At 44.8% G+C, this 57671-nt stretch carries 47 protein-coding genes and 2 pseudogenes (1 of these 49 running past the window's edge); 41 read left to right on the plus strand and 8 right to left on the minus strand.

The genetic code is table 11. The annotated features are described in order from the left end of the window. Nucleotides 1–690: 690 nt before the first annotated feature. On the minus strand, nucleotides 691–1410 hold the full coding sequence (locus tag G519_RS0113120) for a hypothetical protein (protein ID WP_029195085.1): 720 nt from the start codon (nucleotides 1408–1410) through the stop codon (nucleotides 691–693). 167 nt (nucleotides 1411–1577) lie between these two features. Here G519_RS0113120 and G519_RS0113125 point away from each other — a divergent pair, with 167 nt between their 5' ends. Next, nucleotides 1578–2021 (plus strand): GNAT family N-acetyltransferase, encoded by a 444-nt coding sequence (locus G519_RS0113125; protein ID WP_029195086.1) that lies wholly within the window; start codon nucleotides 1578–1580, stop codon nucleotides 2019–2021. 45 nt (nucleotides 2022–2066) lie between these two features. Here the strand turns inward: G519_RS0113125 and G519_RS42855 are convergent, their stop codons facing one another. After that, entirely contained in the window at nucleotides 2067–2435 is a 369-nt protein-coding gene (locus G519_RS42855) for a hypothetical protein (protein ID WP_036632845.1), read from the minus strand. A gap of 191 nt (nucleotides 2436–2626) precedes the next feature. Between G519_RS42855 and zwf the strand changes: the two genes are divergently transcribed. The 5 genes from zwf (at nucleotide 2627) to G519_RS0113155 (ending at nucleotide 9130) form a co-directional block, all read left to right on the plus strand. Continuing rightward, entirely contained in the window at nucleotides 2627–4162 is a 1536-nt protein-coding gene (gene zwf / locus G519_RS0113135) for a glucose-6-phosphate dehydrogenase (RefSeq protein WP_029195087.1), read from the plus strand. A 196-nt stretch (nucleotides 4163–4358) separates the two neighbouring features. Then, nucleotides 4359–5429 (plus strand): metallophosphoesterase family protein, encoded by a 1071-nt coding sequence (locus tag G519_RS0113140; protein ID WP_029195088.1) that lies wholly within the window; start codon nucleotides 4359–4361, stop codon nucleotides 5427–5429. A 46-nt stretch (nucleotides 5430–5475) separates the two neighbouring features. Next, nucleotides 5476–7059 carry a peptide chain release factor 3 gene (locus G519_RS0113145; RefSeq protein WP_029195089.1) on the plus strand — a complete coding sequence of 528 codons (1584 nt, stop codon included), beginning with the start codon at nucleotides 5476–5478 and terminating at the stop codon, nucleotides 7057–7059. A 153-nt stretch (nucleotides 7060–7212) separates the two neighbouring features. Next, entirely contained in the window at nucleotides 7213–8376 is a 1164-nt protein-coding gene (locus G519_RS0113150; RefSeq protein ID WP_029195090.1) for a glycosyltransferase family 4 protein, read from the plus strand. Then, on the plus strand, nucleotides 8342–9130 hold the full coding sequence (locus G519_RS0113155; protein WP_051253363.1) for a YheC/YheD family protein: 789 nt from the start codon (nucleotides 8342–8344) through the stop codon (nucleotides 9128–9130). The genes G519_RS0113150 and G519_RS0113155 overlap by 35 nt, the downstream gene beginning before the upstream one ends. Here G519_RS0113155 and G519_RS42860 read toward each other — a convergent pair. Further along, entirely contained in the window at nucleotides 9125–10489 is a 1365-nt protein-coding gene (locus tag G519_RS42860) for a putative bifunctional diguanylate cyclase/phosphodiesterase (RefSeq protein ID WP_051253364.1), read from the minus strand. The two genes, G519_RS0113155 and G519_RS42860, sit on opposite strands and share 6 nt — an antisense overlap. Nucleotides 10490–10752: 263 nt before the next feature. On the opposite strand from G519_RS42860, the gene G519_RS0113165 reads away from it, so the two are divergent. From G519_RS0113165 to G519_RS0113180, 4 genes are all read left to right on the plus strand, one after another. Next, on the plus strand, nucleotides 10753–11784 hold the full coding sequence (locus tag G519_RS0113165) for a LacI family DNA-binding transcriptional regulator (protein ID WP_029195092.1): 1032 nt from the start codon (nucleotides 10753–10755) through the stop codon (nucleotides 11782–11784). 85 nt (nucleotides 11785–11869) lie between these two features. Continuing rightward, nucleotides 11870–13030: a Gfo/Idh/MocA family protein gene (locus tag G519_RS0113170; RefSeq protein ID WP_029195093.1), complete on the plus strand. Its 1161-nt coding sequence runs from the start codon at nucleotides 11870–11872 to the stop codon at nucleotides 13028–13030. Nucleotides 13031–13061: 31 nt separating this feature from the next. Beyond that, nucleotides 13062–13691: a ThuA domain-containing protein gene (locus G519_RS0113175; RefSeq protein WP_036632856.1), complete on the plus strand. Its 630-nt coding sequence runs from the start codon at nucleotides 13062–13064 to the stop codon at nucleotides 13689–13691. A 20-nt stretch (nucleotides 13692–13711) separates the two neighbouring features. Beyond that, nucleotides 13712–14806, plus strand: coding sequence for a Gfo/Idh/MocA family protein (locus G519_RS0113180; RefSeq protein ID WP_029195095.1), 1095 nt, complete (start codon nucleotides 13712–13714; stop codon nucleotides 14804–14806). A 381-nt stretch (nucleotides 14807–15187) separates the two neighbouring features. Here G519_RS0113180 and G519_RS0113185 read toward each other — a convergent pair whose 3' ends face one another. Next, nucleotides 15188–16114 carry a helix-turn-helix domain-containing protein gene (locus G519_RS0113185; RefSeq protein WP_051253365.1) on the minus strand — a complete coding sequence of 309 codons (927 nt, stop codon included), beginning with the start codon at nucleotides 16112–16114 and terminating at the stop codon, nucleotides 15188–15190. Nucleotides 16115–16240: 126 nt separating this feature from the next. Between G519_RS0113185 and G519_RS0113190 the strand changes: the two genes are divergently transcribed. Both G519_RS0113190 and G519_RS0113195 read left to right on the plus strand, forming a co-directional pair. Continuing rightward, nucleotides 16241–17593, plus strand: a complete 1353-nt coding sequence (locus tag G519_RS0113190; RefSeq protein WP_029195097.1) for a glycoside hydrolase family 30 protein — start codon at nucleotides 16241–16243, stop codon at nucleotides 17591–17593. Next, nucleotides 17590–19593, plus strand: a complete 2004-nt coding sequence (locus G519_RS0113195; RefSeq protein ID WP_029195098.1) for a beta-galactosidase — start codon at nucleotides 17590–17592, stop codon at nucleotides 19591–19593. The genes G519_RS0113190 and G519_RS0113195 overlap by 4 nt, the downstream gene beginning before the upstream one ends. 297 nt (nucleotides 19594–19890) lie before the next feature. Here the strand turns inward: G519_RS0113195 and G519_RS0113200 are convergent, their stop codons facing one another. Continuing rightward, nucleotides 19891–20940 carry a LacI family DNA-binding transcriptional regulator gene (locus G519_RS0113200; protein WP_029195099.1) on the minus strand — a complete coding sequence of 350 codons (1050 nt, stop codon included), beginning with the start codon at nucleotides 20938–20940 and terminating at the stop codon, nucleotides 19891–19893. A gap of 325 nt (nucleotides 20941–21265) precedes the next feature. On the opposite strand from G519_RS0113200, the gene G519_RS0113205 reads away from it, so the two are divergent. The 15 genes from G519_RS0113205 (at nucleotide 21266) to G519_RS0113275 (ending at nucleotide 43400) form a co-directional block, all read left to right on the plus strand. Continuing rightward, nucleotides 21266–22699, plus strand: coding sequence for an L-fucose/L-arabinose isomerase family protein (locus tag G519_RS0113205; RefSeq protein ID WP_029195100.1), 1434 nt, complete (start codon nucleotides 21266–21268; stop codon nucleotides 22697–22699). 55 nt (nucleotides 22700–22754) lie between these two features. After that, a complete protein-coding gene (locus G519_RS0113210; RefSeq protein WP_029195101.1) occupies nucleotides 22755–23600 on the plus strand; it encodes a transketolase in 846 nt (281 codons plus the stop codon). A gap of 2 nt (nucleotides 23601–23602) precedes the next feature. Beyond that, nucleotides 23603–24538, plus strand: a complete 936-nt coding sequence (locus tag G519_RS0113215; RefSeq protein WP_029195102.1) for a transketolase family protein — start codon at nucleotides 23603–23605, stop codon at nucleotides 24536–24538. A gap of 11 nt (nucleotides 24539–24549) precedes the next feature. Beyond that, complete coding sequence (gene glpK / locus G519_RS0113220) at nucleotides 24550–26058, plus strand: glycerol kinase GlpK (RefSeq protein WP_029195103.1); 1509 nt, start codon at nucleotides 24550–24552, stop codon at nucleotides 26056–26058. 3 nt (nucleotides 26059–26061) lie between these two features. Continuing rightward, nucleotides 26062–27801, plus strand: a complete 1740-nt coding sequence (locus G519_RS0113225; protein WP_029195104.1) for a DUF5605 domain-containing protein — start codon at nucleotides 26062–26064, stop codon at nucleotides 27799–27801. A gap of 244 nt (nucleotides 27802–28045) precedes the next feature. Then, on the plus strand, nucleotides 28046–29791 hold the full coding sequence (locus tag G519_RS0113230; protein ID WP_036632849.1) for a sensor histidine kinase: 1746 nt from the start codon (nucleotides 28046–28048) through the stop codon (nucleotides 29789–29791). Between the two features lies 1 nt (nucleotide 29792). Beyond that, entirely contained in the window at nucleotides 29793–31403 is a 1611-nt protein-coding gene (locus tag G519_RS0113235; RefSeq protein WP_036632850.1) for a response regulator transcription factor, read from the plus strand. Between the two features lie 144 nt (nucleotides 31404–31547). Next, nucleotides 31548–32525: an ABC transporter permease gene (locus G519_RS0113240; RefSeq protein ID WP_051253366.1), complete on the plus strand. Its 978-nt coding sequence runs from the start codon at nucleotides 31548–31550 to the stop codon at nucleotides 32523–32525. Between the two features lie 16 nt (nucleotides 32526–32541). After that, complete coding sequence (locus G519_RS0113245; protein WP_409372011.1) at nucleotides 32542–33426, plus strand: carbohydrate ABC transporter permease; 885 nt, start codon at nucleotides 32542–32544, stop codon at nucleotides 33424–33426. A gap of 83 nt (nucleotides 33427–33509) precedes the next feature. Beyond that, the gene (locus G519_RS0113250) at nucleotides 33510–35030 is read left to right on the plus strand and encodes an ABC transporter substrate-binding protein (RefSeq protein WP_029195109.1); all 1521 of its coding nucleotides are present in this window, start codon (nucleotides 33510–33512) and stop codon (nucleotides 35028–35030) included. An 86-nt stretch (nucleotides 35031–35116) separates the two neighbouring features. Continuing rightward, entirely contained in the window at nucleotides 35117–37825 is a 2709-nt protein-coding gene (locus tag G519_RS42870; RefSeq protein ID WP_051253367.1) for a family 78 glycoside hydrolase catalytic domain, read from the plus strand. Nucleotides 37826–37858: 33 nt separating this feature from the next. Further along, a complete protein-coding gene (locus tag G519_RS0113260) occupies nucleotides 37859–38758 on the plus strand; it encodes an alpha/beta hydrolase (RefSeq protein WP_029195110.1) in 900 nt (299 codons plus the stop codon). Between the two features lie 31 nt (nucleotides 38759–38789). Then, nucleotides 38790–41060, plus strand: coding sequence for a glycoside hydrolase family 3 C-terminal domain-containing protein (locus G519_RS0113265; RefSeq protein WP_029195111.1), 2271 nt, complete (start codon nucleotides 38790–38792; stop codon nucleotides 41058–41060). 33 nt (nucleotides 41061–41093) lie between these two features. Beyond that, entirely contained in the window at nucleotides 41094–42755 is a 1662-nt protein-coding gene (locus G519_RS0113270; protein WP_029195112.1) for a glycoside hydrolase family 3 protein, read from the plus strand. Between the two features lie 183 nt (nucleotides 42756–42938). Then, the gene (locus G519_RS0113275; RefSeq protein WP_029195113.1) at nucleotides 42939–43400 is read left to right on the plus strand and encodes a hypothetical protein; all 462 of its coding nucleotides are present in this window, start codon (nucleotides 42939–42941) and stop codon (nucleotides 43398–43400) included. 242 nt (nucleotides 43401–43642) lie between these two features. On the opposite strand, the gene sspI is transcribed toward G519_RS0113275, so the two are convergent. Next, nucleotides 43643–43846: a small acid-soluble spore protein SspI gene (gene sspI / locus G519_RS0113280; RefSeq protein WP_029195114.1), complete on the minus strand. Its 204-nt coding sequence runs from the start codon at nucleotides 43844–43846 to the stop codon at nucleotides 43643–43645. 111 nt (nucleotides 43847–43957) lie between these two features. On the opposite strand from sspI, the gene G519_RS0113285 reads away from it, so the two are divergent. From G519_RS0113285 to G519_RS0113300, 4 genes are all read left to right on the plus strand, one after another. Then, on the plus strand, nucleotides 43958–44662 hold the full coding sequence (locus G519_RS0113285; protein WP_217283047.1) for a potassium channel family protein: 705 nt from the start codon (nucleotides 43958–43960) through the stop codon (nucleotides 44660–44662). Between the two features lie 10 nt (nucleotides 44663–44672). Continuing rightward, a complete protein-coding gene (locus G519_RS0113290; RefSeq protein WP_029195116.1) occupies nucleotides 44673–45479 on the plus strand; it encodes a TrmH family RNA methyltransferase in 807 nt (268 codons plus the stop codon). 261 nt (nucleotides 45480–45740) lie between these two features. After that, nucleotides 45741–45902: a helix-turn-helix domain-containing protein gene (locus tag G519_RS48950; RefSeq protein ID WP_084160144.1), complete on the plus strand. Its 162-nt coding sequence runs from the start codon at nucleotides 45741–45743 to the stop codon at nucleotides 45900–45902. A gap of 281 nt (nucleotides 45903–46183) precedes the next feature. Continuing rightward, nucleotides 46184–46531: an MDR/zinc-dependent alcohol dehydrogenase-like family protein gene (locus tag G519_RS0113300; protein WP_029195117.1), complete on the plus strand. Its 348-nt coding sequence runs from the start codon at nucleotides 46184–46186 to the stop codon at nucleotides 46529–46531. A gap of 106 nt (nucleotides 46532–46637) precedes the next feature. Here G519_RS0113300 and G519_RS0113305 read toward each other — a convergent pair whose 3' ends face one another. Further along, nucleotides 46638–47000, minus strand: a complete 363-nt coding sequence (locus tag G519_RS0113305; RefSeq protein ID WP_051253368.1) for a winged helix-turn-helix transcriptional regulator — start codon at nucleotides 46998–47000, stop codon at nucleotides 46638–46640. 263 nt (nucleotides 47001–47263) lie between these two features. On the opposite strand from G519_RS0113305, the gene G519_RS0113310 reads away from it, so the two are divergent. The 8 genes from G519_RS0113310 to G519_RS0113350 are packed head-to-tail and all read left to right on the plus strand — an operon-like array spanning nucleotide 47264 to nucleotide 54459. After that, a complete protein-coding gene (locus G519_RS0113310) occupies nucleotides 47264–47920 on the plus strand; it encodes an ABC transporter permease (RefSeq protein ID WP_029195119.1) in 657 nt (218 codons plus the stop codon). A gap of 9 nt (nucleotides 47921–47929) precedes the next feature. After that, entirely contained in the window at nucleotides 47930–48838 is a 909-nt protein-coding gene (locus G519_RS0113315; protein ID WP_244280104.1) for a glycine betaine ABC transporter substrate-binding protein, read from the plus strand. Nucleotides 48839–48855: 17 nt separating this feature from the next. Next, the gene (locus tag G519_RS0113320) at nucleotides 48856–49626 is read left to right on the plus strand and encodes an ABC transporter ATP-binding protein (protein WP_029195121.1); all 771 of its coding nucleotides are present in this window, start codon (nucleotides 48856–48858) and stop codon (nucleotides 49624–49626) included. Continuing rightward, a complete protein-coding gene (locus tag G519_RS0113325; protein ID WP_029195122.1) occupies nucleotides 49623–50234 on the plus strand; it encodes an ABC transporter permease in 612 nt (203 codons plus the stop codon). The genes G519_RS0113320 and G519_RS0113325 overlap by 4 nt, the downstream gene beginning before the upstream one ends. A gap of 28 nt (nucleotides 50235–50262) precedes the next feature. Further along, nucleotides 50263–51228, plus strand: a complete 966-nt coding sequence (locus tag G519_RS0113330; RefSeq protein WP_029195123.1) for a zinc-binding alcohol dehydrogenase family protein — start codon at nucleotides 50263–50265, stop codon at nucleotides 51226–51228. A gap of 22 nt (nucleotides 51229–51250) precedes the next feature. Next, on the plus strand, nucleotides 51251–52096 hold the full coding sequence (locus tag G519_RS0113335) for a Sir2 family NAD-dependent protein deacetylase (protein ID WP_029195124.1): 846 nt from the start codon (nucleotides 51251–51253) through the stop codon (nucleotides 52094–52096). A gap of 24 nt (nucleotides 52097–52120) precedes the next feature. After that, on the plus strand, nucleotides 52121–53164 hold the full coding sequence (locus G519_RS48955; protein ID WP_174806652.1) for a macro domain-containing protein: 1044 nt from the start codon (nucleotides 52121–52123) through the stop codon (nucleotides 53162–53164). Between the two features lie 20 nt (nucleotides 53165–53184). After that, nucleotides 53185–54459: an alkyl/aryl-sulfatase gene (locus G519_RS0113350; RefSeq protein ID WP_029195125.1), complete on the plus strand. Its 1275-nt coding sequence runs from the start codon at nucleotides 53185–53187 to the stop codon at nucleotides 54457–54459. 91 nt (nucleotides 54460–54550) lie between these two features. On the opposite strand, the pseudogene G519_RS42885 reads toward G519_RS0113350, so the two are convergent. Then, nucleotides 54551–55908, minus strand: a pseudogene (locus tag G519_RS42885) (IS4 family transposase). 1001 nt (nucleotides 55909–56909) lie between these two features. Between G519_RS42885 and G519_RS53515 the strand changes: the two are divergent. Together G519_RS53515 and G519_RS42890 are read left to right on the plus strand one after the other, a co-directional pair. Further along, nucleotides 56910–57170 (plus strand): annotated as a pseudogene (locus G519_RS53515) (SGNH/GDSL hydrolase N-terminal domain-containing protein); the annotation flags it as partial. A 30-nt stretch (nucleotides 57171–57200) separates the two neighbouring features. Further along, nucleotides 57201–57671, plus strand: partial view of an SGNH/GDSL hydrolase family protein gene (locus G519_RS42890; protein WP_051253370.1) — the 5' portion only. It continues 156 nt past the right edge of the window; the window shows 471 of its 627 coding nt (coding positions 1–471); its start codon is at nucleotides 57201–57203; the stop codon falls past the right edge of the window.

A 57671-nucleotide genomic window follows, 5' to 3' on the forward strand; every position in this document is an offset into this window, starting at 1 on the left:
ACAACGCTAAAGTTATTGCGAATCTATTTCTATGATAGCTGGTCTAACTTTGTAAATGCTGTCTTTCGCCCGCCAAGTAGAACTTCAAAGGGTCGACAGAAGACGAGCAAGACAAAAGAACGGCTAAGTTCACAGCGCATCATAGTGAGAGAATAGCGGAGACACAAGAATAAAATGTAAATTAATGGTAAAAACGCGTCATTTTCTGTAGTCTTTACTTTTTTGGCTTGTACCCAGAAAAACAAAATGGTAATAAATACAATATATTTAAGTAATTGTATTTATACGTGAAGACTTACTGATCATGTCAGCTATTTTGCATCGGTAATGTACGAAATACAACAGTTGCAGGTTAAAGCGGCGTTAGGGAGAGATATTGTTGCACGAAATACAACTTGGACTATCATGAACTCGGGGATTTCCAAATGGCGGGTACCCAATTAGTCGTGGATGCCCAACTGCTAGTTGCAACTAAAATTGCTCAATGATGCAGTTAGACTAGATGGTTGCCTAATTGGAGCATGTCCAATAAGGGTCGCTCCAAAGCGGAAAGCGGAAACCGGAAACAATGCCTATGTAAGTGGAATTGTTCAAAAGATGAAGTAGCAGGTTGGAAGGTCGATTTCCGGGCTTAAGCAAAAAAACGACCTGGGCATCGCCAGGTCAAATTCAAGAATTTTGGATTTTCAATCACATTTGAATATCAAGCAGCAGTCCGCTCATCGGGACGGGCAGATAAGCTTGGAGCTGGGAGCGATATTGGCCGTATGGCTTAAGTTGTGAACGAGACATTTGGAACAATGACTCCGAAGGCAATTGCTGCAATTGTCCTATCGAATTCGAGAGCGTCGCGGCGAAGTTTGTCATGCTGCCAAGACTTTTTAACGTGGAGCTAAAATGGTTTTTAATCTGATCCTGAAGTACGTCTTCTTGTAGTTCTAAGCTTCCGTTATCCAGCTTTGTTATCCCAATTTCTTTCAGAGAATAGGGTTTAGCGGCTTGCTCTAGCCCTAGGAGAAGTGAGCGATTAATATACTCGGGAGAATCCCGCAAACTGTCCTGAAATTCATTATATGTATTTACGAAATTACTTATGGGTTCAATGATGGATTCGCTATCGGCTTCTGACGAAAGAGGCGTTGCCTTGTAGGGAATAGAAGGAAGTCGAGATTCCACCAAGGAAGGTGCGGATTGTTTAACGTTCTGTGCAGATTGAACAAATTCGGCTACGCCTTTCGCGGCGGACTGAGCGTGTTGTTTGTAAGCTAGTTCTGCGAAGGGCATGTCAAGGGGGCGCCGAATGGTACTGGACTTTCCGCCGGCAATACCGCTTACTGCGCTTACCCGGTAATAGTCTTTATGGGTTTGATAGCTGTTCAAAGCCATAAGTGGGGGATACGCATAAATCATTAGGATCACCTCATTTTCGCTTACTTATAGTATAGCATTCGTAGGAACTGGGGTAAATTGGTACTTGCATAGTTAGAAGAAGTAAACAAGCTGCCTATACAAGCGGAGTCATTTGCTGTTTTGCTAACATAAGATAGCATTATTGCTTCTTGTGGAGGCGGTGCCAAGTGATACGCAAACGATTGGCTTCCATTGACGATCGAACTATCCATCGATTAGTCGTTGAACAGCTAGTACCCTTTTCTAGAATGTATGACACAGGTAGTTCTGTAACATTTTCCGAAATACGGAAGAGACTGAATCAGAATAAAACGTTTGTTACGGCCCGAGGTAATAAACAGCCGTTCGGATTCATCACGATGATTCGCAAATCGAGTGTGTTATTCATTGATATGTTAGCCGTCGATTCTCGTGAGCAAGGGAGAGGTTGGGGGAATGAGCTTATGAAGGTTGCCGAAGAGTACGGGAAAAGTGAGCGCTGTGTGACAGCTGAACTTTTTGTTGATGAAAGCAACCCCAAAGCGATTCAATTTTACTTGCGCAAAGGTTACGAAATTCATTCGTTTATTCCCGAGCTAAGCTGCTATAAAATGAGCAAGAAATTGAGATGATAAAACGAAGGGCTGCAGATGATTGCTTCATCCACAGCCCCATCATCATTCACTGAACATAGCTGCAATGTTTTCAATTTGAATATCGATCGGTCCTTGGAAGCCAGGGGCCATGCCACCGAAGAGAGGAAGGCCAAAGGAAGAAAACTCCTCTGGTGCTGATCTCAAAAATGGATTTTGATCTTCTGGCTTTGATTGCTTCGTTTTAATTATTTTTGATTTGGAAATGGTTTTTTTGCTTTTTTTCGTTGTCGTGTTGAGCTTCGTGGCGGCATCATCGTTCAGGATCAGCTTGTTTTTTTCAATACGACTTAAAACACCATAGATTTCGGACCCGTCGTTTAAAAAAATAAGAACAGGCTTGCCGTACAGGCTTCGACAAGTCTTATCAGTAATCGGATAAATAGGCTGCATTATTTCTTAGCACCTCCGTGTTATTGTCTACTTCCAGCCTATTCATGGCCGGGCGGATCGGTATAGACGAATGTCTAGATTCGCATAAGAAAAAGTTATGAGAGAAAGTTCTCAGAAAAGTTGAATAGCTTGACTATTTTAGGTATGCTAAGCATATTAACTAATCCTAATAGAGAAAGAATGATGCATAGATGAGTGGAGCTGTGTTTTATATTTTTGGGGCAACGGGAGATTTGGCGAAAAGAAAGCTGTTTCCAGCCTTTTATAGTCTATATCGTGAAGGAAAGTTAGGAGAAAATTTTGCTGTAGTTGGTTTGGCCAGAAGATCTCGAACGAATGAACAATTTCGCGATGATGTCAAGCATTCGATTGAGGATTTCGCCCGTTATAAAGTAACGGATGAGGCGGAATGGGAGCGATTCGCACAGCGTTTTGAATACATGTCACTGGATATCAACAATGTCGCTGGTTTCCATGAACTTAATGTACTGACTGCCAAGCTGGATGAGAAATATCAGACCGGTGGAAACCGTTTGTTCTACTTGGCTCTGGCTCCAGAGCTTTTCGGTAACGTATCGTACAACTTAAGTGAAGGTGGATTGCTCAAAACCAAAGGCTGGCACCGTCTCGTTATTGAGAAGCCGTTCGGTTACGATCTGCCATCGGCTGAGCGCTTGAATGGACAACTTCGTCAAGTATTTGAAGAGCAAGATATTTACCGTATTGATCACTATTTAGGTAAAGAAATGGTGCAAAATATTGAATTCGTTCGTTTCGCGAATGCCTTCTTTGAACCGCTTTGGAATAACAAATACATAGCTAACATTCAAATTACGCTAAGTGAAACTGTCGGCGTTGAAGAACGCGGCGGTTATTATGATCACTCTGGCGCCCTGCGCGACATGGGTCAGAACCATATGCTGCAGATGCTGATGATGATGGCCATGGAACCGCCAAGCCGTCTGCATCCGGAAGATATCCGTGATGAGAAGGTGAAGGTATTGCGTTCCCTCCGCCTATTCGAATCCGGTGACGATGTTCGTGCGAATGTGGTGCGCGGTCAATATTCGAATGGCTCGTCCAAAGGTAAAGCGCTGCCTGCTTATCGTGAAGAAGATTCGGTGAGTCCGCAGTCAACAACAGAGACTTATTTCGCAGCCAGAGTTCACGTGGATAATTTCCGCTGGGCAGGTGTACCTTTCTATATTCGTACAGGAAAAAGGCTGCCAGTCAAAACGACGGAAGTCGTTGTTGAATTCAAGAATATTCCGAACAATGTATATTTGGCCAAAAAGCATGAGTTGGAGCCGAATTTACTCGTTTTCCGTGTGAATCCGATGGAAGGCATCTATTTGAAAATGAATGCGAAGCAGCCAGGCTCGGAAGGCGTTATCGTTCCCGTAGCGATGGATTTCTGCCAGAGCTGCCAGATCGGTATCAATACACCGGAAGCTTACGAGCGCTTGCTGTATGATGCAACACGTGGAGATTCCACGTACTTTACCCGGTGGGATGAAGTGGCGCTTGCTTGGTCCTATGTGGATCGTATCGCAGCAGCATGGAGTGAGAGTTCAGAAGACCTGAAACACTATCCAGCCGGATCTTGGGGGCCAGAAGAGGCAGCGAAGCTCCTAAGCGATGACGGTTTCAAATGGTGGCCGATTAATGGTCAAAATGAAGGTGAAGTTGATTGGGAAGCCGTTCAAAAAACAACGGTTTTAACATAGTTGATATCAGCAGTAGGTAGGGAAAACCTAGCTTCGCATCAACCTTGACAAAGGCGCTCGTTATGGACGGCGTAAGCCGTTTATCCTTGAGGTAACAAGCTTAAAATCCAACTGGCGACTCTGCCTGTTGGATTTTTTTTGTGGTATAATAAATATTACGGAGTAAACTTGACAATTCATTACTTGAGGTGCGTAAATGTCACGAAGAGCTTTTATCAGATGGCTGCTGGCAATAGGGGCTGCGCTTGTTGGATTAAGTGCCATTTTTAGTCAAATGGTTAAGAGGAAATTTATTTCAGATGCTCAGCCCGCCCTATCATCTGTGAAGCCTGAACCTTCACCATCCGTGGCACAATCTACGGCAGAACCCTTGCCGACGGGTCCCCTCATGTCCTATTTTATATTAAGCGACCTTCATATCAGTATAGGTGATGCCCTTACGGGTAAGAAATTAAGGCAAGCGCTTGATGATATTACACATTTCGACGGTCCTGTTGATGCCATCATGCTAACAGGCGATCTGACGGACACAGGAACGGAACAAGATTATAAGGAGCTGCGTACCATTGTAAGTGAATATAAACTTCCACCTGTTCACGCGAACATGGGCAATCACGATTATTACTCGATCTGGATTAATAAAGCGAATATCTGGGATCAAGCAGCCGTTCCAAACGGCAAAAGTGACGCGATGAGCCGAGAGTCGTTCAAGAAGTTTTTTGGCTACAAGACGCTTTATAATGATTTTACGACCAAGGGACACTCCATCTTGCTTCTTTCACAAGAAGCTTACGTACAAGAGAAGCCGGAGGTCGGTGAGGGAGCTTGGTATTCCGATGAGCAATTGGAATGGTTCAAAGAACGGGTGAAAAGCCTATACAAACCTGGAAGACCACTGTTCGTGATGACGCATCAGCCGCTGCCGCCGATTGGCACAGATGGGGGATCACATCAATTAATGCGCGCTATCAAGTTCCGCGATACGTTAAAGCCTTATAAGAATGTGTTCGTGTTCTGCGGACATCGTCATCAAGATTTTCAGAACGGGACACCGCATTATGTGCAGGAGTCTTTCCATTATTTCCACAATGCTTCGGTTGGAAGAACGCTTAACCGTGCCTACCAGCAAGAAGCCAAGAATAAAGCACAGGGCATCTATGTGCAAGTATTTGCGGATAAGGTCGTCGTGCGCGGCCGAGAGTTTAGCAATCGAACTTTCCTAGATGAAGCGAATTGGAGCATTGATTTGCAGAAAGCTCAAGCCTGATTCATAGCACCTCTATATGTAAAAGAAGAAGGGAATAATCTAACAGATGACAACGCAACTCACTAAACAACTCGCAACAGAAGTCGCTAAGCGACGTACGTTCGCGATTATTTCTCACCCGGATGCGGGTAAAACAACATTGACCGAGAAACTGCTGTTATTCGGAGGCGCGATTCGCTTAGCCGGAACAGTCAAAGGGCGTAAGGCAAGCAAACATGCGACATCCGACTGGATGGAAATTGAGAAGCAGCGCGGAATTTCGGTCACGTCCAGCGTTATGCAGTTTGACTATGAAGGGCATCGCGTGAACATTCTAGATACACCTGGTCACCAAGACTTCAGTGAGGATACGTACCGTACACTTACCGCTGCGGATAGCGCGGTGATGCTGATCGACGTTGCCAAAGGGGTCGAGATGCAGACGAAGAAGTTATTCCAAGTGTGTAGAATGCGCGGAATACCGATCTTCACGTTCATTAACAAAATGGACCGCGAGGGCCGCGACCCGTTTGAACTCTTAGAGGAATTAGAGGAAGTGCTCGGCATTCGTTCGTATCCAATGAACTGGCCAATTGGTTCGGGCAAACAGTTCTGCGGAGTTTACGATCGCGGGAAATCACAATTAGAACTGTATCAAGGTGAAGATCACAAAGACATTCAAGTGCGCAAAGTGGATGGGGTAGATGATCCATTAGTGAAGCAAATTGCAGGCGAATTCTTGCATAAACAATTAAGCCAGGATATCGAGCTGCTCGATATTGCCGGAGATCCGTTTGATATGGAGAAAGTGCTGCAAGGCGAGCTCACACCTGTTTTCTTCGGCAGTGCCGTGAACAACTTCGGTGTGCAGACGTTTCTTGAGAACTTCCTGCAGCTTGCACCAGCGCCAGAGCCGCGTAATAGCACAGCAGGCATCATACAGCCTACGAAAGAGAAATTCTCTGGTTATGTATTCAAGATTCAAGCGAATATGAATCCAGCTCACCGCGACCGTGTGGCTTTCTTGCGTATCGTATCTGGAAAGTTTGAGCGCGGTATGTCCGTGAAACATGTTCGACTGGGCAAAGACATTAAGTTAGCACAGCCGCAGCAATTTTTGGCGCAAGACCGTGACATTGTCGAAGAGGCGTTCCCAGGCGATATTATTGGCTTGTTTGATCCCGGTATTTTCCGGATCGGTGATTCCCTAAGTGAAGGGGAAGAGGTCGTTTTCGACGAGCTGCCTACTTTCTCACCGGAGCTGTTCAGCAAAGTTTCGATCAAGAATGCTCTGAAGCAAAAGCAATTCCTCAAAGGGATTGATCAATTGACCGAAGAAGGTATGATTCAAGTATTCACCACGATTGGTTTCGAGGATATGATTCTTGGCGTAGTCGGTCAACTGCAATTCGAAGTTCTTGAACATCGGATGAAATCTGAATATGGCGTTGACATTTTATTACAGCGCCAAAACTATCAATTCGCGCGTTGGATTATAGACGAGAAGCTGGATCCAAGTAAATTCCGCATTAACTCACAGCTGGTAAAAGATAAAAAAGGGAATTTCGTAGGCTTGTTCGAGAGCGAGTATGCGCTGCGATCTTCGATCGAGAAAAACCCGACTGCTAAATTTTTAACTAGCGCTCCATAAGTGTTGTAACTGAAGAAGAGGCTGCCTCCGGATCTTAATCTGGGGAACAGCCTCTTCTTTCAATTTTGTGTCCAACGGACAGTTTGCTTCATACAATAGGTACGGGTTAATAAGTAGTCGTATAAACCAGTCCTAAGGAAGTGAAGTAGAGACGTGCACCTCTTAATCATTGCTCCTGAACAAATTCCAGTACCGCCGATACTAGGTGGTTCCGTCGAAATATGCATTCATTCCATTGCACGCGAGCTTGCCAAAATGCACCAAGTTACCGTTATTTCGAGGCAGCATCCTAGGTACAGCCGTATTTCACGTCAGGGTCGACTTACGATTATTAGGGTACCTACGGGAAGCTCTCGTACGTATTTAAAGGAAGTGCTTAAGGCAACCAAGGGAAAGACATTTGATTGGATTCAAGTCGATAACAGGCCCCAGTATGCTGCCGTTATCAAACGCCATTTTCGGAAAACACCAGTATCACTATTCTTACATTCCTTAACGTTCGTGAGGCCGCCGTATGCTTCTATTCGCAGATGCTCCAAGCATTTGAATAAAGTGGACTGGATTGTAGCCAACAGCAGTTCACTCGAACAGGAGCTAATAAGTCAGTATCCGAAACAGCGAAACAAGGTTCACAAGATTTACCTCGGAACCGATGTGGCTAGATTTCGCCCTAAATCGGAGAAGGCGAGGAGACGTTTAAGAAGGAAATACCGAGTTAGCGGTAACGGTTTTCAGATCCTTTATGTCGGCCGACTTATCCAGCGCAAAGGCATCCCACATTTGATTCGTGCTGTTCATCAAGCTAGAAAATCGATCCCTGGGATGAAGCTTCTGATTGCTGGGGGCGAGCAAGGTAAAGGCTTCAAAGCAAAGCTTAAAAGGATGGCTAATAAGCTTGGAGTGCCAACAAAGTTTCTAGGCAATATTCCGTATCGTAAGATACATGAAGTATATGGACTTGCGAATTGCTTAGTTTGTCCTTCACAAAAGCATGAGGCTTTTGGATTGGTGAATGTGGAAGCCATGGCTTCTGGACTTCCGGTTATCGCTTCGAATATTGGGGGAATGAAAGAGGTCATTCAGCATGAACATAACGGGGTTCTGATCAAAGATTTCCGAGATCCTCGCGCTTTTGCCCATAGTATTGTGGCGGTGGCCGAACGGAAAGAATGGGCAGAGGGTATAGCCAAACAGGCGCGGAGTGATGTCATCAAGCAATTCAGCTGGCAGGCCACAGCACAATCTTTGGCCGACTTCTATAGACTGAAGCTGGAGGCAAATCATGAAAAAGACGTCAAAGAAACCGTTTCGTCTTAGTAGAGCTAGATACGTCACTAGCAAAATTGGCAAAACGAAGGCAATTGAAGCTAAGCCAGATCTGCGTAAATATGTTCCAAAAACTAAACGAATGAATCAAGAGACACTTAGGGAAATGCTCAACCGATATAAAATGGTGTATATTAAACCGAATGTAGGTATGTTTGGTAACGGTGTTATACGAGTGGAACAGGCAGAAGAGGGGGCTGAAAAGCCTTATTCGTATCAGTCAGGCGTTCGATTAAGACAGTTTAAAACGTTTCATGAAATGTATGCAGCCATCAGTAAAGTGACGAAAAAACGCAATTATTTAGTACAAAAAGGGATTCATCTGCTCAAATACAAAGGTAATCGGTTCGATCTTCGTGTCATGGTTCAGCAAACACCTCTTCGAAAGTGGGAGACAACGGGTGTCATCGGCAGAGTAGCTCATCCGAAAAAAGTGGTTACTAATTTCCACAATGGGGGAACATTGAAGCCGGTGGATACATTGCTGCACAAATATTTGCCTGCAAGTAAGCGGAAGGTTTATGTTAAGAAGCTGCATACTCTGGGTTTGCAGATTGCTAAGGCGATTAACTCGCGCTATAAAGGGGTTAAGGAGATCGGTGTCGATGTGGCCTTGGACGATAAGCTGCATCCATGGATTCTTGAGGTAAATACTAGTCCTGATCCTTATATTTTTCGGAGATTGAGTGATAAACGTATTTTTGCCAAAATGAGACGTTATGCCAAAGCTTACGACCGGTTATGAAATCATAACCGGTATGTTGTTGTTCGCTTGAAAGGTTTGTTCAATCTCGATAGCGGATACAGGGGGACTTAATAAATAGCCTTGGATCGTAGTACAGGTTGTTTCTTTCAATATTTCAAGTTGGCTCCATTCTTCAACGCCTTCTGCAACCACTTGTACCTCAAGCGCATGGCCGAGATGGATGATGGCATTTGTAATGGCCCAATCATCTTTATTGCTATGTATATTTTTTACGAAAGAACGGTCTATTTTCAGGCAATGGATAGGAAAATGTTTCAAGTAATTAAGTGATGAGTAGCCAATTCCGAAGTCATCGATCGAGATCGAAATCCCTTTATTACATAGCTTATCCAGTACCGCGACGGTTGTATCCATATTCTGCATAATGGAGCTTTCGGTAATTTCAAACTCCAGGAAAGCAGGGTCGATACCCGTTTGTTCAATAATCTGAATGGCCTTATCGGAAAAGGACTCATCTTGAAATTGACAAGGGGAGATATTTACAGCAATTTGATAGTTTAAAATATCGGCTTCCAGCCATCTCGCTTTTTGGAGACAGGCCTCACGAAGGACCCATTCACCAAGCTGTAAAATCAAACCGCTCTCTTCAGCAAGCGGAATAAACTCGTTAGGAGCAATTAAGCCGATCTCCGGGTGATTCCAGCGCACCAATGCTTCCAGACAAATAATATTTCCGGTGGAGAGTTCAAGACGCGGCTGATAGTATAGGATGAGTTGATTCTCAAGGATAGCCTTCCGCAGCTCAGTTTCCATCTGAATTTGATTGGAGAAAGGCTGCGCGTGCGATGAATGATAGGTGACAAGCTTGTTCTTGCCTGTACGCTTAGCGGCTAAGAGAGCTTGATCAGCTTGATGCAAAGCTTGTTCGATCGTAGTTAACGTTATGTCCACAGCACTCATACCTATACTCACGGTAATAAAACATTCTTGGCCCATTACGATGAAGGATGTTGCAAAAACGTGCTGGATGCTTTGAATGGCTTGGGAGAGCTGATCTTGGGTACTAGCATGTATAAGGAGAACAAATTCATCGTCTCCTGATTGAATAACAAGGCCACACCCATGTATGGCTCGCAGACGGTTGCCCACTTCTTCCAAAAGGAGATCGCCAGACTTGTATCCGAGCGAGAAATTCACTTGGCGAAACCGATCAATATCAAGGATCAGAAGGGTACGTAATAAAGCTGTGTCCTTGGCATGATGTTGGCTTCCAATAGCCTGCTTTAACAATGCTTGAAGCTGCTGTCGTTGGTGAATGCGAGTGATTATTTTCTTACTCCTAAGAGTACCTAATATTGTCGATGCGGCGAAGTGAAAAAGGCGCCTGACTGCTTTCATTGCTATCACTCATTCCCACATCATAGTTGTCCACTGTACCCCTAATCATAAGTCGAAAGGCGAACGGTAGACAAGATTATAAATTAGTTATTTTTACAAATAATAGCAAGTTTTTCAGTTAACTTTATGTAAAATTGATGAAAATGTCGAATATTGTTGAATGAAAGTTTCAATAATTTTATGTTGACATGGATGGCTTTTGAATGAGAAAATGTACGCGTGTACATTGTTAGTTTAATGAATGAATTATTGGAGGCTTAGGCATGGTGACGAGAAAAGAGGTTGCTGAACTAGCAGGAGTTTCAGAGGCGACCGTATCCCGTGTATTCAATGGGCTAGGCCCCATGAAGCCTGCAACGAAAGAGCGTGTACTAGAGTGTGCTAAACAGCTCAACTATCATCCAAATGCGATTGCGCAAAGCTTCGCTCGCAGGCGCAGTGGTAATCTTGGTGTTGTGCTGCCCTACATGCCCAAAGTACATCTTTTCTCTGCCTTTTATTTCGCGGAAATATTAAGCGGCATAGGAGAACAAGTAAGGGAGCAGGGCTATGATATGCTGCTGTCGCTTTTAACACCGGATGACAGTTTGGATTACACCCGACTTTATCGTTCGCAGAAGGTGGATGCTTGTGTCATCCTGGGTTCAAGGGACACTCCGCAGCAGCGGGAATCGCTTATGCAACTGCAGGCGCAGGGAATGCCTTTTTGCTTGGTCAATCAGAGCTTCGAGGGGTTATCTTTTCCTGAGGTGGATGCCGATCATGTAGAGGGGAGTTATAAGGTTGTTCGGCATTTACAGGAAGAGGGCTATAGGAAGATTGCTTTCCTGAATGGTTCGCCTCAGTATTCGAACTCTGGCGATAGGCTTCAGGGCTATATGAAAGCAATGAATGAAGCAGGATTAGAAGTTCCTCCTGAACTGCTGCTTGAAGGCAATTATAGCCGTAAAAGCGGTTATGAAGCGGCATCAGGACTATGGGAGCATCGTGATCAAGTGGAAGCGGTATTTGCGGCCAATGATCGCATGGCGATCGGTTTGATGCAAGGGCTCCGTGAGCGAGGGTGGATCGCCGGGCGCGATTTTGCTATTGTTGGCTGCGATGATTCGGATGCTGCTAAGCTCAGTGATCCACCGCTAAGCAGCATCAATGTGCCTTTCTATGAGATGGGCAGAGAGGCAGCACGCAGTGTGCTGGCGGACTTGCTGCATGGGGAAAGCGCGAAGGATACAAGGATCAAGCTGCCAACCCGATTGGTTGTGCGGCAATCATCGAAGAGCAGTCATCATAAATGAGTAATAGGTATAGGGATGAAAGAACTCAAATGAATGCTAACGAAGTTAGTTTTGCTAAGGCAAAGCTCTAGGGAGGCGCACTTTTATGAAATCTTTCAATATCGGTATGGTTGGCTATAAGTTTATGGGCAAAGCACATAGTCATGCTTATAAGGATTTGCATATGTTTTTCCCGCAGACAGCGGTACCGAAGATGAAGCTCATCTGCGGTCGAGATGAAAGCGGTGTCAGCAGCGCAGCCGAACAATTCGGCTGGGACGGGTTTGTCACCGATTGGCGCGAGCTGGTCACGCATCCCGATATCGACATCGTCGATATCAATGCGCCCAGCGATGCGCACAAGGAAATCGCGCTTGCTGCGGCCAAGGCCGGCAAGCATCTGTTCTGTGAGAAGCCGCTGGCGCTGACCCTTGCGGATGCAAGGGAAATGCTGGAGGCGGCTAAAACAGCCAGGGTGAAGCACATGGTGGGCTTCAACTATAGGTTTGCACCTGCGGTGCAGCTCGCGAAGAAGCTGGTCGAAAGCGGCCGCCTCGGAGACATCTATCACTTCCGCGCTTGGTTCCTGCAGGACTGGATCGTAGATCCAACGTTCCCGCTGGTCTGGCGCCTGCAGAAGGAGATTGCCGGCTCCGGGTCACACGGCGACTTGGGCGCGCATCTGATCGATCTGGCGCACTTCTTAGTAGGTGACATGACGGAGGTTATCGGCATGAGTGAGACGTTCATCAAGCAACGTCCGCTGCCGACTTCGATGACGGGGCTTACCGCCAAAGGCAGCAAGGATGCACCGCGCGGACCGGTCACGGTCGATGATGCGACGCTGTTCATGGCACGCTTCGCGAATGGGGCGCTTGGCAGCTTCGAGGCTACTCGTTTTGCACCAGGGCACCGGTGCACGAATTCTTTTGAAATTAATGGCAGTAAGGGCAGTGTGAAGTTTGATTTTGAGCGGTTGAATGAATTACAGGTTTATTTTACAAGTGATGATGAAGATGTTCAGGGCTTCAGACGTGTTCTGGCGACGGATCCGTCGCATGCTTATATGGATGCGTGGTGGCCTGCGGGACATACGATTGGTTATGAGCACACATTTGTACACGAGGTCGTTGAGCTGATGAATGCACTTTCGGAAGACCGTCAGCCGGTCCCGAATTTCGTAGACGGTGTGAAGTGTCAAGAGGTGCTGGAAGCGGTGGACCAGTCCATTGAGCAGCGTCGTTGGGTGCGTATTAGTGAAGTCTAAGGATAGATGAGTAGGGAGAGGGGCTTTGAGCGTGAGTAAACAAGCATTGATTGTGTGGGGTGGCTGGGACGGTCATCAACCTGAAGAGGTGGCTGGCATTTTCGCAGGGGTATTGCGTGAGGAAGGCTTTGGCGTGGAAGTATCCGACACACTGGACAGCTTCAAAGATGCAGAGCGCTTGGCGGGCGTTGATCTTATTGTGCCAGTTTGGACCATGGGTAAAATCGAGAGCGAGCAGTTGAAACCGTTAATCGCTGCGGTCAAAGAAGGCGGAACTGGCATCGCAGGTTGTCATGGAGGTATGGCAGATTCCTTCCGTAATGAAGTGGAATATCAATATATGGTTGGCGGTCAATGGGTAGCGCATCCTGGGAATGACGGTGTTACATATACGGTTCGAATCAAGGATCGGGGGCATCTTTTGACGGAGGGCATGGATGATTTCGTTGTTGTCTCGGAAAAGTATTACATGCATGTGGACCCAGCCATTCACGTCCATGCGGTTACAGACTTTGGCGATGTGGAGATGCCGGTTGTATGGACGAAAACCTATGGAGCAGGCAAGGTGTATTATAACTCGCTAGGTCATCAAGCTAACATCGTTCGTATGCCAGAAACACTAGAATTAATGCGCCGCGGCTTGCTGTGGGCAACACGATAACGATTAGGGGGAAGTCAGAGATGAGCAAGAAGAAAGTGGGTATTATCGGTTGCGGGAATATTAGTGCAGCCTATATGAAAAATATTCCTAACTTTGAGCATTTGGAGCTGCTCGCGTGTGCCGATATCGATGTGGATAGAGCAAAGGCCCGGGCGGAGGAATTCAATATTCCTCATGCATATACGGTTCAAGAGCTATTGAGTGATCCGAATATTGAGATTGTGATTAATTTGACGATTCCGGCAGCACATGCCGAAGTTTGTATTCAAGTGTTGGAAGCGGGCAAGCACGTGTATGTGGAGAAGCCGCTTGCCGTAACCCGTGAGGAAGGTTTGCAGATTCTCGAAGTTGCGCATCGTAAAGGATTACTGGTTGGCAGTGCACCGGATACGTTCCTCGGAGGAGGTATCCAAACGTGTGTGAAGCTGATTAATGACGGCTGGATTGGCACACCGATTGCAGCAACGGCATTCATGATGGGTAAAGGCCATGAGCATTGGCACCCGGATCCTGAATTTTATTATGCCAAAGGCGGCGGCCCTATGTTCGATATGGGTCCATACTACTTAACTGCGCTTGTGGCCTTGCTGGGTCCTATCCGGCGTGTAACCGGTTCGGCTGCCGTTAGTTTCCCGGAGCGCACGATTTCTAGTGAGAAGAAACGCGGGCAAAAAATTACAGTAGATACCCCAACTCATATTGCTGGTGTGCTGGATTTCCATAGCGGCGCGATTGCTACGCTTGTAACAAGCTTTGATATTATGGGAGGCACTCAACTGCCGAACATTGAAATCTACGGCAGTCAAGGTTCTTTGCGTGTTCCAGATCCGAATACCTTCGGAGGTCAGGTGCTTATTCGCAAAGGCGGCTCCGATTGGGAGCCGATTCCTCTGTCGCACGGCTACAAAGAAAACCACCGCGGTTTAGGTGTAGCAGCCATGGCTGAGGCCCTGATAAGCGGCCAAAGCGATGCGCATCGTGCGAATGGAGAACTGGCGTACCATGTGCTCGAGGCGATGCATGGCTTCCATGATGCGTCTGACTCAGGGAAGCATTATGTGATGCAAAGCAGCTGTGAGAGACCTGCTCCGCTGTCACCTGATTCTGTATTATAAAAAAATGAAATGATAGGGCTAACTGTTGATAGAGACTGTCTGTTCATTCATTGTGCCGCCTCAAAATTGGTAGGCATAACTCCAAAATTCGATTTTAGAGTCATTCAGCAGCTTTTGTGAGGGTTGATAGGCTATAGTAGTTATCAATGTTGAATTTCATACAACAATTCACACGCCTAAAGGCTATTTTGTAAGTTGCAGTTGCAGTTTGTACAACATTTCGAGCCCATTTGTTGCAAAATGGCCTGTATAGGGTCCAATTGTTGCACTTTCTGCAACATCATTTGACAGAGAGTGTTGATCCATTCCGTTTAATACACGTTTATGACCTCTAGTTAATACAGGAACAATCTGGACGATTACTGTCATTGAAAAAGCTGCCTAATAAAGGGCAGCTTTTTTCGATTGACGATACTGCAAGGGGCTCATCCCCGTCCACCGTTTAAATTGTCTGCTGAAATGTGATAAGTGAGAATAACCCAATAAGGAGGCGATTTTTTTGAGAGGTAGATCGGGCTGGGCAATGAGGACCTTTGCTTCATGCAATTTAAGATCGGACAAATACTGTCGTGGAGACATCCCAAACACTTTGCGGAATACCTCAAGTCCATAACCAGAGCTGATCCCAAGCGACGAAATAATGTCCTCGATCCGAAATTTATTTTCTAACGTTTCTTCGTCCATCGGAGAATATGGATTGAATGATGCTTTGATGGCTTCAGCAATTGCTTTGGCATACTGAACGGAAGTGGGAGGGATGCTTTCATTCTGATCCTGATTCTGATCCTTGGCCGGACAGACAAATTGAGACAAGATTCCAAATAACTCAAATAAAGTAGCTTGCAAGCGAAATCGATCCGTTGTCGTATATTCACGAGGTTGCCTGGCCATTTCAACCCAATCATCGAGAACTTTTCGCAGTTTACCATTTTCCTCGGTTTCAGATGGGAAGAGAATCTTAGAGTTTTTGATCATTTCTTGGCGAAATAGGGGGTCGTCTACGTTGAAATGTGCCGTGAAATACGTCATGCCTTCCCTGGATATACAACGGTTAGCATGTTTGAATCCTGGCGGAATCAGAATAATATCTCCTGCTTGCAGCAAGTAACGATTCTTTTCCATGACCGTTTCCTGACAGCCCTTTAGGATTAGATTAACTTCAAAGCCAATATGAGATTCTATGGGCATTTCCCAATTGTTTTCCACTTGCTGTAAGTGAGCTCCAAAAAATTTGACATTCCAATCAAACATGGGAAGCCAATTGGCGTTATTTTTCCAAATCAAATATTGTTGTTTTGCCTTATCCATATCATTTCACCTTGGTTTTGGGTAAATTTCACGTTGTTTGGACAATCGCGTAGGGATCTATTCTCAATCTATAATAAAGAGAGAAAAGGATCAAGTCGTACGAAAAACAGATGGAGGTCATAGATCATGGAAAACGCTAACATACAGTGGATTTCAAGCACAAAAGAATCCTTGTGGCAAGATAAAGTAGTGTCTGATCGCGGGAACGGTGATGTAAACCTTGCGATAACCGATGAACCATTTCAAAAGGTAGAAGGCTTCGGTGGATGTTTCAATGAGTTAGGTTTCGCAGCGCTTACGCACTTATCGGAAAAAGAACGCGGGCAAGTTCTTCACTCCCTTTTTCACCCGGATGGTGATCAAAAGTTTAGTATTTGCCGTCTTCCGATCGGCGCAAGTGATTACGCACTGGAGTGGTATAGTCTAAATGAGACGGACGGAGATTTGGAAATGAAGCATTTCTCCATCGAGAGGGATCTGAAATATTTAATTCCCTATATTAAAGAAGCCTTAACCTATAATCCAGATTTGAAGTTTTTCGCCTCCCCTTGGAGCCCTCCAACTTGGATGAAGTTCCCTAGAGCCTATAACTATGGCAAATTACGCTGGGAAAAAGAAATACTAGCGGCCTATGCGCTTTATTTCGTCAAATATGTAGAAGCTTATCGCAATGAAGGTATTACGATTCATCAGATTCACGTTCAAAACGAAGTTGTTGCGGATCAAAAATTCCCATCCTGTTTATGGACAGGAGAACAGCTGCGCGATTTCATTCGGGATTATCTGGGTCCTGCTTTCGAAAAACATGGGATCGATGCTGAAATTTGGCTGGGAACGATTAATGCGCCAGAGCCGTGGCAGGAATGGTTGAAAAAATCGTCGTCGGATTTCAATGCCTATGCATTTACCGTGCTGAGTGATCCTGAAGCTTACAAGTATATTAAAGGTGTCGGCTACCAATGGGCTGGAAAATACGGCATCCAACGAACCGTTCAAAGCTATCCGGAACTTCGTTACATGCAGACGGAAAATGAATGCGGAGACGGCACGAATACGTGGGATTATGCCAAATACATCTTTAATTTGTATCAGCACTATTTTACAAATGGCGTGAACGCCTACATCTACTGGAACATGGTGCTTGAGCCGAAAGGACGCAGCACGTGGGGCTGGGAGCAAAACTCGATGATCACGGTAGATCCAGCGACCAAGACAGCAACTTTCAACCCAGAATATTATGTGATGAAGCACTTCTCCCACTTTGTTTCACCGGAATCTACAAGAATAGGTTTAAAAGGTCCATGGACCGGAAATGCGCTTGCTTTTGTGAAGCCAAATGGTGATAAAGTGGTCGTGATCGCCAATCCTTTTGCAGAAACAAAGGAGGTTCGTTTATCAGACGGTAAAATGGTTTATACTTTTGAACTTGAACCGGATTCCTTCAATACGATTGTATTTAATGGAGGAAATAGGCGATGAAAGAGCTGCTCTATGGTGTCGCCTATTATAGGGAATACATGCCCTATGAACGATTGGACCAAGATATCCAGATGATGAAGGATGCCGGTATTAATCTGGTGCGAATTGCCGAATCGACATGGAGCACGCATGAACCGCAGAACGGAGTATTCGAGTTCTCACATGTCGATCGGGTGTTGGATGCGATGCATGAAGCCGGCATTAAGGTCATCGTCGGAACTCCCACTTATGCTATCCCCACTTGGATGGTCAAGGAACATCCTGACGTTCTGGCCGTTACTCCGAAGGGGCCTGGGCGTTATGGAGCTCGTCAAATTATGGACATTACGAATCCGACATATCTGTTTTATGCCGAAAGAATCATACGTAAGTTGATCGGGCATGTCCAAAATCACCCTGCGATTATCGGTTACCAGGTAGATAACGAGACCAAGCATTATCAGACTGCAGGTTCCAACGTCCAGTTCATGTTCGTGAAATACATGAAAGACAAGTTCGGAACCCTAGAACGTCTCAATCAGGAATTTGGGCTGGATTACTGGAGCAACCGAATTAATAGTTGGGAGGATTTCCCTTCCGTCGTCGGTACGATCAATGGCAGTCTAGGGGCGGAATTCGGTCGATTCCAAAGGAAGCTCGTTTCCGATTTTCTGACTTGGCAAGCATCAATTGTTAATGAATATAAACAACCAGGTCAGTTTGTCACACATAACTTTGATTTCGAGTGGAGAGGTTTCTCTTTTGGTGTCCAACCGGATGTAGACCATTTTGCGGCGTCGGCATCTTTGGATATTGCCGGAGTGGACATTTATCATCCTTCTCAAGATGGACTGACAGGAACCGAAATTTCGTTTGGCGGAGACGTTACTCGTGCTCTAAAAGGAACTAACTATTTCGTTTTGGAAACTCAGGCGCAAGCTTTTCCTAACTGGACTCCTTACCCGGGACAATTAAGGCTTCAAGCGTTCAGTCACCTGGCCTCCGGCGCTAACATGGTCTCATATTGGCATTGGCATTCGATCCACAATTCAGCTGAAACCTACTGGAAGGGCTTGTTAAGCCACGACTTCGAGTCGAATCCCGTTTATGAAGAAGCCAAGACCATAGGCAGAGATTTTAACCGATTATCGCGGCATCTTGTGAATCTGCAGAAATTGAATCGGGTCGCGATGCTGGTCAGCAATGAGGCTTTGACGGCGATGGAATGGTTCCCTCTGCCCGGTCGTCAAGTCAACTATAACGATATTGTTCGGCTTATGTACGATGAGTTATATAAAATGAATATCGGTTGTGATATCGTTCATCCGGACAGTGATATGTTTGAGAATTATGAGCTGATTCTTGTTCCGGCACTATATGCAGCGTCAGATGGACTGCTGGAGCGGTTGAATACTTTCGTTAGAAATGGCGGGCATGTCGTGTATACGTTTAAAAGCGGCTTTGCGAATGAACATGTTAAAGTCCGCACCACACTTCAACCCGGGGCTATCGATGAAGCTTGCGGTATCCGCTACAACATGTTTGTGGAGCCGAAATCTGTTTCATTCAAGGGTGACCCTTTTGAAGTTGGGCCCGAGGACAACACAGTGAAAACATGGATGGAATTGCTTACGCCTACGACGGCAGAAGTATTGGCCTCTTATGACCATCCTCATTGGGGAGCGTATGCGGCTATTACAAAGAACCGCTACGGGAAAGGCACTGCGACTTATATTGGTTGTCTGCCGAGTTCTGCCGTGATGAGCAAAGTGCTGGAAATGACGGTCAAGGATGCCGGATTATGGGGGAAGGATCAAGATATACAGTATCCCCTTATTGTGAAATCGGGTATTAACGGCCAAGGGAAGACCATTCGTTACTATTTTAATTACTCGGATCGTACCGAGACGTTGAAGTATCCGCATGCGGAGGGGAAAGAATTATTGAGCGGGCAGGCTGTGGAGCAAGGGGAGGTCTGGGAGCTGACTCGCTGGGGAATTGCGATTATCGAAGAAGCGTAACTGCTGAAGATACAAGGAAGACTGCCGAGTGTGGTAGTCTTCTTTTGTTGCGCATGGCAGTGTATCGATTGGAGACAATTGTAAAAATACACTGTTCGCATGATTGGCGAAAGTGCCGTTTTATCACAGCTTTTGTTTTTTTGCGCATATGTGGATTCCACGAAAATAAGAGCCCCTAGAAGCTTCTATTTCGAGAAAAAGTAGCTAATGGTGGACAATAAGAGTCTCCAGTTTGGTGCCGAACACTCGGCATATGGGTCATTCCACAGAAATAAGACGCTATAGCATCATTTTGGCCTAGTCTTTCGATGTATGATTCGCTCGCGAGGACAGTCTCTCGATGAAATGCGTATCAACCTTGATCTTCGTGCCTGCACTTTGCTCTAACTCAATCGATTCAATAAGCAGATCCACAGCGAGATAAGCCATTCGCTGCTTTTCTACATGGACGGTCGTTAATTCTGGCGAAATTATAACGGCTTCGGAGATATTGTCAAAACCGATAATGGATACGTCATCTGGTATTTGGTATCCGAGCTCCTGAACCGTCTTCATAGCGCTGATGGCGATATAATCGCATTCACAAAATAGAGCGGTCGGCAAACGATGCCCTTCCTTCAGAAACGCGAGCAACTGAGCTTTGAGCGAATCTTGGGAGGATAGGATGGTAGGAGCTACAGAAAATCTGTGGGTAATCAGAATCTCTCTGCCATGTTCTTGAATGGCTGAGGTAAAGCCACGCTTTCTTTCCTCGAAATTATGAATTCTCACATTCGATTCAATATAGCCAATATCGGTGTGCCCTATCTCACAGAGATGAGTGCCGGCCTGATAAGCGCCCATAAAATTGTTAATCTCTACAAAATGAATCGGCAGGGTATCAAAGCAGGTATCTAAAACAACGAGTGGCGATTGAAGTTTATTGGCAATATCCGCGATTTGCTCCCTATTTAAGTTCGTACCTAGAAGGACGACCCCATTGCTTTTCTTTTCCTCTGCAACCATCCGAATATCCCTCTCCAAAAACTCCATATCGATGGAGGAAAACAGTAAGGAATAGCCTTTCGTACGGCATCGTTCTTCAATGAATTGGATAAGTTCCCGAAAGAATGGTTGTTGATAAAACTGCTCTAGTACGATGCCAGAGTTTGATATGACTAAAAAGGTAAGTGATTTAACTGTATGGTCAATGGATGGGGATTTTGCTCTAGGGAGGTATCCACTTTCCTGTGCGATTTGCAGGATGCGTTCACGTGTTTCTGGACTGATTCCAGGTTTTCCACTGAAAGCAAAGGATACGGCAGATTTGGAAACGCCTGCTAATTTCGCAATATCTTCCATCTTCATTATCGGATTCCTCTTTTCATGTTAACTAATTCGTTAAGTAAGTTTAGTTTACACTTATTAATAAACATATACAAGATAGAACTAATTTGTTTAGTTTTGTTTAGTTGATTATAAACTAAATTTTATTTTAAAATAGCTAAAATAAGACGTTGACACCCGAAATTTAGGGTGATAGGATGATTTTATAAATAAAGTTAAGTAAAAAGTTTATAGCGTGATTTGCTAAAATTAATAATTTTGTTTAGTTCGATCATTAAGTTCTTCCTTACGATGTTTAGTTGTTTATTCATCCATTTATCATTGATTTTTAGAGGAGAGACATGACATGAAGAAATTTAAACTGGGTTACGCCCCTACCCGTCGTTTTGTATTTAGTGCTGAAGATGCTTTCAAGTATAAGGTTCAAATCCGGGAGAAAATCGAGAGCTTCAGTTTGGACATCGACATCGTGGACTTGGAGGGATTGAATTCCGAGGGGCTGCTGTATGACGATCATATCAATGCGGATGCGATTATTGAACGCTTCAAAGAAGAAAAGGTGGACGCCGTCTTTTTTCCACACTGCAACTTTGGTACCGAGGATACAGTAGCGAGGGTTGGTAAAGCGCTTGGAAAGCCTGTGTTGTTATGGGGACCTCGCGATGAATCGCCTCTTGAGGACGGTATGCGTTTGAGGGATACCCAATGTGGGCTGTTCGCCACAGGTAAAGTGCTGCGCCGTTTTAATGTGCCTTTTACGTATGTGACTAACAGTCGAGTGAATGATCCGGTATTTGAACGTGGATTTATCAATTTCATTGCCGCTGCGAATATTGTTCGTCAAATGCGTAACCTGCGTATTTTGCAAATTGGGCCTCGGCCAGCGTCTTTCTTGACGATGATGTGCAACGAAGGGGAGCTGCTGGAGCGGTTCGGCATCGAGATTCATCCCATCACGCTGATCGATATTCAACGGACATCTAAACAGATCGAAAAGGGAAGCAGTGCTGAGCTGAATGAAGCCATTACCTACATCAAGGAAAAGCTTGATTATAGCGAGGTTACCGAGGATGACGTGAAACGTATTGCAGCCCTGAAAGTAGCGATGAAACAATACGCAACCAAAACCGGCAGTACAGCTATCGCCATCCAGTGCTGGTCTTCTCTTCAAGACGCTATGGGAATTATGCCTTGTCTGGCCAATGCAATTCTAACGGATGAGCAGATTCCGGTAACCTGCGAAACCGACATTCACGGAGCGATTACCTCCATCATGGTGCAGGCTGCTTCGATGAATCAAGCTCCGACGTTCTTCGCCGATTTGACGGTCCGTCATCCTGAGAATCCGAACGGAGAGCTGCTCTTTCACTGCGGTAATTTCCCAGTTTCTCTATCGGTTGAGGATAAGCCGAAGCTGCGTAAGCACTTCTTGTTCGATGATCATGCGCCAGGTACACACGAAGGGGAAATCAAAGGCGGCGGAATAACGCTGGCCCGCTTTGACGGTGACCATGGGGAATATCGATTGTTTTTAGGGCGTGCAAAAGGTATCCAAGGTCCTTATACACGCGGTTCTTATGTTTGGGTGGAAGTAAATGACTGGCCACTGTGGGAAGAGAAATTGGTAAAAGGACCTTACGTTCACCACGCCGTCGGAATTCATGCTAACGTGATTCCTGCACTTTATGAAGCGTGCCAATATATACCAGGCCTTTCCCCGGATCCGGTCGATCCGACTATACAAGAAATTCAGGCGTGGCTGCGCGGCTCTGATCTGTAAACGCGTATGCTTACGAAGCCAGTTTTGCTAACGCAAAACTCTTAGGAGGGATTATATGAACCAGATAGAACTGAAAGCAAAAGCCATCCAGATCCGAATGGATCTGCTGAGGATGATACACGGAGCCAAGACAGGACATACCGGCGGCTCCCTGAGCAATACGGATATTTTGACGGCCTTATACTATAAAATTATGAAAATCGATCAACAGAATCCGAAATGGGCCGAGCGGGACCGCTTCATCGCTAGCAAGGGCCACTCCGTGGAATCACTATGGTGCATACTCGCCGACCTAGGCTTTTTCCCGAAAGAAGAACTTGGGACTTTCAGTCAGTTCGGTACACGTTTGATCGGCCATCCTAACAATAAGGTGCCTGGGATTGAAATGAACACTGGTGCTCTTGGGCATGGGCTTGCCATTTCGGTAGGCATGGCGCTTGCGGCTAAACGAGATGGTAAAAGCTATCGGGTATTCTGTCTCATGGGCGATGGCGAGCAGGCGGAAGGCTCTGTATGGGAAGCAGCTATGGCTGGTCCTCATTTCAAACTTGACAATCTCGTAGGTATTATTGACCGAAACCGCCTGCAAATTAGCGGCAGCACGGAAGAAGTCATGGGGCTTGAGCCACTTGAAGAGAAATGGGCGGCATTCGGTTGGAACGTTGTTTCCATTGACGGAAACGATATGGAATCACTGGTTGAGGCTTTCGGTGCGGTACCAACTGTACCTGGAAAGCCTACCTTGGTCATGGCCAATACGGTGAAAGGCAAAGGGGTTTCCTTTGCCGAAAATAATCCTGCGTGGCACCATCACGTGCCGAACGATACACAGCTTTCGCAAGCTTTGGCAGAACTCTCTGCGGCGCTTGAGCTATTGAGTCAAGAAGGGCAGGTGCGCTAAACATGAATACGATCCCTAACCGTCAGGTTATTTGTGAGACACTAATGAATTTGGCGGAAACCGATCAAGATATTATGGTTCTCACGAGCGATTCCCGAGGTTCCGCGGCTATGGCGCCTTTTGCCAAGGCGTTCCCAAATCAATTCGTTGAAGTTGGCATCGCCGAGCAAAATATTGTCGGCATCTCCGCTGGTCTTGCCCATAGCGGAAAGAAGCCTTTTGTCACTTCGCCAGCTTGTTTCCTAAGTATGCGCTCCATTGAGCAGATCAAAGTAGATGTGGCCTATTCTGGAACCAACGTGAAGCTTGTAGGCATAAGCGGAGGAGTCAGCTATGGCGCCCTCGGTATGTCACATCATTCTGTTCAGGATATAGCTGTAGCGCGAGCAATTCCGGGACTTGCGGTAGTATTGCCTGCCGATCGTCATGAAACGAAGAGAATGACAGAGGCTTTAGTTAAGCACCAAGGCGGCGTTTATGTTCGTATTGGTAGAAATGCTGTTGAGGATGTTTACGAATCCGATGACTATGAATTCGTGATTGGCAAAGCAGTGACGTTGCGTGATGGCACGGATCTGACGATCATTGCCACTGGGGAAACGGTTCGGGTCGCCCTCGATACGGAGAAAGCACTCCAAGAGGTCGGCATATCTTGCCGCGTCATCAACATGCACACGATTAAGCCATTAGACGACGAAGCGATCATTCGGGCCGCAGGAGAAACAGGTCATATCATTACGGTTGAGGAGCACAGTATCTTCGGCGGGCTCGGCGCCGCAATCGCAGAGGTAGTCGTCCAGCATCAACTTGTTCCGATGCGTATTATCGGCATTCCGGATGAGCCGGCTATCGCGGGCAAAAGCTCGGAAGTATTCAAGCATTACGGGATCCACTCAGATAATCTCAAGCGTGTAGCTCTTGAAATGCTTGGTAAGTAGGTGGGCAGCTCATGATTGAAACCTATATCCTAGCCATAGACCAAAGCACTTCGGGTACGAAGGCCTTGATCGTAGATCGTTCCGGAAGTATCATCGCCCGTAGTACTGCCGAACATAAGCAGTATTATCCGCAGCCTGGCTGGGTGGAGCACGATCCAGTTGAGATTTATAACAATGTGAAAAGAACAGCTCATCATGCCATGGAATTGGCCGGTATTGAAGCCGGTCAGTTAGCTGGGCTGACCATCACCAATCAGCGAGAAACGGCAGTGGTTTGGGATCGAACATCCGGTTTGCCTGTCTATCCCGCTATCGTTTGGCAGTGTCAGCGGACAGCGGATCGATGCGCGGCATATAAAGCTGCCAACATGGAAGATATCGTTCGGGCCAAGACGGGCCTGCTCCTCGACCCCTACTTTTCTGCCACCAAGTGGGGATGGATATTGGAGCATGCAGAAGGCGCTAGGGAGAAGCTTGAACAAGGGAAGCTTCTGGCCGGGACAATTGACAGTTGGCTCCTGTGGAAGCTCACGGGAGGTAGCGTTCATGCCACTGATTTTACGAATGCTAGCCGAACGTCATTATTCAATATTCATACGCTGGAATGGGACAAAGAATTATGTGAAGGGTTCCAGATTCCGTCCGCCTTATTGCCGGAAGTTAAATCCTCCGATGAGATTTTCGGCTATACGCAGGATCCAGCGTTATTCTCAGCAAAGATTCCTATCTCTGGCATCATAGGTGACTCTCAAGCCGCTTTATTTGGCAATCAATGTTTTGATACCGGTATGGCCAAAGCGACGTACGGAACCGGCACTTCTGTACTCATGAACATTGGCGAGAAGCATGATCAACTTGGAAATGGCTTGGTGACGACAATTGCATGGGGAATGAGCGGCAAGATCACCTATGCGCTTGAAGCTATCATTCGAACCTCCGGCGATACGATCAAATGGGTTCGCGACCAAATGGGCCTCTTTAGCAGTTTTGAAGAGATGGAGGAATTGCTTGCTCAAGCTCCGAATAACGAAGGTGTATACGTCGTTCCGGCCTTCGTTGGATTAGGCGCTCCATACTGGGATCCCTATGCACGGGCAGCTATTATGGGGATGAGCCGCGGAAGTGGAAGGTCGCACATCATCCGTGCAGCGCTAGAGAGCATTGCCTATCAAGTAAATGATGCGGTAAAGTTGATGCAAATTGAATCCGGTATCCGGTTGAAAGAACTGCGCGCAGATGGAGGCGCTTCCGATAATACCACGCTTATGCAGTTTCAAGCAGATGTACTGGAACGCAGCGTCATCAAATCGGAGGTTGCCGAGCTCTCTGCGATGGGTTCTGTTTATTTGGGAGGGCTAGGTGTCGGTTTTTGGTTATCTCTTGATGAGCTTAAAAACCGGGGCCAAGCTTATTCCGTCTATGAGTCAAAGATGCAGGAAAACATACGTGAACAGCATATCACTGGATGGAATCATGCGGTAGCTTCGGTACTATGCACAAATAAAAAGGCGGAGGCGTAGACAATGACATTTAATGAAGAGTCGAAGATAGGTCAAATTTGGGCGAGTCCAGCAGGTCGAGCCGTGTTGTTGAAATATTTACCTCATCTCAAGGATTCCCCATTTCTTTCGTTCATTAAGAAAAATACGTTACCATCGTACAATGCGTTCAATCCAGCTTGGATAATAGCACCGGAATTGATGGAGACAATCCTCACAGAGTTGTCCCTAATCGAAGTTGAAGCAGAAACGGATGAAGATATCACTCCAACCGTCGATTATGAGAACGACACTGTAGCTTTGGGGTCAGCGACAACCAAAGCACCCGATCAAATCGAAAAATGGGGCGTCTACGAGCTAACGCTTCAAGGGCCGCAGCACGGCAATCCGTTCGTGGATGTAAGCTTGGAGGCTGAATTCAGCTTTGAAGGCCGAGTTGTTAGAACCCTAGGCTTTTATGACGGTCAAGGTATTTATCGGATCCGTTTTATGCCGGATGTGGAAGGAACGTGGACGTACAGCACCAATAGCAATGCGCGCTCCCTTAGTGGACTGACAGGAAAATTTATATGTACAGCCCCAACTGATGGGAACCATGGACCGGTACGGGTCAAGAATACCTTCCATTTCGCTTATGAAGACGGGACGCCTTATATTCCAGTCGGTACCACAAGTTACGTCTGGACTCATCAAGGCGATGAGTTGGAGGAAGAGACGCTAGCTACGCTAAAATCCGCCCCTTTTAATAAGATGCGTATGTGTGTTTTCCCAAAATCCTATCAGTTCAACGCGAATGAGCCGGTGTATTACCCTTACGAGGGTTCCGCCCCTGAAAGTTGGGATTATACGCGATTCAATCCGGCCTTCTTTCAGCACTTGGAAAATAGAATCGCTGACCTCGGGAAGCTTGGCATCGAAGCAGACTTGATTTTATTCCATGGGTATGACCGTTGGGGCTTCTCCGAAATGTCCAAGTCCCAAGATGACCGTTACCTGCGTTATCTGACAGCCCGCTTATCGGCTTATCGTCATGTTTGGTGGTCACTCGCCAATGAGTACGATTTGATGTGGAAGAAGGAGACGGAGGATTGGGAACGCATCGCTAAGATCGTAACGGAGAATGATCCGAATCATCATTTAATCTCCATTCACAATTGTTTCGGATTCTACGATTACAGTCGGCCTTGGATAACTCACTGCAGCATCCAGCGGGTCGATGTTTATCGAACTGCGGAAAATACCAACGAATGGCGGGAGCAGTGGCAGAAGCCGATTGTTATAGACGAATGCGCGTATGAAGGTAATATTGATCAGGGCTGGGGGAACATTTCCGGACAGGAAATGGTGCGCCGCTTCTGGGAAGGCGCCGTAAGAGGCGGCTATGTCGGTCACGGTGAAACCTATTTGCATGACGAGGACATCCTTTGGTGGTCCAAGGGTGGGAAACTGTACGGAAGCAGCCCTGAACGTATCGGCTTCCTACGAAAAATCATGGAAGAGGGACCTACAGAAGGCCTGAATCCGTTAAAGTCCGAGTGGGATGTTCCGTCAGCAGGCGTTCCCGATGAGTATTACTTGTACTACTATGGTTTTAACCAACCCAGTTTCAGGAAGTACAGCATGAAGCCCGGCATCCAATATAAAGTGGATGTCATCGACACTTGGAATATGACCATCAATGAGCAGTCTGGGACTTATGAGGGAGACTTCCGGATCGAGCTGCCTGGGACATCGTATATTGCCGTTAGATTTAGGAAGATATAAAGATTGAGTGACAACAATAATGACATGCAAGCTGGCAACAGTTTGGTATGTCATTTTTTCTCAGTAGATAATAAAGTATAAGTTTTATTACACTTCGCGTCATCAGTCTTGACAAACGCGATCGTCCCAAAAGGACGACGGAGTCGTTTATCCTTGATGAAAGAAGTTACATAACAGGGTGATTTTGTTCCTGTCTTCGTTGTACAATAGGGAGACCTTACACCTTATAGAGGAGAGCGTCTTCATGCGAAAATTGAAATTATGGCTGAACTCCTTACGTTTCAAGCTTTTCTCTGGATTATTATTCACGATTGTTCCACTTATCATCGTTCTGCTTATAATCAACCATTACTCGGCTCAAGTCGTTCGCAACCAAGTAGCCCAGTCGAATAAAAACATGCTGAGCTTATATATGGGGCAAATCGACCGCAATTTGCAGGAAGTGGACAACTTTTTGATCAACTTATCACAAACGAATTTGGATTTACTTGATTTGGATACGGACAGGATTGCGAACGAAAATAATTACATGAAAGCTAAACTTCGTTTATTTCAAACAATCAACAACAGTGTCAGCTATTATAAGGGAATCGATTCGTTCTTTATATATTCCAGCCTAAACAAAGATTTGCTTATGACGCAAGGTTTCGGAAGCAGCTTTGATGAACGTAACCAGGTGGCAAATGAAATTGTAAAGATGCTGCAGGATAGCTCGGTGACTCCAAATGTTTATCGATGGTATACTTGGCAATCGGATGGAAACCATTATGTCTATCATGTGATAAAAACCGGTGATGTCTATGTTGGGGCATGGGTAGATGCAAAGAAGCTGATGATCCCTCTTCAACTCATTGACCTGGGATCTAATGGTGCAGCGCTTTTAACCTCGGAACGACTAGAACCCATGAGTCACGGAGAATTAATTGCCCAGAAAGGCATTCATTTAGCACTAACCAATCAGGCTTACACACTCTCGGGAACGAATGCGGATTATTTAGTTATGGGGGAACCGTCGAAGAAAGGAAACTTTTATTTATTCGCCTTAATTCCCGAGGAAACGGCTTTGGAAAAACTACCTTATCTACAACGTATTTCTTCCATCATATCGATTGGAGCCATCGTATTTCTGCTGATATTTGTCTTTTACATGAGAAAAGTGTTCTTGCTGCCAATCAATCGAATCATTCTGGCGATGAGAAAATTAGGCGATGGACGTTGGAATTCGCAAATCGAGCATTATCCGACCTCTACCGAGTTTAGTATGATGAATGAAACTTACAACCGGATGATCACTGAGATTCAACATTTGAAAATTAACGTCTATGAAGAAAAATTAATGCATCAGCATGCGGAACTTAAGCATCTACAGCTTCAGATCAACCCGCACTTCTTTTTGAATTCACTGAACATCGTCTACAACTTGGCAACGGTAAAGGATTTCAAATTAATCCAGGAGATGACGAAGTGTCTTGTTGCTTACTTCCGGTTTATGTTCCGAAGTAATTCCTATTTGGTAACACTCAAGGATGAACTGCTTCATACCCAGAACTATTTGCGTATTCAAGAGCTTCGATTTCCGGGGATTTTATCGTATCAGATCGAAGCCCCAGATGTTGTTCTTTCGCTGCAAATTCCTCCGCTTGTCATTCAGACGATGGTGGAAAATGCCATTAAACATGCTGTTAATATGGATGAACAGATTCGGATTGATATCCGGGTGAATACGGAGGAAGACGAAGAGAATCAATGGGTGGTTATTCATATTGAGGATACAGGAGCAGGCTTTCCGGATCCTATTTTGGAATTATTGCAAAGCAATATGGATTTGACTAGTGAGGAGGGGGAGCACATCGGGATCTGGAATGTCAAACGTAGACTACACTTGTTGTATTCCGATAAAGCCGCTATTGATTTCTATAATGAAGTCGGCAAAGGCGCGTGCGTGCGAATCCGCATACCGGCAGATGTTCCACCAATAGGAGGTGAGTAAAATGGTTCAGGTGTTAATCGTCGACGACGAAGTGCACGCAGTGAGAGGATTACAGGCTGGCGTAGATTGGGATAAGCTCCGTATTTCTACGGTGTATACGGCCCATAGTATGAAGCAGGCACAGGAGATCTATGCTACATCTCCGATCGATTTGATGATCTGCGATATCGAAATGCCCCAGGGTTCCGGCATGGATTTATTGAGCTGGGTCAGAGAGCATTATCCCCGAACAGAGACGATATTTCTAACGTGTCATTCCGATTTCTCGTATGCGAAGCGTGCGATCCAGTTGGACAGCTTCGAGTACTTGCTGAAGCCTGTAGATTACGAGGAGCTTGAGGACGTGATCCTGAAGGTTTTGGTCAAAATAAAAAAAGATCAGGAGCTTCTTTCTTTCGAAGAAACCTATAAGCATTATTACCAGCTGTGGGAGTCCCATCAGCCCTTGATGAAAGAACGCTTTTGGCAGGATTTGATCCAACAAACGATTCCCTCCACCAAGGATAAAATAACGGAGCATCTTCAAAAGTATAATCTATTGTCTTTGGATTCCATGCGGTTTGTGCTGATTATGATTCGCGTTAGGCGTTGGCATAAGAATCTGAATCAGCGGGATGAACGAATTATGGAATATGCTTTGAGGAATGCCGCGGAAGAGAAGATTACGCGAAACAACCAGCATACAGCGATTATTTCTCCAGATAATGGATGTCTGCTGATCATGGTTCCTTACGAACGCCAACATCAAATGAAGGAGCTTCGAGAGGTATGCGAGGAATATGTTCAATCTTGCCATCAATACTTTTACTGTGATCTATGCTGTTACATCAGCGAACCCGCCTCACTTCATGAAGTCGTACCTATGGTGCGTAGAATGGACGATTTGGATCGAGACAATGTCTCTATGGTTAATGAAACCATTGTGCTTTGGGATGTGCGAAAAGGGGAGTGCAGGATAGAGCTTCCATCTTTGAATGACTGGGCAGAGTGGATGAAGCAGGGGTCAAAGGAAAAGCTGCAAACCGAAGTTAAGTTATTGTTCAAATCATTAAGGGAGACCAGAGAAGGAATTGGGGCTCCGCTCTTGCACAGCTTCTATCAGGATTTTCTCCAAATGCTTTTCTTCGTTCTTCAGATGAAAGGATTACATGCGAATAAAGTGTTTGCAGCTAATCTATTTACGGAAAAGCCGGAATTAGTACTGAGATCTATTACCGCTTTGGAAGAATGGGTGCAATACGTCATCGAGGTGGCTATGAATCAGATCCATTCGACGGAAGGGGGCATGTCTGTTGTTGAAAAGGTGAAACAGTACGTTGCGGCTCATATTTCCGTTTCGGAATTATCCAGGGACGTTATCGCGGCACACGTATTTTTAAATCCGGATTATTTGACACGGGTGTTCAAAAAGGAAACGGGCTTATCCATTTCCGACTATTTGCAGCAGCAGCGGATCCAATATGCCAAGGATTTGCTTACAGGCTCGGATAAATCCATTATCGATGTAGCGCTATTAGCGGGCTATTCGAATGTTTCTTACTTCTCGACGCTTTTCAAGAAAGCTGTAAGTATGAATCCTAATGAATATAGAAAGCAGTTTGAGAAAAGATAGAAAGACTCTGCGCTAACACATAGGCGTGGAGTCTTTTTTTTACGAAAATGTCGGAATACCTAAAGTATAAAGTCGTATTCGTGGTGAGCAGCCTAGTTTAACTTCTTCTATACTAAAGCTATAAAGAGAAGGAGTTGACACCGGATGAACACCAAAGCAGAAGTTTTATATGAAAACGCTAAGGTTGTAAGGAAGACGGGTACGCTGCAGAAGACGTTGAAAACGTTTAAACGCTACCGTGCGCTATTTTTAATGGTCTTGCCTGGTATGATTTATTTGATTATTAATAATTATCTCCCTATGTTTGGGATTGTGATTGCCTTTAAAAATATCAACTACCGCAAGGGGATATTTGGAAGTGATTGGGCTGGTCTCAAAAATTTCGAATATTTGTTTAAAACCGCTGATGCCTGGGTCATTACCCGAAATACGATACTGTACAATGGGCTCTTCATTATCATCAATTTGGCTCTGGCCGTGGCTGTAGCTATTTTACTGAATGAAGTGAAAAATCGGTTTATGTCCCGTTTTTACCAGAGTATTATTCTATTGCCGTATCTGATCTCCATGGTTATCGTTGGATATTTGGCACTTGCCATGTTGAATGGAGAGAACGGATTCCTCAATCATCATATTTTACCGCTTTTCGGAATCGAGCCTATCTCCTGGTATTCAGAACCTAAATATTGGCCATACATCTTAACACTGGTTAACATTTGGAAGAATGTGGGTTACTTATGTATCATCTTCTTGGCAGCCATTGTTGGGATCGATAACGAATATTATGAGGCAGCGACGCTAGACGGCGCGAACAAATGGCAGCAAATCCGCACGATAACGCTACCGCTTCTATCACCGGCAATTATTATCATGGCATTGTTAAGCATTGGACGCATCTTCTACTCTGATTTCGGTTTGTTCTATCAGGTGCCTTTAAATTCAGGCCCATTACAACCAACGACGGATGTTATCGACACGTATGTATACCGAGGGTTAATGACGCTTGGCGACATCGGAATGTCTTCAGCGGCAGGATTTTACCAGTCAGTCGTGGGATTCGTACTGGTGCTAGTATCCAACTTTATCATTCGCCGCAAAAGCCCGGAACAAGCTTTATTCTAAAAGAAAGGAGCGTGCTATCATGAAATCGAATCACATGAATCAATACGCGGTTAACCTGATCTTTATTCTTATGGCCTGTGCCAGCATTTTCCCGTTTGTCCTGCTTGTTATGGCCTCCTTTACCGATCAGAAAGCAATTATCAACGAAGGTTATTCACTCTTGCCAAGTGTGTTTAGTCTAGAAGCGTACAAGTATATGATGAAGAGCTCAGCTTCGTTGTTTCGGGCTTATGGCATCACGGTTTTCATTACGATCTTCGGGACGGCCGTGGGCTTGGCTATCTCGACGATGCTCGCCTATCCTTTGTCACGCAGTGATATGCCGCTTCGTAAAGTGATGTCGTTTCTCGTATTTTTCACGCTGCTCTTTAACGGCGGACTTGTGTCGACCTATCTGATTTACACGGAATTTTTCCATATTAAAAATACGATTTGGGCGCTTATCATCCCTGGATTGCTGACGAACGGCTTTTACATTTTACTAATCCGAACGTTCTTCAGCACTTCGATTCCAGCAGCGATTATTGAATCGGCGTATATTGACGGCGCTTCCGAATTCAAGATTTTTTACCGTATCGTGCTCCCTTTATCGCTACCGATTCTGGCTACCATTGGACTGATGCTGGGTATATCCTATTGGAACGATTGGTTTAACGGATTGATCTTTGTAACCGACAGCAAGCTCTTTAGTATTCAAAATATGCTGAATCGGATGCTGAGCGATATTCAGTTCCTTCAGAAGAGCAGCATGACCAATGCTTCACAAGCTTCTTCGAACATACCGACAGATTCGGTTCGCATGGCTATAGCTGTTATCGGAATCGTTCCGATCTTCTGCGCCTATCCATTCTTCCAGAAATTTTTTGTCAAAGGTCTCACGCTTGGTGCTGTAAAAGGTTAACGACCGAGGCTACTCTTGAATCCCATTGGATTCGATTAGTATAGATCAACCACTATTCATATACATTAGGGGGATTATGAACCATGGAAAAGAAATGGAAAAGAGCTAGTGGATTATTAAGTGTTGTTCTAGCAACGTCGACCTTGCTTTCAGCTTGCGGCAGCAGCACTAGCGATGATGGGAATAAAGCAGCGACAGATAGCGCTAAGCCTGCGAATTCCAAGCCATATGAAATCACAATGGCGTATATACAACTGAATGATATGCCGGACACGAATCTCGTGGCTGAGGCAATCAGCAAAATTACCAAAGAAAAAATCAATGCAACCGTTAAGCTGGTGCCAATCAGCATTTCCGCTTGGACACAACAAATGAATCTGATGCTGGCAGGAAGCGAGAAGCTTGATCTGATGGTCTCTTCCTCTATCATTGGCAACTTTGGCAGCCAAGTCGCTAAAGGTCAATTAGAGCCATTAGACGATTTGCTTAAGAAACATGGAAAAGGTCTTGTAGATACGGTGGGAATGGATTTGATTAATGGATCCAAGATCGACGGTAAAGTATATGGGGTTCCAAGCTTGAGGGACATTGGCTCCGATAATGGCATCATTATGAGAAAAGATTTGGTGGACAAGTACAAGATTGATTTGAGCAAAATCAAAACTTGGGCGGATCTGGACCCTGTGTTCCAAACGATCAAAGAGAACGAGCCAGGACTAGCGCCATTGGTTCAGCAAACAAACAATAATATGCCGGGAACGAATATGTACAACTCTATCGTGGATACATTAGGGGACAACCTGGGTGTACTTGCCGATCCGGGGAACAGCACCAAAATCGTGAATCTGTTCGAAACGAAGGAATTTACAGATGCTGTTGCATTAGCTCGTAAATGGTATCAAGCAGGTTATATTTTAAAAGATATCGCTACTTCGCAAGAAACAGGAGTTAACTTGGTCAAAGCGGGCAAGGCGTTCTCTTATACATCGAATATGAAGCCTGGCTTTGAACAGCAGGAAAAGAATTTGTCCGGAAAAGACATGGTTGCTGTTCGTTTGACGAAACCTTTGCAAACTTCCGTATCGATCACAGGTTTCATGATGTCAATCACGAAGAACAGTCAAGACCCTGAGAGAGCTATGCAATTCTTGAACATGATGTACACCGACAAGGACATTGCCAACTTGGTCTCCCTGGGTATTGAAGGTAAACACTATGTGAAAAAAGCGGATAACATCATTACGCTACCAGATGGCGTCAAGCAAAGCGGTTACCAATTCAACCAATGGGAAGTCGGCAATAACTTCCTGACTTACGTTTGGGAAGGTACAGATCCGAAAATTTGGGATTTGACAAAAGCGCACAACGACAAGGCCATTAAGTCGAAAGCAGTCGGCTTCACATTTAACGTGGATCCGGTTAAAACAGAACTTGCTGCTGCGACTAACGTGATCAATCAATATAAAGTAGGCCTGGAAAGCGGTACGTTAGATCCAGCACTGACTGCCGAATTCAATGCAAAGCTCAAAACGGCCGGTCTTGACAAGATCATCGCTGAGAAACAAAAGCAAATTGATGCTTGGGCTAAAACCGCAGGTAAATAAGGATGAACTTGAACCGTACTCTACAACAGGTGGGGTACGGTTTTTCTTAAATTGATCGTGCATTCAGAGCAGGAGGTTTCAACGTCATGTTTAAAATAAAGGATCTTCGTTGTGAATATCAAGTGAATCCGATTGGGTTAGAACAAAAGACTCCAAGGATTAGCTGGCGGTTGCAATCCTCTGAACGAGCAGCGATGCAATCGGCTTACCGCATTGAAGTGGCAGAAGATGCGGATTTTCAGCGGTCGGTTTGGGACACTGGGAAAGTGGATTCAGATCAATCCGTCCATGTGGAATTAAAAGGGCTTCAAACAGCTTCGCGCAAAAGGTATCACTACCGCGTTCAAGCTTGGAACCAGCATGGACTTAGTTCTGGCTGGTCTGATCAGGCTATCTTTGAAACCGGATTCATAGATTCTTCGGAGTGGTCGGCCGAATGGATCAGTGCTCCCGCAGCAGCGCTCCCAGCGGGCGCCGATCAAGTTCCAATGTTTCGACGGGATTTTCTCATTGATGGAGAAGTAAGTGCGGCCCGTGTCTACGCCTCAGCACTTGGCATTTATGAATTAGAGTTGAATGGGAAACGAGTAGGGGACCACTATTTTGCTCCGGGATGGACCAGCTATAAGCATCGCCTTCAATACCAAACTTATGATGTTACGGAACTGCTTAGGAGCGGCAAGAACGGAATTGGCGCCTTATTGGGCAGCGGCTGGTATAAAGGCGTTCTTGGCTGGGACGGGAAAAACGAGCATTTCGGAAACCGGACTGCACTTTTGGTACAAATCCACATTGATTATGCGGATGGAAGGCAAGAGGTTATCGTTTCTGATAACCGTTGGAAAGTATCAGGAAGTCCGATCTTGATGTCGGAAATCTATGACGGTGAAACGTACGATGCGCGGTTGGAGCGGTCCAATTGGAGCCATGGAGATTATGATGACGGCGGATGGCACCCTGTCGATGTGATCGAACAAAGCAAAGATGTTTTGGTGGCACAGGAGAACGTGCCCGTACGTAAAATCGAGAGCATCCAACCTATCGAGCTCATCACGACCCCCAAGGGCGAAACTGTCATCGACATGGGTCAAAATATGGTCGGATGGATCCAATTTACCGTGCAGGGAGACGCTGGTCAGGAGGTCAGCATCCATCATGCCGAAATATTGGATCATGAAGGCAACTTCTACTTGGACAACATCCGTAAAGCGAAGCAAACGATCCGCTATGTGCTCAAAGGAGGAGAGAGAGAAACTTTCGAACCTCATTTTACTTTCCAAGGTTTCCGGTATATCAGACTTGTCGGGTTTCCGGAACCGATCCGTCTTGAAGATTTTACAGGTATCGTGCTGCATTCAGATATGGAAACAACGGGAGAGTTCACATGCTCCGACCCGCTTGTCAACCAGCTTCAGCATAATATTCGGTGGGGGCTGAAAGGCAATTTTCTGGATGTTCCTACGGACTGCCCGCAAAGAGACGAGAGGCTGGGTTGGACAGGGGATGCACAGGTGTTTGCTCGTACGTCCGCCTATTTGTCGAATGTCGTACCTTTCTTCCGGAAGTGGCTTCATGATTTGAAAGTCGAGCAGGCGGAGCTCGATGGAGGCGTGCCGTTTGTGGTTCCCAATATTTTGAGTGAGAAGGCGCAGTCTGCTTCTGCTTGGGGAGATGCAGCGGTCATTATTCCATGGACACTCTATTTATGTTATGGAGATAAGCGAGTGTTGGAAGAACAATACGACAGTATGAAAGCCTGGGTAGAATTCATCAGACGTCAGGGCGACAACGAATATTTGTGGAATTCCGGCTTTCATTTCGGGGATTGGCTTGCTTTGGATTCTCGGCCAGACAGCTATATAGGGGCTACGGCGCGAGATTTTGTCGCAACAGCATACTATGCCTATTCCGTGTCGTTGGTGCAGAAAGCAGCCGCGGTGCTGGGTAGATCAGAGGAAGCGGGACGTTATGCAGACCTGCATACTGGCATTCTCGATGCTTTTACGCAGGAGTTCGTCACACCTACGGGTCGTTTATCTGTGCCTACTCAGACAGGGCAGGTGCTGTCCCTTATGTTTGGACTTGTCGAAGGCGAGGCCAAGGAACGTGCCGTCCACAAGCTGCTGGAATTGCTCGAAGAGGAGAAGTTTCATCTTACTACCGGATTTGTCGGCACTCCTTATTTGAACCACGTACTGAGCGATAACGGTAAATCGGAATTCGCGTATAAGCTGTTACTTCAGCAGGATTATCCGTCCTGGCTGTATCAAGTGACCAAAGGCGCCACGACCATCTGGGAGCACTGGGATGGGATTAAGCCGGACGGCAGTTTTTGGAGCCCGGATATGAACTCATTTAACCATTATGCTTACGGAGCCATTGGAGACTGGCTTTACCGTGTTGTTGCTGGAATTGATACGGATGAGAGGAATCCTGGTTATAAAAGGGTAGTCATTCGCCCGATGCCTGGTGATGGCCTGACATGGGCAGAGGGGCGTATCGACACGATGTACGGAGAGGTCAGCTGCCGCTGGACGAAATCGGATGGTGAACGATTAGACATTCAGGTGGTGATTCCGCCGAACACAACGGCTGAAATTCGCCTCCCTTACGCTCCAGCGGATGGTGTGACCGAAAGCGGAACAGCTCTCATGCAGACAACAGGCATATGCAATGTTGAGGTTACGGACATGGGTGTAAGCTTGGAAGCAGGCTCCGGTCAATACAGCTTCAGCTATATGTTGACACAGCCTGTTCCGCCGCTTCCGAAAGTAAAGCCGTTTGTATTTGGGTAAATAGGTTCAATTGACAGATTGGGGAGTGATGGTATGCATGTAGAAAACATTCAACTTTGGGATGAAAATAATAACGCTCACATAACTGCCTATATTCTTGATAATTCTCAGGAATTCAAAATGAATCTGTATCGTCCGGCAGTCATTGTATGTCCCGGAGGCGGATATCTATGGACTTCGGACAGAGAGGCGGAACCCGTTGCCATGCGTTATGCCGCGCAAGGCTATCATGTCTTCGTGCTTCGTTATACGACGCATTATACTAGTAAACCAGACTTTCAGAACCTTCCGCCAGGAAATGAACATTCCATGCATCCGCAGCCGTTGTTTGATTTGGCAAAAGCGATTCTAACTGTGAGGCAGCGGGCATCCGAATGGTTCATTGATATAGATAAAATCGCTGTATGCGGTTTTTCAGCGGGCGGTCATTTGGCAGCTAGCTTGGGGGCGCGTTGGCAGGATGAATTATTAACGGAGAAGCTGCAAGTCGATAAAGATCTCTTGAAGCCTAACGCACTTATTTTGGGTTATCCCCTTGTTGACTATATCCTAATGAAAGAAGAATCAGAAGCGGATCCGAGCGAGGTGGCAAGAGGGGTAATGGCCCACGCTAATAAAGCGGCATTTGGAACAACCGACCCTACGGCGGAAGAACTGAAAAAACACAGCCCGGTCAATTTTGTAACTTCAAATATGCCTCCGACGTATATTTGGCACACCTCTGATGACCAACTGGTTTATGCTGTCAATGCCTTACAGCTTGCATCTGCATTAGCAAAGCATAAAGTGCCCTATGAGCTGCATGTCTTTGAGAACGGGGTGCACGGTTTGTCATTAAGTGATGAGACGACCGCCGCAGAGCCCGAACATGTGAATCCATATTGCGAAATTTGGGTCGATTTAGCCATGAAATGGTTAAGTAAGCGGTTTTGAAACGACTATATTTACCTTTGGAGGGATAACAATGAATTCGAAAATTCAAGAACTAATTTCCCAATTGACGCTTGAAGAGAAGGCAAGCTTATGCTCGGGTTTGGATTTCTGGCATACGAAGGGCATAGAGCGTCTCGGGATCCCATCACTCATGGTGACGGACGGTCCTCACGGCTTACGGAAACAAAAAAAAGACGCGGATCACCTGGGCCTTCATAACAGTGTACCTGCTACTTGCTTCCCATCGGCCGCGGGCATGGCCGCTTCATGGAATCGGGAGCTGATCGGCAAAGTAGGCGAGGCTTTGGGGAAAGAATGCCAAGCGGAAGACGTGGCGGTTCTTCTTGGGCCAGGAGCCAATATCAAAAGGTCGCCTCTGTGCGGCAGAAATTTCGAATACTTTTCGGAGGATCCGTACCTTTCATCGGAAATGGCGGCCAATCACATCAAAGGCGTACAAAGTCAGGGCGTTGGCACATCGCTCAAGCATTTTGCCGCGAATAACCAGGAGCATCGGAGGATGTCCGTTGATGCCGTCATTGACGAGCGAACGCTGCGGGAAATCTATTTGGCCAGCTTTGAAGGCGCTGTTAAGCTGTCGCAACCGTGGAGTGTGATGTGTTCCTACAATCAAGTAAACGGTGAATATGCTTCGGAGAACGCATTTTTGCTGACTCAGGTTTTGCGGGATGAATGGGGTTTTGAAGGCTTTGTAGTTTCAGACTGGGGTGCAGTTAACGAACGCGTAAAATCTCTTCAGGCTGGATTGGAGCTTGAAATGCCTTCAAGCGCTGGAATTGGAGACGCAAAGATTGTTGCGGCAGTAAGAAGCGGCGACCTTTCAGAGGAAACGCTGAACCTTGCGGTCGAACGGATGTTGACCTTTATCTTTAAGGCTGCAGAGAGCAGTAAGACGGATGCTGTTTATGATTCTGCAGCACATCATCGTTTGGCTCGAGAAGCTGCCCATGAAAGCATGGTGCTTCTCAAGAATGAAGGGGGTATCTTACCGCTTCGCAAGCAAGGGAAGATTGCTGTCATCGGTGAATTTGCCAAGAATCCGCGTTACCAGGGCGGCGGCAGCTCCCATGTCAATCCGACCAAGCTGGACGATGCGCTTGAAGAAATGATGAGAGTCGCAGGAGATGCGGCCCAAATCATGTATTCACAAGGCTACAAGCTGGATAGCGATGAAATCGATGCAGATTTGGTAAGGGAGGCCAAGGAAACAGCGGCGAAGGCGGATGTGGCTGTCCTATTTATCGGACTGCCGGATCGTTACGAATCGGAAGGGTACGACCGCACGCATATGGGCATTCCCGTCAATCATCGAGTATTGATCGAAGCGGTGGGAGAAGTTCAAAGCAACCTCATCGTTATTTTGAGCAACGGCTCGCCGGTTGAAATGCCTTGGATCGACAAAGCAAAAGCCGTGTTGGAAGGATACCTAGGGGGTCAAGCTTTTGGCGGTGCGGTAACAGACTTGTTGTTTGGCCTTGCGAATCCGAGCGGTAAGCTTGCGGAAACGTTCCCTGTGAAACTAAGTGACAACCCATCTTTCTTGAATTTCCCGGGAGAGGCCGACAAAGTGGAATATAGAGAGGGAGTATTTGTCGGTTACCGTTATTACGATACCAAAGAGATTGAGCCTTTATTCCCGTTCGGGTTTGGCCTCAGCTATACCAGTTTCGAATACAGCGACCTGCGTGTAGATAAATCAGCGATCAAAGATAGTGAGACAGTTACCGTTCAAGTGACTGTAAAAAATACAGGGGCCTATGCCGGAAAAGAAATCATTCAACTCTACGTCAAGGACGTTAAGAGCAGTGTCAATCGCCCGCAAAAAGAACTGAAAGGCTTCCAAAAAATCGAGCTGCAGCCAGGAGAACAACAAACCGTTACCTTTGTTTTGGATCAAAGGGCTTTTGCCTACTACAACGTTCAAATCGGCGATTGGCATGTGGAAACCGGGGCATTTGACATCTTGATTGGAAAATCCTCGCGAAATATCGATCTTCGCACAACGATTGAGGTTGAATCCACGGTTACCCTTCCGGGTACGTATACTCGCAACTCACTAATAGGCGACTTGATGGAAAATCCGTTAACAGTCGATAAAGCGAAGGAGTTTATCGGGAGATTTGGATTTGACGCCCTTTTGGGCGATAACCCAGACATGCTGATGGCTATGATGAGATATATGCCGCTTCGCGCAATGATTGGCTTTGGTCAAGGGCAATATTCCGAAGAGATGTTGGCTGACGATTTAAAAAACTTGAACGCTATCTCGGAAAAAAAGTAAACGCTAATACGCGATAAAAGGGGGGAGTCGTGCTTGGTTAATCTGAAAGCAAAACCGTTTCACTTGGACGATGAAGCAGTTAATTGGGTCAATGAGACTCTGCGTGGATTATCTTTAGAAGAAAAAGTGGGCCAACTGTTCATCACCGTAGATCTTCCGTTTGATACTGGGGCTAAAAAGGATTTGCTGAGTATTCACCCAGGAGGCGTCCATGTGTTTGGATTTTCTCCAAATGCAACGAAGCAGCATCAGGCATCTATCATCCGTGACTTGCAAAAGCGCAGTAAAGTACCGCTGCTGGTTTCCGGTGATCTTGAAAATGGGGGACAAGGCGGGGCAACCGATGGAACGAATCTGGCTTCAAACATGCAGTTGGCTGCCGCAAACGATCCAGACCTAGCAACCGCGTTTGGAGCTACCATTGAAGCTGAGGGTTACGCTATGGGGTTCAACTGGGTATACGGACCGGTCATTGACATCAACTACAACTATCAAAATCCCATCGTCAACATCCGCGCATTCGGCGATACGCCAGATATCGTGGAACAGACTGCGCTGCCCGTTATGAATGCTATTCAGAAGAACAATCGGATGGCTGCCTGCGTGAAGCACTGGCCTGGTGACGGCATGGATGACCGAGACCAGCACAAGGTGCTGACGAATAATACGTTAACGATGAAAGAATGGCGTGAGACCTACGGCCGTGTGTATAAATCGGCGATCGAGAACGGGGTCAAGACGGTCATGAGCGCACACATCACGCTGCCAAGCTATTATGAAGAATTGGGAATCACAGACATAAGAACTAAACATACACCGGGTTCCTTATCGCACGAATTGAACACGAAGCTTCTGCGGGAAGAGCTTGGGTTTAACGGACTTATCGTTTCCGATGCTACATCGATGATTGGCATGACGAGCTTTGGCCGACGTAAAGATATCATTCCGCAATGTATTACGTCTGGCGTTGACATGTTCCTGTTTACGAATGATATGCAGGAAGATTTCCAGGCTATGCTTCAGGGCGTCCATGATGGCGTGCTCACGGAGGAGCGGCTGAATGAGGCGATCACAAGAATACTGGCGCTGAAAGCGTCACTTGGTCTTCATTTGACTCAGGCGGATGAAAGGGATCTTGACGTGGTAGGTTCAGCTGACCATTTGAAGCTGGCTGCGGATATTGCAAGCAAATCAGTAACGTTAGTTAAGGATACCCAAGGCCTTCTACCACTTTCGCCGCAAAAGCAGAAGCGTATTTTACTATTAGCTGCTTCGGATGAGGCTTCCTTTTTTGCCGATAAGGCCGCAACGGGAGACGAGTTTGCCCGGATGTTGAGTGAGGAAGGCTTCGCGGTTGTTCGGGAATATGAGGTTAAAGAAGAGGGCAACGAAATAGATGCAGTTATTTTTCTTGTTCAGAAATCGCCAGGATTCATGCAGAATTCCATGCGGCTCTCTCCGCAAGAGACAGGAGGACTCTTCAAATGGTACCCTACACAGGTACCGACCATGTTTATCTCGTTGGGAAATCCGTACACGCTTTATGAACTCCCGTCTATGCCTACGATGATAAATGCATATAATGCTACTTTGGCGGTACAGAAGGAAATTATTAGATGTTTGGTTGGCAAGCAGCCATTCCTTGGAGAGTCTCCAGTAGATGCTTTTTGCGGTCTTGAGTGGGCAAAGTTATAAGGTGAAAGTTGAATAGTCAGAGTAGGAACCTGTCCTTTTGGGCAGGTTTTTTTGGTTGTTTTATAGAAAACTAAGATTTTCGAATTCTGTCGTAAAATCTAACATTTCTATGTATTTTTGGAATAAAATACCGAATTATACCGTCTAACTAGTTAAGACTAAACAAATGAGGAATTGAGTAAAATGATGAAAAGCTATCAAAATGGAATTAAACTACTTGCTACAATAACGATTTTGTTCTTGTTTATTACAGGATGTAATACCGCACAGATAGTTGAAACCAAGCAAATATCTTTAACTACCGTTCTTGGCAGTGGTCTGAATGACATAAGCCAAATTTACGTACGGTACGGTGATGGTAAGGAATTGACAATTGTTGAAAATGAATATTTACAAAAAACAACAAATATCCTTAAAGGTATGCAAGTGATTCACGTTGAAAGTATGCCGGATAGTGTCGGTCAATTATACACGTTAAAAATCAAGGATGGCTCCCAAATAATTGAATATTCCAGTAGTCTCTTTTTAAATGGAAAACAGTATAAGGTAGTTAATGATGTAGCGAAAAAAGACTTGGACCAGTACTTAATCAAGATTGGGAGAGCAGTGATCCCCGATTTACTTCCAGGTATAGAAATAAAATAGAAGGCCGCCATGCAAAAAATTGCTGTCGTTACAGACTTTGACGGAACATTGATGGAGTAGGTTGATAAGCTGATTGAGAGTGTGCATTTGCGGGATGGTGCGCGGGATTTTATTGATTTTTGCCAGCAGAAAGATGTGTCCGTTACGGTCGGGATTTCCTGCTGCCTGTAAGTTCCCAGATTAGGATAAAACAAGCTAAGGGAATGCCATTGGCAGCCCCTAGCCAGCTAGATGTTGTAGAGTCATTCGAGATGGTCTTTGAGTGTTTCTACGAGTTGGTTTTGAATATTCGCTTCACTATGCTGCCATATGATTTCGAAAAGCACACCAAGCCCTGGCAATACCCGTTCTTCTCCGCCGATGGAATCCTCAATCACTTCTTGAAGCTCATCATTTGATTTATTCTGGACTCGCTGGACGATGGCCTGTCTTAAGGTGATGTTCATTCGTGGACCTCGCTTCCATTTCGTTATCGTTATTAATATGCGCAAGTTTCTAGCTGTTCATCCTTACTCACTTCGCCACTTTCCATGCATAGTGAGAAGCGGGTCATGTGTATGTTATACTATAGTAATCTTAGGAATTTGGAGGACACGCCAACAGTGAGAAAGCAATTTGCGATTATTGGGATGGGAAGATTCGGGTCTAGCGTTGCTAAAACATTGTCACAATTAGGGTTTGAGGTCCTTGCAATTGATCATCGTGAAGAGACGGTTCAAGAGGTTTCAGCTTTCGTCACACATGCCGTTCAAGCCGATTCTACGGATGAGGAAGCGCTGCGTGCTCTTGGTATTCGTAATTTTGACGTTGTGGTTGTGGCTATTGGGGAGGATATTCAAGCGAGTATTCTGACTACATTGATCCTCAAAGAAATGGGCATAGCTAAGATTATAGTGAAAGCTGTAAATGATCTGCATGGAAAAGTATTAAAGAAAATTGGCGCTGACAAAGTCGTTTATCCGGAAAGAGATATGGGACAGCGTGTGGCGCATCATCTGATTTCATCTAATATTATCGATTATATAGAGCTATCTGCCGATTACAGTATCGTAGAGATCAAGGTTTCCAATCAAATGATTGGTAAAAGCCTCAAACAGTTGGATATCCGGGCTAAATATGGCTGTAATGTCATTGCGATCAAACAAAATGAAAAACTGATCATTCCGCCAAGTGCAGAAGAGCCGCTTAGAATGGACGATATTTTGGTTATTGTAGGAAAAAATTCAGATCTTCAAACTTTTGAAGTGACTTTTGCAGAGTAGGTAAAGATAAATGACAAGTGTACATACGGAAATTATGTCTGTTCAGAATGCCAGAGTCAAAGAATGGGCGCAGCTTTTAGAACGCAAGGGCAGGGACAAACAAGGGAAATATATCATTGAGGGTTACCATCTGGTGGAGGAAGCATTGCGTGCGGGAGCTCAGGTGGAGACCATTATGTATAGCTTGGAAAAAGGGATACCTGCTGGATTAGCGGAGCAGGTCGCCCAATCTGTTGAATGGGTTGGCGTCAGCCAGGCTGTGCTGGAAAAATGCTCAGATACGCAGACGCCGCAAGGGGTTTTGGCCGTTGTGGCTCGACCGCAGCTTGGCATGGACGCGCTGCTCGCTGGCGAGCATGATCTTGTGGTGGTCCTGGACGGCGTTCAGGACCCGGGCAACCTGGGCACGATCATCCGCAGCGCGGATGCCGTCGGGGCCAAGGCTGTTGTGCTCGGCCGCGGCACGGTCGATCTGTACAATCCCAAGACGATCCGCTCGACGATGGGATCGATGTATCATCTGCCGATTGTCGAGGCAGATCTGCTTGAGCTGCTGCCGCGCGCGCGTGAGCGCGGCGTGCGGCTCGTGACCACGAGCCTGCAGGCGCAGCGCTCGTGCTACGACACGGACCTGCGGCAGCCGACGTGGCTGATTCTCGGCAACGAAGCCAAGGGCGTGTCGCCGGAAGTCGCTGCACAGTCGGATGTGCAGGTGATTATTCCGATGCAGGGCAAAGCGGAATCGCTGAACGTCGCGATGGCCGCGACGGTGCTGCTTTTTGAGGCTTCGCGGCAGCGGTTGGTTCCGTCGCAATAGAAGAAATTCTATTGTGAGTTGTAATTCAGATTGTCACTGATTGGAACGTAAATTGTCATAGGATGGAACGTAAATTTGTCATAGGAAAGGTAGCTCAATGTCCAAAAAAACTTGATATATCGGGCTTTTTTAACAGGCATTAATAGGTACAGCGTTACTTTCCAATATGAGCCATTAAAAAAACATTCCATTTTGTGAGCCATTATTTTCTGGAACCAATTTTGTCATAATTAGTGAAATTGTTATAAGGTACGGTGCGATATGATTGGGGATAAAATTCGTGCTCTCAGAAAACTAAATAACTTAAATCAAGTTGAATTTGCGGCTTCACTTGGTATATCACAAGGTAATTTAAGTGAGATTGAGAAGGGGAAGAGTAAGCCTTCAGCGGATACCTTGCAGGCGTTAAGAAGAGCTTATTGACTGGATATTAATCTTTTATTAGATGAGGATGCTAGTAAAGATATTAAATTAACGGATGGTTGGAGTCTTAGCCCAACAGAGGTAACACTGATTTCTCAATTTAGATTACTCTCTAGTATAAAACAAAAAGAAATTATGGACTTTCTAGACTATAAAATTACCCGTATTTAGATAACCTACTTCGACTCATAAAGGCAGCAAAAACCCACCGCTCAAGGTTTGGTCGCCTTAAGCATGGGTTTTTACTTTTTCGGTATTGTATTAAGAACAGAGGCATTACATTGAAAACCGCATCCACCGTTGTCTCGACATCCATTTTCCAGAATATGGTTAAACAATCCATTCACTCACTTCGAATCTTGGGTACCGTAGCCATTGTCGGCATGTCTGGAGACGTCACATTAAACTTTGTAAATGATATTTTAATGGAAGGCAAGAAAATCGTCGGAACCGTTCAAGGAGATTCCGTTCCTCAATTGCTTATTCCTCAATTGGTTAAATATTATAAAGAAGGAAAATTCCCATTTGATAAATTGGTGAAATTCTACGATTTTGAAGATATTAATAAAGCCTTTGAAGATTCAAAAAAGGTTATGGCCATTAAACCCATCGTCAAAATCGCGAAATAAATGATTTTCGTTAAAAATATCTGTTCGAGTGAATCAATTAAAAGGAGGCCGACTAAGTGTCAGCCTCCTTTTCCATATGCAAACAAAACCGGATATTTTGAAAAAACTAAATGTGATCGGCCTTCTGCGCATGCTCGGATTCTTCATTTACAACTTTTTGATAATTTAAACCCCATACTTCCATTACACCGATGATAGGTTTTAACGAGTTTCCCAAATCGCTTAACCGATATTCTACTCTTGGTGGAACTTCAGCATAGACCTCCCGGATGATAATCCCATCTTCCTCCATTGAACGCAAATTTTGAGTTAATACCTTTTGGCTAATGTCAGGTATCCTTTTTCGTAGTTCCCCAAATCGCTTGGTTCCTGTCAGTAAGTCCCTTAAAATGAGCAATTTCCACTTGTTACCGATCAGCCCGACCGTTGTAGCTACGGGGCAAAGCGGTAGTTCTTTTTTCGGAATCAATTGAATGTCTCCTCCATTAGTTACTTAAAGGTTCCTATATAATAAAAAGGTGCCTACTTTCCATATCGCTTTATAGACTTTATTATAAATCCATCGCAATCATATGCAAGTTATTTTCTTTGGTGTAATACAAAATTGGAGGTTGGGTAATTAGGTGAATCTCACTCAGCTTTTATAGGCATTATATGGATACAATAAAGATCAATATGGGTAATTTAAATTTTTTGCGAAACTAAACCTTTCGGAGGAAAGGGCGGGATCATTTGAACAGTAACTTGTGGATGGAATTTACGAATTATTTTACAAATAACACAAATGACTATTTGATTTCTTTAAAAGAGCATGTAGGGATTAGTGTAATGGCATTATTGCTCTCTACATTGATCGGTGTTATTTGTGGGTATATTTGCTCTGAATATAAACAATACGAAAAGTGGATCGTATCGATATTTCAAATCCTTAGAATTATTCCGAGCTTGGCTATTCTCCTGCTCTTGATCCCTGTTATGGGTACGGGCATTAAGCCAGCTTTGATAGCTCTAATATTACTCGCGATTCCGCCAATTCTTATGAACACTGTTGCGGGTTTGGAAGAGGTATCTCCATTTATAATCGAAGCTGCCTACGGGGGTGGCATGTCGGATCGACAGATTTTGTGGAAAGTCAAAATTCCTTTAGCCGCGCCGATCATTCTAACCGGAATCAAAACGGCTACGATTGAAATCATTGCAAGTGCCACCTTGGCCGCTAAGATCGGTGCTGGTGGACTTGGAGGCATTATTTTTACCGGCCTAGGACTCAATCGCATGGATTTGCTATTAATTGGGGGTATTTCGGTTGCGGTTCTTTCTATTGCAGCTGGATTATCTCTAGATCTGGCAGACAGATTTTTGTTCAAATATAAACTCGTTAGAAAGTAGGAGTAGAAAATGATGAAAATTAGACTAAAAACATTTGCTGCAGTCGCCGCACTATTGGTTCTAACAATAACCCTGATTGCATGCGGAATTAAGAGCGCTAATCCTAATGCAAGTACAATAATTCGTGTTGGGACAAAAGATTTCACCGAGAATTTGATTGTTGGAGAATTATACGCATTAGCTTTGGAAGATGCCGGATATCAAGTTAAACGAGTCTCTAATATTGCTGGTTCCGTCATTCATACATCGCTCGTAAACAATGAAATTGATCTGTACCCTGAATATACGGGGACCGGGTTGCTAACCATTTTAAAGATGAATTTGATGACTAATCCCGATGAGGTTTATAAAACAGTGAAAGACGAGTATAAGAAACGGTTTCAAGTTACTTGGCTGAATTACTCGCAGGCCAATGACGGGGCTGGTCTTGTCATCCGTACGGATGTTTCGAAAAAGCTTGGCATTACCACCATTTCGGATTTACAAAAACATGCAAGTGAACTTAGATTCGCATCACAAGGTGAGGTTGACCAACGAGAGGATGGAATCCCTGCTTTAGAAAAAGTATATGGGAAACTAAATTGGAAATCGTCGAAGGTGTACGATAATAGCTTGAAATATGAGGTGCTCAAAAATAACGAAGGGGATGTTGCTCCAGCCTATACGACGGAAGGGCAGTTGGTGAATATCGATCAGTTCACCTTATTAGAGGACGACAAACATGTCTGGCCGCCGTATAATTTGGCGCCTGTGATTCGCGATAATGTTTTAAACGCTAATTCTGGCATCGCGGAGGCAATTAACAAAGTAAGTACAAAATTAGATACAAAAACAGTCACAGCACTAAATGCCAAAGTTGATGTTGAGAAAAAGGATTATGAAGACGTGGCAAAAGAGTTTTACAAATCCATTAAGTAAGCGTCATGGAGGATAACATGCTTCTTACAGCGATTGAGTTCAGTAATGTATGTAAAAAATATTCGAAATCCGAACATAATGTGGTCGATCATGTGAATTTGACCATCAACGAAGGGGAGTTCATTACGATTTTGGGCTCCTCGGGGTCCGGAAAGACAACATTGCTCAAGATGGTCAATCGTATGCATGAACCAAGCGAAGGAACAATTACGCTATTTGGTGAAGATATTGCAATGGTTGATCCAGTAAAGGTCAGAAGACGGATGGGTTATGTGATTCAGCAAGTAGGATTATTTCCTCATATGACCATAGCTCAGAATATTGCGATAGTGCCAAAACTTTTAAAATGGGAACAATCTAAGATTGATTTGAAAGTAAACGAATTGCTCTCTCAAGTCGGGTTAGAGCAACGAGAATATCGAAATCGCTATCCGTCGCAATTGTCAGGCGGTCAACAACAAAGAATCGGGCTGGCACGAGCCCTAGCGACCGATCCCAAAATCATGTTGCTGGATGAGCCTTTTGGTGCCATCGATGCCATTACTCGGTTGAACTTGCAGGATGAGCTTTTACGTATTCATGGGGGGCTCAAGAAAACATTTCTTCTTGTTACGCATGATATCAACGAGGCCTTTAAGCTCGGGACAAGAGTCATTGTTATGAACGAAGGTAAAGTTTCTCAGTTCGATACGCCGAGAAATATTGTACAGAATCCTGCTGACGAGTTTGTATCGTCACTCATCCATTCCTCAAGAGAGCAAGAGCGTTTCTGGGAGGGATTCGTTTGATCGAATATGCAGTCAACCATTTTGATAAATTAGTCGCGGCGCTGCTGGAGCATCTGGAGATGTTAGTTGCGACAATGATCATTTCAATCGTTCTCGCTTCGATTTTAACGATGGTAGCCATGTCTTCAACAATCTTTTCCAAAATGCTGCTTCAATTATTTTCAGTGATTTATTCCATCCCCAGCTTGGCTTTTTTAGCCATTTTGATCCCGGTTACGGGCTTAGGCAAAGAAACAGCCATCACGGCTTTAGTTGTTTACAACCAATATATATTGCTGCGTAATTTTATCACAGGACTGAATGAAGTTGAACCGTCGATCATAGAAGCGGCATTCGGTATCGGTATGACGAATTGGCAGGTTCTTTATCTGGTGAGGCTGCCGTTGTCTAAGAGGGCTCTCTTTACCGGAGTACGGCTTGCCGTTGTATCTACAATTGGTATAGCTACAATTGCAGCATTCATCAACGCGGGTGGGCTAGGCACAATTCTATTCGATGGACTTCGTACAATGAATGTTTACAAAATATTGTGGGGAAGCTTGCTGTCCGCGGGGCTTGCAATCGGTGCTAATGCGTTATTAATTCGAATTGAAAAAGGATTTGCATGAAAAGGGTTATGAAAGGAGCGCTAACTCCATGAAAGCAGTTGTTTTGGAAAGACCATGTGCACCTGAGGATTTAGCTGTAAGCGAGGTGCCGATTCCTGAGGTGAAGCCAGGCTGGGTTCTGGTCAAAATAAAAGCATTTGGTATTAATCGCTCCGAAATGTTTACGAGACAGGGCCATTCCCCATCCGTTAAGCTCCCTCGGATCCTTGGGATTGAATGTGTGGGGGCAATCGAAGATCCCTCCGATAGCTCATTTAAGAAGGAACAACGAGTTGTCTCATTGATGGGTGGACTTGGGCGTGAATTTGACGGCAGTTATGCGGAATATGCTCTTGTTCCTGTAAGACAAGTTTATCCAATTTACAATGAGATGGACTGGGTGAAACTAGCCGCAATACCGGAAATGTACTATACGGCCTATGCATCACTGTTCGTGTCTCTAAAGCTGATGAAAGGCGAAACGCTGCTGATTCGCGGCGGAACAAGCTCCGTAGGACTGGCTGCATTGCAGCTGGCCAAGAGCGTTGGAGCAACAGTATTATCGACGACCAGAAGCATAGACAAAGCTGAATATCTTAAGCAAGTGGGGGCGGATTACGTGCTGCTGGATGATGACAGTTTAAGTGAGCAGCTATTTGCCATTGCCCCAACAGGTGTTAATAAAGTCTTAGAGTTAGTGGGTACCACCAAACTGAAACACTCACTGTCACTTGTTTCAGAGAACGGCATCTTATGCATGTCGGGAATATTGGGGAACGAATGGGAAATAGAACACTTTGAACCGCTGGTCGATATTCCAACAGGAGTCTATTTTACGGCCTTTACAAGCGAAACCATCAAAGAACAACTGCTTGTAGAGTTGTTTAATCATATCGAGAAGTATGCTATTCAAGTTCCGATTGCACAAGTATTCACGCTGGATCAAATCGATAAAGCACATCTTCTAATGGAAAGTAACGCTGCAAACGGAAAGATTGTCGTTACGAATACCTGAGCTAACCAAAGGGGGGAGCGGCATGCAGGGTAATATTTCGACTCGTATTGAAAAGGCGAAACAGGCTATAAAACAAGCCGATTATATATTATTAGGCGGAGGGGCGGGTTTATCAGCCGCCGCGGGAATCACATACAGCGGGAAACGATTTACGGATCACTTCGGATCTTTTATTGAAAAGTATGGGTTTACCGACTTGTATACGTCCAGCTTTTACCCGTTTACAACACAAGAGGAGAAATGGGCATACTGGGCCAAACACATCAGCCTCAATCGGTATGAAACGGGTCCAACCAAGCTTTACAAAGATTTATATCAGATGGCTAAAGACAAAGAATATTTCGTAATCACCACCAATGTTGAGAGCCAGTTTGAAAAAGCAGGCTTTCCCTCTTATAAGATATTTGAGGTTCAAGGCAATTACAGCTATCTGCAATGTGCCGAAGGCTGTCACAACAAACGCTATTATAACGAATCCTTAGTAAAGGAAATGATTCAGCAAACGGTTGATTGTAAAATACCATCCGAGCTTGTTCCCAGATGTCCTGTTTGCGGCGGCGAGATGGACCCCAATCTAAGGAGCAATCAATACTTTGTACAGGATGAAAAATGGTATGAGCTAGATCGATTGTATAAGGATTTCTTACAAAAATCGGAAGGAAAGCAGATCGTGTATTTAGAATTAGGCGTTGGGTTTAATACACCTGGTATTATTCGTTATCCATTTGAAAGAATGACTTATTATAACGAATATGCAACATTGCTTCGTTTTAACAAAGACCACCCCGAGGGTTTTGAGGAAAATAAAGATAAAACCATCACGTTTACGGAGGATATGCGAGAGGTTGTAATAGCTTTAATGAAGTAAAAAGGAGCTAAGGGGAGAGTAATTATGACACAATTATCTTTAAAAGAATATGCATCTCCCATCCATTTGACTGATTGCTACGAACCTTCATTGCTTTATTTAAATCGTAAAGAGGAAATGGTTGACGAGCTGCTGGAAACATTTTTAAAAGAGAAGGAAGAATTAAGAGAGGCTAAAGTTCCTCGTGATTATGCCGGCAAACGAGATTTACTAAAAGGAATTCTAACTATCAGAGAACCAAAACCTCTCGATGTGGAAAACCTAAATAAGTTAGATTCCCTATTACAAACGGAGCTAATGGAAAGAGGCGTTATTGAAGTTGGGCCTCTTGAGCCGATTTCTGATATATATCCCAATTGCAGTTTTAATCAATCTCATAAATTCACCTTGTGGCAAGGTGACATGACACGATTAGGTGCAGACGCCATCGTAAATGCTGCAAACAAATACTTGTTAGGCTGTTTTCACCCCTATCATGCTTGTATCGATAACGCCATTCACTCCGCGGCTGGCCCGCAATTAAGGGAAGACTGTAACACTATCATGTCCCTTCAAGGTGAGTTGGAGGATACGGGGGGAGCAAAAATCACAAGAGGCTATAATTTGCCTTCCAAATTTGTTCTGCACACAGTGGGTCCCATTATAGATAAGGGAATAGAACTGACAGAGCAGCAAAAAGCAGAATTAGCTTCCTGTTATAGATCAGATATGAAGCGGATTTTTGCTCCGTATGCCCCGGGAATCAAGCTGCGACTAAAAGCGTTAAAAGAAGTACATGATGCCGGATTGTCTACCCAAGCATCTATTTCTCCTGTTTTACCGTTTACCCCTGATTTCCCAAGATTGTTGGAGGGAATAGTGGATCGTATTTGGATCGATACACTAACGATTGGGGACGGTTCGATGGGTAAACGTTCAGCGCGGTTAGGAATGCCTCAGTTATTCGAAGAGCATGATCTATCGAAGTGGTATCAAGAAGATATCCATATCAAGGTTGGAAAATATTTCAGGAATTCTTTCCCTAGTGAAATGATACGTATTTCCAAAAACGAAGCTTTTCCAATTTAAGTGGAAAGGGATGAATGAAGATGTTGAAAGAAAATGGAGAGCAATTACTGAAAAATTTTGCCGCTACTGCTTATCCTCTAGCTGTAACGAAAATTACAAACAGTATCTATCATGTCATGGGATATGCCCATAGTAATTCCATTATTATAGAGGCTGAGAATTCTGTCATTCTAGTTGATACATTTGAAACTGATGTAAGGGCTGAAAAGTTAAAAAAACTCATTGCTGACATTACTGAAAAGCCAGTAAAAACGATTATCTACACCCACAGTCATCCTGACCATCGAGGTGGCGCGGGGGTTTTTAGTGATACGGTTGAGGAGGTTATTGCATTTGCCCCAATGAAACCTATACTCGGACGTACCAATGAATTGAATGATGTACTTAATAAACGTGGTTCATATCAATTTGGGTATTATTTAACTGATGAAGAGGTCATTACTCAAGGTATTGGGATTCGAGAGGGAATTGTTGTGGGAGAAGGAAAACGAGCTTTTTTTCCTCCGACAACTGTATACAAACAAGAAAAAGTAAATCGAACGATAGATGGCATTCAGGTCGAATTGGTACCAGCACTTGGTGAAACGGATGACCAGATCTTTATTTGGTTGCCAGATAGCAAGGTGCTTTGTTGTGGAGATAATTATTACGGCTGCTTTCCAAATTTATATGCCATCCGTGGCGGTCAATACCGAGATGTCAGCGCTTGGGTAGACTCACTTAATTTAATTATTTCATATCCCGCAGAATATGTTCTGCCAGGTCATACAAAACCGTTAGTAGGGAGAAACCAAGTTCAAGAGGTATTGTTGAACTTCCGAGATGCAATCGAATTTGTTCTTGAAGAAACACTAAGGGGTATGAATAAGGGTTTAAAAGTAGATGAACTGGCAAGTATCGTAAAGCTACCTGAAAAACTTGCGGAGCTCCCCTATCTGGGCGAGTTTTACGGGACTGTTGCATGGACTGTGCGCAGTATTTACAACGGGTATCTCGGATGGTTTGATGGCAATCCAACGAATCTAAATAAATTGCCATCAAAGACACATGCAGAAAAGATGTTGAATCTAATAGGCAGTCATGAGTCGGTCGTAACGGAAATCAAAAGAGCGCTTGATATTCGAGAAGAGCAATGGGCAGTTGAGCTTTGTGACCTGTTAATCAGTGCTGAAAGAGAATTAATAATTGCAAAACAGTTGAAAGCAAAAGGATTAATGGCACTATCAAAGCAAGAAACAAGTGCAAATGGAAGGCACTATTATATTGCATGCGCCAAAGAACTATTAGAAGATTAAGCCGGTACAGTTCCATTTTATATAAATGTGTTTATTAATGATGAACTATAATACTGAAAGGGAAGATGAGAAAATGAAATTTGATACTAACTCAACTTTCGCAGCTTAAATCTATGAACAATCCCTTGATGTAGCAAGGTAAACCGACGATCCACTCGCGGAGTTGACAAAATACATTGGTCTTCTCCTGTTTTGACTTGGCTCCGGCCAATTTCAGGAACAATGTCATCAGTTGCTGCAACGCGGTTTGATAATCCAAGTCCCTTACCTCATCCGCAAATAGGAAAAATAATCCACCTAGCGACTTGGCGTCATTTTCCCGGCGACGTTCATATTCCATCACCAAATAACGGCTGAACACAACCGTCGTGTGGCTGATCAACATGTCAAATGAACGTCCTTGAAACTCAGTACCAAGTTTAAGATAGCTCTTCGTAAATTTGAAAAACGTCTCGATACTCCAACGCATACCATAGATTCGTTCAATTTCGTCTTCACTCACCGTCAAGTCGGTAGTGATAATTGCCAGCCATTCTCGTCGTTTGTTGCGATTTTGAACAAACACTAACTTAATGGATAAACCACAAGCGGTTTCGGTGATGACAGAGCCCAGAATCTCAGTAGCCTTACACTTTGGAAGTGTTGCATATACCTCTTTCAAGGTCATTAGCTTACCGTTTAATCGGTAGCGTTGTTTCAATTCTTTGACCATCCCAATGACCGGAAGTCCCATTTCGTAAAGTTGACGAAGTAAAGGTGCCTGAGTAAACCAGCTGTCCATGAGCACATAGTCCGCTGTAAATCCGGCGGTTAGTGCCCGCTTTAGAAGATCTACTACGGCATCTGGTTTGCGATGGAGGGATTCAAGCCGGCGCTTGTAGCCATGACAGCGCTTAGAAAGTTGTCCTTGATTTCACAAATTCGGTTCGCAAGCTTAGCTGAGGAAAGCATGACAAAGTCAATGGGGGCAAAGCTAAAACCATCGGACCAACCAAGCGTCAACATTGTAAACCCTTTGGTAAAGCGACCTGTCGTGTGGTCGAATACGTGTGCCAACAGTTCGGCTTTCTTACTTCGGTTACGCCTCAAGACGGAGTCGTCAATGATGAATACGCGTGTACGCGAAGTGGCAATGAGCGACTCAAAGTGCAAAACGACTCTCAAAGCAAAGCTATGGAGAAACTTCCGCCAAGCAAATGTGCTCTGATTGAGGAAACGATAAATGACGTCTTTACCTGGCAGTGATTCACCGCGCTCACTCTCCAAAAGGCGAAACCAATTCCGGCCTTCGAACACGAGTGAAAACAGAAGCTGAAAAACAGCAAGACTAGAAAAGCCAAAGGATTTGGTGATTCCGGCATTTCGCAGCAATTGGCCGATTTGCAATGTGGAAAACAAAAAGGAAAAACGGGTTGTTGCCTGTTCAGACAAGGATTTTTGGTGTACCATAAGGGTTACAACACCTTTCTTTGTTTGCATGGTTGCTCGTCACTTCCATGATACCAAACAAAGAGGGTGTTTTTCTGTCAAGGGGAGCAAAATTTCATGTTAATCCTTACAACCATATGGGTATTCTAGTTTTTCGTAGGTGCGAAAGTTGAGTTAAGTAATAAAGAAACTAATTATATCCACATAAACGCAGATATTTATTTGGACTATTTCACTTCTATTTACAATATAGACCCAGATGAAGCGATCTCTCTTTCAAATAAATTTTGTGATTCTAATGACTTCGTTGAAAATTTAATATCTAGGGATTTCAGCGAAGAGATGATCCCTTTGTTTATATATTTATTAAAAATATTGGATAAAGATAAAGACAAGCGGACAATTTTGAAGAAATGGATATTTACTCACCTTACTGATTTTAACAAAAAAGTATGGAAGGTTTCATTGCAAAAGAGAGATAACTTATACTTATTTTTGAAGGAATTGACATTAGAGGAGGGCCATTTTTTAGGTCTTGAATATGCTGATGCACTACTCGATTCAATAAAAGATTATCCAAGTGGATTTTCAAAAAAGGGAGATTTATTAAAATTTTTCAACATTATTGATGCTCCTTATAAAAAGGATATTAGTCAGAATTTAAGGCAATATTTAACGTATAGTGATAATTCTATAACATTAATTTTGGATGAATTAGCTAGTGAGTTGTTTTCTGAATCTGTAGCTCTTACAGAGGAATATATAAATCAATTGGTCAATGGAGGTTTTTCTAAAATTGTTGATCGTAGTGACGAAGCAGAATTAGAATCACTAATTAAAGTATTGTCCTTAAGGTCAGATATTGTTTCCAATTGTAATTTTGATTATTGGAATACATTTATTGACCGTTTAGAAAAAAGGTATGAAGATACTGAGGATGGGACTGAATTACAAACAATTTATTTTAAATTAAAAGAACTCTCCACTAACTTGACTGAAAAGTTAAAGTACAAAGGTCTGAAGTGGACCGGCTTGCGAATTTTACAGCGGGTGTTCAAATCCACTTCCAGTCGGATTCCCCGAAACTATCTGTACGAGTTGTTTTGGCCGACAAAGCGAATATGTATCAAATGCCGGCTACGGGGCAATGCGGTGTTGATTGTTACATTGGTTCTCACGGAAAGCAGCAATTTGTAAACGTTACTCGTTTCGATCCTGCGCTTTCGAAATATGAAGCCATTCTTTTTGAATCGTTTGGAGATCAAATGAAAGAGATAACATTGAATCTCCCCTTGTATCAGGGGGTGAAGGAGATGTGGATCGGGATTGAGCCATCCGCTTCGGTTGCTCATTCTCCAGGCTTCGTTTCCGACAAGCGAGTGCTTATCTATGGTACGTCTATCACGCATGGAGCTTGCGCGTCTCGTCCGGGAATGGCTTATCCGAACATCTTGAGCCGGATGTTTCCTCTTGAGTTTGTGAACCTCGGATTCTCGGGGAATGCGCAAGGAGAACCAGAATTAGCTCAAATCATCAGCGAAATCCCCGACCCTGCATTGCTTATATTAGATTATGAGGGGAACACGCCTAGCACGGAACGTCTTAGAGAGACACTTCCTGAGTTTATTCGAATTTTTCGGTCCCGATATGCCGAAGTACCCATTCTGGTCCTTTCACAAATCCGGCTTGCGAAGGAGGCTTTCGATGTTCATATGTTTCGGCAACGGGAGGAGCGAAAGCAATTCCAGCAGGAAACGGTAGAACGATTGAGGCAAAGTGGAGAT

Source organism: Paenibacillus alginolyticus DSM 5050 = NBRC 15375 (assembly GCF_000422905.1).
GTDB classification, from domain to species: domain Bacteria; phylum Bacillota; class Bacilli; order Paenibacillales; family NBRC-103111; genus Paenibacillus_E; species Paenibacillus_E alginolyticus.

What these genes read in the sequence shown, in the direction of transcription:
- G519_RS0113120 (WP_029195085.1), bottom strand. Translation starts at nt 1,410, where the DNA reads ATGATTTATGCGTATCCCCCACTTATGGCTTTGAACAGCTATCAAACC.
- G519_RS42855 (WP_036632845.1), bottom strand. Translation starts at nt 2,435, where the DNA reads ATGCAGCCTATTTATCCGATTACTGATAAGACTTGTCGAAGCCTGTAC.
- zwf (WP_029195087.1), top strand. Translation starts at nt 2,627, where the DNA reads ATGAGTGGAGCTGTGTTTTATATTTTTGGGGCAACGGGAGATTTGGCG.
- G519_RS0113140 (WP_029195088.1), top strand. Translation starts at nt 4,359, where the DNA reads ATGTCACGAAGAGCTTTTATCAGATGGCTGCTGGCAATAGGGGCTGCG.
- G519_RS0113145 (WP_029195089.1), top strand. Translation starts at nt 5,476, where the DNA reads ATGACAACGCAACTCACTAAACAACTCGCAACAGAAGTCGCTAAGCGA.
- G519_RS0113155 (WP_051253363.1), top strand. Translation starts at nt 8,342, where the DNA reads ATGAAAAAGACGTCAAAGAAACCGTTTCGTCTTAGTAGAGCTAGATAC.
- G519_RS42860 (WP_051253364.1), bottom strand. Translation starts at nt 10,489, where the DNA reads ATGAAAGCAGTCAGGCGCCTTTTTCACTTCGCCGCATCGACAATATTA.
- G519_RS0113165 (WP_029195092.1), top strand. Translation starts at nt 10,753, where the DNA reads ATGGTGACGAGAAAAGAGGTTGCTGAACTAGCAGGAGTTTCAGAGGCG.
- G519_RS0113170 (WP_029195093.1), top strand. Translation starts at nt 11,870, where the DNA reads ATGAAATCTTTCAATATCGGTATGGTTGGCTATAAGTTTATGGGCAAA.
- G519_RS0113180 (WP_029195095.1), top strand. Translation starts at nt 13,712, where the DNA reads ATGAGCAAGAAGAAAGTGGGTATTATCGGTTGCGGGAATATTAGTGCA.
- G519_RS0113185 (WP_051253365.1), bottom strand. Translation starts at nt 16,114, where the DNA reads ATGGATAAGGCAAAACAACAATATTTGATTTGGAAAAATAACGCCAAT.
- G519_RS0113190 (WP_029195097.1), top strand. Translation starts at nt 16,241, where the DNA reads ATGGAAAACGCTAACATACAGTGGATTTCAAGCACAAAAGAATCCTTG.
- G519_RS0113195 (WP_029195098.1), top strand. Translation starts at nt 17,590, where the DNA reads ATGAAAGAGCTGCTCTATGGTGTCGCCTATTATAGGGAATACATGCCC.
- G519_RS0113200 (WP_029195099.1), bottom strand. Translation starts at nt 20,940, where the DNA reads ATGAAGATGGAAGATATTGCGAAATTAGCAGGCGTTTCCAAATCTGCC.
- G519_RS0113205 (WP_029195100.1), top strand. Translation starts at nt 21,266, where the DNA reads ATGAAGAAATTTAAACTGGGTTACGCCCCTACCCGTCGTTTTGTATTT.
- G519_RS0113210 (WP_029195101.1), top strand. Translation starts at nt 22,755, where the DNA reads ATGAACCAGATAGAACTGAAAGCAAAAGCCATCCAGATCCGAATGGAT.
- G519_RS0113215 (WP_029195102.1), top strand. Translation starts at nt 23,603, where the DNA reads ATGAATACGATCCCTAACCGTCAGGTTATTTGTGAGACACTAATGAAT.
- glpK (WP_029195103.1), top strand. Translation starts at nt 24,550, where the DNA reads ATGATTGAAACCTATATCCTAGCCATAGACCAAAGCACTTCGGGTACG.
- G519_RS0113225 (WP_029195104.1), top strand. Translation starts at nt 26,062, where the DNA reads ATGACATTTAATGAAGAGTCGAAGATAGGTCAAATTTGGGCGAGTCCA.
- G519_RS0113230 (WP_036632849.1), top strand. Translation starts at nt 28,046, where the DNA reads ATGCGAAAATTGAAATTATGGCTGAACTCCTTACGTTTCAAGCTTTTC.
- G519_RS0113235 (WP_036632850.1), top strand. Translation starts at nt 29,793, where the DNA reads ATGGTTCAGGTGTTAATCGTCGACGACGAAGTGCACGCAGTGAGAGGA.
- G519_RS0113240 (WP_051253366.1), top strand. Translation starts at nt 31,548, where the DNA reads ATGAACACCAAAGCAGAAGTTTTATATGAAAACGCTAAGGTTGTAAGG.
- G519_RS0113250 (WP_029195109.1), top strand. Translation starts at nt 33,510, where the DNA reads ATGGAAAAGAAATGGAAAAGAGCTAGTGGATTATTAAGTGTTGTTCTA.
- G519_RS42870 (WP_051253367.1), top strand. Translation starts at nt 35,117, where the DNA reads ATGTTTAAAATAAAGGATCTTCGTTGTGAATATCAAGTGAATCCGATT.
- G519_RS0113260 (WP_029195110.1), top strand. Translation starts at nt 37,859, where the DNA reads ATGCATGTAGAAAACATTCAACTTTGGGATGAAAATAATAACGCTCAC.
- G519_RS0113265 (WP_029195111.1), top strand. Translation starts at nt 38,790, where the DNA reads ATGAATTCGAAAATTCAAGAACTAATTTCCCAATTGACGCTTGAAGAG.
- G519_RS0113275 (WP_029195113.1), top strand. Translation starts at nt 42,939, where the DNA reads ATGATGAAAAGCTATCAAAATGGAATTAAACTACTTGCTACAATAACG.
- sspI (WP_029195114.1), bottom strand. Translation starts at nt 43,846, where the DNA reads ATGAACATCACCTTAAGACAGGCCATCGTCCAGCGAGTCCAGAATAAA.
- G519_RS0113285 (WP_217283047.1), top strand. Translation starts at nt 43,958, where the DNA reads ATGTTATACTATAGTAATCTTAGGAATTTGGAGGACACGCCAACAGTG.
- G519_RS0113290 (WP_029195116.1), top strand. Translation starts at nt 44,673, where the DNA reads ATGACAAGTGTACATACGGAAATTATGTCTGTTCAGAATGCCAGAGTC.
- G519_RS48950 (WP_084160144.1), top strand. Translation starts at nt 45,741, where the DNA reads ATGATTGGGGATAAAATTCGTGCTCTCAGAAAACTAAATAACTTAAAT.
- G519_RS0113315 (WP_244280104.1), top strand. Translation starts at nt 47,930, where the DNA reads ATGATGAAAATTAGACTAAAAACATTTGCTGCAGTCGCCGCACTATTG.
- G519_RS0113320 (WP_029195121.1), top strand. Translation starts at nt 48,856, where the DNA reads ATGCTTCTTACAGCGATTGAGTTCAGTAATGTATGTAAAAAATATTCG.
- G519_RS0113330 (WP_029195123.1), top strand. Translation starts at nt 50,263, where the DNA reads ATGAAAGCAGTTGTTTTGGAAAGACCATGTGCACCTGAGGATTTAGCT.
- G519_RS0113335 (WP_029195124.1), top strand. Translation starts at nt 51,251, where the DNA reads ATGCAGGGTAATATTTCGACTCGTATTGAAAAGGCGAAACAGGCTATA.
- G519_RS48955 (WP_174806652.1), top strand. Translation starts at nt 52,121, where the DNA reads ATGACACAATTATCTTTAAAAGAATATGCATCTCCCATCCATTTGACT.
- G519_RS0113350 (WP_029195125.1), top strand. Translation starts at nt 53,185, where the DNA reads ATGTTGAAAGAAAATGGAGAGCAATTACTGAAAAATTTTGCCGCTACT.